The organism is Streptomyces sp. NPDC093094 (genome assembly GCF_044754345.1).
In the GTDB taxonomy this organism is placed as follows: domain Bacteria; phylum Actinomycetota; class Actinomycetes; order Streptomycetales; family Streptomycetaceae; genus Streptomyces.
The window spans coordinates 56234-113001 of record NZ_JBIVOX010000007.1 but is presented as its reverse complement, the minus strand read 5'-3'; the positions used below and the strand labels follow the sequence as shown (position 1 = coordinate 113001).

Sequence of the window (56768 nt, the reverse complement as noted above, 5' to 3'; positions counted from 1 at the left end):
CATGTTCTGAAGCCGGAGCGGACACCACTTGAAGCGCATCCGTGGGGCACACCTTCTTCCTCCGGGGCTTTCTCTACGCTCTATCAGTCACGCATCGTCCGCGCATGGGAATACAAGCAAAACCCGCATGACCTCGTGCCGGTGAGTGAAAGTCCGGAGCGTGTTTTCGGGCTGTCGCAGCCCCTTTCTCTGGCGATGGGTGACGTTGAAGACTTCGAGCATGGGCGAGTCAGTGCGTACGTCCGCTGCGGCTCCTCTGCCTCGTTCGATCTCCCGGATGCGTCAGTCGACCTGGTCATCACCGACCCCCCGTTCATGGACAATGTCCACTACAGTGAACTCGCCGACTTCTTTCATGCCTGGCTTCGCCGGATCCAACCTTTCGCCGACTATCCGGTGCAGTCCGCCACGACCCGCCACACGGAGGAAGTCCAATCCGCTGATCCTGCGGAGTTCGGCCGTGCCATCGCTGCCGTTTGGAAAGAGTGCTCTCGATTGCTCAAGCCGAACGGCCTCCTGGCCTTCACCTTTCACCAAGCGCGTATTACTGGCTGGGTCGAGTTGGTGAAGGCGCTGGAGGCCGCAGGGCTGGTGATCACCGCAGTCCAGCCGGTCAAGGCGGAGATGAGTACCAGCACCGTAAAATCCAGTGCCTCTGATCCCTCCAACTTGGACTCGATCGTAGTGTGCCGGCCCACGGGTCATGCCATTCCTGAGACGGCCACCGTCGAGGCGGTACGAGACCGTGCCATTGCTGCACTGCGCGAGTGTCAGGAGGCGGGCGTCAAGGTCGGCTATGCGGATATCGAGTCGGTGGTCAGAGGCTCTGTCCTCGCGTTGCACACGCTTCCCGGTGATTCGTCAACCGTGGACGCGCTGACGGTGGCAGCCGGAGAAGCGGTCGCTGAAGCTGCCGTTGTCCTTGGCGTACGCTCTAACCGAGGGTGAGCGTCCGCAGGTCGATCTCGAATCGGCCTCGCTGAGCTGTCTCTTCCTTGCGATTCGACGGCTGAGGGAAGGGGTCCAACGCAGTGTCTTCCTCAGGAGGGGACAGCTTGGCGAGTCGGTAACAGTGGAAGATCTCGAACACCCCGGGTGAGACGGTGCGGGCCATGTCGCGCACATGGACGAGAGGCTGCTCGCCCGAGAGGTCGGTCCGCTCGCTGATCAGCGTTGCGGCGCCGAGTGTCCAGTCCCAGCCGAGCGGGTTGGAGAACAGCAGCATGGGACGCAGGCGGTTCGCTCCGTCACCGTAGGTGCCGAGCCCGATCTCCTTCGTTCGGGTGCCTGTGATGCTGTCGTACAGGTCGACATCCTCATTCAGGACAGCACCGGCCGCCAGTACCATGGAATGCACGCGTACCGTGCCACTCTCCTTGTTTTCTTCGAGTGCGACGAAGAGATAGAATCCGGGGATTCGAATCTCGCTGCCGTCCTCGGCGTACACGCGGATGGTTGCGCACGGTGGGGTGCTGTTGTAGTCCAATCCCGTGGAGCGGGCAGGTTTTCCGTTCTTTCCGAGATCAACTTTTTTGACCTCGAGGCCGAAAATCGCACAGGGGTCGTAATCCACCCCGCCGGTCTTCAGGAGTTCGTACTCCTCCGGCCGAGCGATCACGGCATCCGGAGACACCAGGGGCTTGTCCGCCCGGAGAACAATGACCTCCTCCGGCATCTCTTGCCGCAGCAGCTCTGTGACGTACTCGTCGAAAGGGTCGTCCTGAGTGTTCCGTTTGTCACGGAGCCGGAAAGCAACTGGGCTCCCCTGGTCATCGAAAAATCTCTCCGAGAGGATGGTGAAGGCCATCGCCGGGAGGTCTCCAGGGCGAACCCTGCCAGTCGCATCGAAGCTCATGGCGCCAGAGGTAGCACATGGGACGGACGATCGGCTGAGTGTTGATCACACTGCTGCTTGAAACCAGACCGACCCACTGTCCCAAGGTTCCCGGGTCGGGCACTTCGCCGCATGGTCGATGAAGCGACTTTGAGCTGGAGATCTTCGAGGCTCGTGCCGAAGAGGCTGCTTAAAGCCGCGGAGTCAACCGCCCCGGCTCGGGACTGTCAAAACACGAGTGGCTCTGGCCCGCGGTGGGCACGGCCCGCACGCAGGACGTGACGGTGCCGTGTCCGGCGTGCGGAACACCGACAGCGAAGGTGCATGGGTGTCATCGCCGGACGGTGGCTGACATGCCGGTCGACGGTCGGCCCGTCGTTGTCGGCGTGTGCGTACAGCGACTGGCCTGTCCGGCCTCGGGCTGCCGACTGCGGAAGCCCGCTGGGTTGGGGGCTTCGTCGTGTCTCGGCCGCGTGAGGTCGGTCGGTGGTTGCCGGCTGCACCTGCCGCGCCGTGTTCCGTCCCGCTGACGGACGGCTGCCCCAGAGGTCCCGTCCGGTTTGCGCTCTACGCCTGGACGGACGGGCTGGCGACCCTCACCGTATGGGGGTTCTGGAGGAGAAGCCGCGGCGTCTGGGCAGTGGGAAGTCCCGCTGCCCGTACTGCGGGCTGTTGCAGGATCGGGTGGCGACGCTTGAGCAGGACTGGGTGCTGTTGGAGCCAGACATGAATCCGCTCGCCCACACGGTGCCGGCGGAGTACCGGTGGATCGAGCTGTCCGACGGACGGGTGACGGTCTACGGGGTGTGTCCGCCGGATCAGTTCCAGCGGTGTCGTATCGAGCACCGTCTCGGTTGCCCGGCACAGCCTCTGCCGGATCTGTGGCCGTGGTTGACCACCCTGCGAGGGGAGAACGCCCGGCAGGTGGAGCGGCAGAGTGAGCCCGATCCGTCTCCGCCCCCCGAGGAGTGGCCGGACGCCGGCTGACGGTCGCCGCGGAAACGCCAGGGCTGACCGGGGCAGACGCCGCAAGATCCTGTCCACGAACAGTCCACGGACCCCGTCCTGGGGCCGCTCAGCGCTGCATGTGGCTGCACATACGCGAAGACCCCGTCCTCAGCTAAAGCGCTGATGGCGGGGTCTTTGGGCACCTCATACTGGGTGCCCCCGGCAGGATTCGAACCTGCGCACACGGCTCCGGAGTGATTGCGCCGATCGAGCCATGCACCCCTTCTGACCTGCGCAGGAGCCAGTCCGTTGCGGTACGGGAACACACAGTGTGTCGGAGCTGTGTCGCAGGAGCCCTCAACTGGCCGCGGTCGGGCACTGCGCCGGCCGCTCTCCCGTGTGGGCTGGAGGCGCTGGGCGCCTGGGGTAGGGACTGCTTAGTCCCGAAGCAACTTGGGCGGGGGCGCTGCATTGGCTTCCGCTACTTCTCGTCTGCGCTGATCGTCCGCGCTCGTACGCCACTGTGCGTCGGCGTTGTCACGCAGTTAGACACTCACGTGGGGCCCGGCGCAGAGCGCGCTGGCCGTGCTCCCGCTCCAGGCCGGTGTCCTCTGCCGCCTTCCAGAGAGCTGCCTCACTCACCTTACAGGCGTGCTGCAGACCCACTCCTGGTCTCGTATGGGCGACCTTGAACGAGGCTGAATAAGAAGGAAACTGAAACGGGTCACAGCCAGTCGGCCTCTTATTACGGTGACTTGCTCGTCAGCCCCGACACTGGTTCGTGAGCGTGTCTGGGCTTGGTGCTCATGGCTGTGATGTCGGCACCTTGCTCCGGGCGGGATTCGGAGCCGACGGTAGGCGGGTGGTGTAGTCGCGGCACAAGTCGTGATCAATATGACTTTTCGTTAGGATAGTCACTATGGATATTCTTATTGACCGAATCCAGAGACTACGCACCGCCGTCTCCGAGTTGGAAGCAATTCTCTCGGCTAAGACTGGAAGGCTTCCGTCCGCAGTAATAAAAGAACTGCAGGATGCCATAAGCGAATCCTTGAGTGCACTTTATGCGCCCGTGGAAGATCTCCGTTGGCGAAGGCTGGACCAACTTGATACGTACCAGCAGGCGGCGAGTCGCGCAGTGGATCCGTACGAATCACATGAGGTCATGCCTCTCCGGCATGACGGTTTCCTGACGTTCGCACATTCAACACCCGAAATGCATGCCATATACGCGAATGAGCTGGATGAAAGATATCAGTCATACGCGGAGGGTGAAATTACGATCGATGTATTTATAGACGGAGAGGAAGGGTATGACGACTGGCTACTGGAAAACCTTAATAATCTCGTCAGGGTGCTCGGGTACGAAGAGGGGGGCGATGCGGAAATCGAAAGAGGTTCCATATGGCGCAGATCGCGAGCAACCGCACAATTTGCTGGTGGCGAGATACTGGATCGACTAAAAAAGGCGGAGCGCGCCCTGGAGTTGGCGCAGCTTGAGCTGAGGCAAGCGGAGGTCGACTCGAAAGAGGCGGCAGCCGTTAATGATCTCCTGTCGGCGCTAGAGGCTGTTCCCCGCGCCTGCGTCAGAGTCGGATCCATTCTTGTGATTAAGTTTACTCAGGGGGGTGAGTCGGTCGTGATCGTGCGCAATCTAACGCAGGTAGAATTGCATGCCGTGGGGCGATTCCCCGAGATTCAACGGAACCCAGAGAATGTGCTTCAAGCACTTGTTATGGCCGTTTCGGAACTTCAGCGAGAAATGGAGGAAGGTGGAGAAAGCTCACCGGGTCTTACTATGTGACGCAAGTGCGACGACCCATTGTGCGCGAACTCCATCATCCCGAAGCAGCTTGGGTGGGGATGCCGCCTTGGGATGGTGTGCCTCTCGCCTGCTGCAAGGTCCGCACACGTCCGTTCAATACGGGGCTCCTCGCAGTACCCGAATGGGCGACACTAACTTGCGGGAAGCAATAGAGCGTAGCTAAATGCTTGGCATGAGTCAAACATGCATGTATGAGAAACCATCGATCAAATCGCGCTTGGTCGATATTTCTATCGTGCTTATCGCTGCTCTTGTGGGATGCATCGGAGCAGTGGCAGGCGCCCGCATCTCGGTCGAGCCGGTAAAAGAGCAGGCGGAAACCAGCGCGGAAGGAATGATCACGGATCGGTACACTGCGGCTGTCGAAAACCTCGGCCACGACACGATGGAAGTCCGCATGGGTGGCGTTTACGCCCTCCAGCGGATCATGGAAGATTCTCCTCGCGACCAACCCAGCATTGCTAATCTACTGGCATCCTATATACGGATTCGCCCCCCAGGCGACGACGATAGTGTCCGCCGTGACGCTACTGCTGCGCTTTCAGTTCTAGCAATGCGGAACAGTGACCGCGACGGCTATTTCGTTCCCAACTTGCAGGCTGCATACCTGCGGTGTGTCGATTTGCAATACCCCCCTTCCCTAGATCGCAGGCCAGATTTGAAGAAGGCAGACTTTTCGGATGCTAAGTTGACGCGTGCTAACTTGCGTGGCGCCGACTTTACCGATGCAGACTTCTCCAGAGCGAACCTTGTCAAGTCGAATCTGTCCCGTACGGACTTGACAGAGGCGGACCTGTCAGGAGCTGACCTGAGGGAAGCTGACTTGTCTGAGGCGGACTTGAGTAATGCTAATGGTTGGACGCTGGGGCAAGTTGTGAAAGCTCGAATCACCTCGACGACCGAGCTCCCGCAGGAGCTAAGCGAAGCTCCGGCCGTTAAGGCACGCATCGCCGAGGTAGAAGCGCAGAAACAGCAATGGTCGAACGAAGACTGCGTGTCTTGAATCTCGCTATTCACCGCAGCCACAGTTCCTCCCCGGTCCCATCCCGTCTGCCGTCGACCCACGCCCGCTCGGCTCTGCCTGGGGCGACGGCAGACGGGATGGGAGCCCCTCGGCACCGGCCACTCACGGCCAGCACTTGCATACCGGGCCCCTTGCCATCTCGGAGCCCGAGCACCCCCGCCGGAGGCATGTCTTTGGCCAGGGGGCGACTTCTTCGCTTTGCCCGCAGCACATAACGCGCCGCCTGGCGCGGCCAGCCGGGGCGAAGACAGGAGGCAGGCCGCGCTGCAGAGGCGGCGCGCGCCCGCGCCGTGCGCGGGCCTTGATCAAGTAGGGAAAGTTCCGAACCCTGCTGTGTACCCCTCGTGAGCCAGAGCAGATCGGAAGTCGCCTCCGGCTCCTACGCCCATTGAAAGGTCGGCTTTGCCGACGGGCTGCAACACCCCCCTGCGTGTTGCAGCCGTCTGTGACCGGACAGCCCGGACAGCGGCACCTTGAGCTGTCCGGGCTGTTTGTGCAGGTGAGAGCCCTAGCCGGACAGCCGGACAGTGCGGACACCTCCCAGCGCGGTTTCATCAGACCCGGACAATCCGTCCGGGTCCGCTCCTGCTCAGTGCCGCACGTTGGCCATCGGCGGTAAGGGCTGAGATCACTTACCTCTTCCCCGCCGCGTCGGTACCGTGAAAGACGCCCCTACTCAGCAGCGGGAGGCAACACCACATGCGTGGTCTTGGAGATCACCTCAGCATCGGCGAGCGCATCGCGTTCTACCGGAAGCGCCGCGGCTACACGCAAGAGGTGCTGGCCGGTCTGGTCGGTCGTAGCACTGACTGGCTCGCGAAGATTGAGACGGGACGTCGGAAGCCGCCCCGTATCGACATGCTCGCGGAGCTGTCGCGCACCCTGCGCGTGCCTCTCGGGGATCTGCTCGGTCAGACCATGCTCATGGAAGACGAGCGGCAACAGGACGATGTCCCCGCTGTACGTGATGCCCTCATGAGCCCGCGTCGGCTCTCGCGTCTGCTCTTCGGCCCCGAGGCTGAGACTCAGCTTCCGACACCTGCCCTTGTGGCCGTGCGTGTCGAGCAGGCATGGAACGACTATCAGGGTGGACGGCTCGGCAGCGTGATCGCAGCCTTGCCGGCGCTTCTTCAGACCGCACAGGAACTGGAGGACCGAGCGGCGCGCCGCGGCGATGACCATGGCGACTGCTGGGGAGTATCAGCCCGCACGCACCACCTTGCGGCTACGACTCTTGCGAAGATCGGCGAGTCGGACCTCTCATGGCTTGCTGCCGAGCGCGCGATGCGAGCCGCTGACGAGTCGGACGACCCGCTCGTGTTGGCGTCGGCTGCGCGATCTGGCACGCATGCCTTGCTCGCCAACGGGCGCTATGACGATGCGCTGGAGCTAGGCAACACGGCAGCTACGTGGCTGTCGGCTCAGGTGACCGACAGCGACCCGGCGGCGCTCAGCCTTCTGGGCATGATCCACCTGCGCGCCGCCGTCGCGGCGGCACGGCATCAGGACCGACCCACCGCAACGGCGCTACTGGACCGCGCCGAAGAACTCGCGGATGACCTTGGGGCGGATGGGAACTACTGGCAGACCGGGTTCGGGCCGACGAACGTACTGCTCCATCGCCTGTCCATTGAGCTGGACCTCGACAACGTCTCGTACGTGGTGGAACACGGCCGGATCAACGTCGACCACATGCCGCAGGAGCGCAGCGTCTCGCACGGTATCGACTTCGCCCGTGCCCTGTCCCTCGCTGGGCAGGGGGATGAAGCGTTCGCGGAGCTACGTACAGCTGAGCGGACATCGCCGCAGCTCGTACGCAACAATCCAAGGGTGCGCGAGACGCTGAGGGACCTGATCAAGCAGTCTCCCGTGACCGGCGGTTCGCGTTCGTCCGAGGTGTTCGTGATGGCTCAGCGGTGCAGGGCGGTGCAGTGAGTTCAGGCAAGCGCGGGGTGCTGGGTGTGGTCGGGTCGGCAGCCGGAGGCGTTGAGGCTCTGCGCACCGGTCTTGTCGAGCCCGCGATGGACCGAGGATGGCAGGTGGCCGTCACCCTCACGCCGACCGCAGGTAAGTGGCTGCGGATGATCGGCGAGGTTGAGCGGCTGGAGAAGCTCACCGGCCTGCCTGTGCGTGATGAACCGCGTCTCCCCGGAGAGGACCGACCGCATCCGCCGGTTGACTGCTACGTGGTCGCCCCCGCGTCGGCCAACACGGTTGCCAAGCTTGCGACCGGCCTCATGGACAACCAGGCGCTGACACAGGTCGGCGAGGCCATCGGCACCCTCGGTCTGCCGGTTGTCGTCTTTCCCCGGGTGAACGCGGCGCACGCTCGCCACCCCGCGTGGCAGGGCCACGTCGACGTCCTTCGGGCCGGGGGAGTGCACGTCGTTTACGGCTCGGACGTCTGGCCGCTGTACGAACCAAGGGAAGCGCCGGCGGGGCGTGAACTCCCGTGGGTCACAGTGCTCGACGCCGTGGAGGAAGCCACTCGGTGACGAGACGTCAACCTTCCTGACCTGCAAGGAAAGAGGACCCGGACAGTCTGTCCGGGTCCTCTTTCGTTTCCGGCCGCATGCTCCTTGGCATGTCAGGGATCAATGAGCGGAGCGGCGAGTTGGGAGGCATGACTCCCACGGAACTTGCCTTGATTGAAGCGAGACTGAGCAAGGCGCGAGCCACGGTCGAACGACTGCTACGGCGAGCGGACGAACTTACGGCGAGGGTGGAGCCTCGTCGCCGACAAGCTGTTCAAGGCGGTCCAGCCGCTCACCGAGCAGACGAAGAGCGTCATGAATCGAGCTGAATTCTGCTGCCAGTGCAGTGAACGCGGGACTACTGCCCGGCTCGGTACCGAGCGGCACCGACGGGTCTCGGACGAACGTCCCGCGACCCTGCTGGGTGAGAACCAGCCCCTCGTCGCGGAGCTGGCCGTAGGCGCTCTGCACGGTCATGAGCTGCACGCCAAGGTCTTTGGCGAGCTTGCGAGCCGCAGGGAGCCGGTCTCCCGGATCGTACTCACGGTTCGGACCCGTGATCTTCTCGCGAAGATCCGCGGCGATCTCTTTTGCCGTGGGCGTCTGCTTGGGCGCTTCTGGACTCTGCTCCATGGGTTCGAGAGTAGCTGGACCTAGGTCAATCTCTGCGCCCCGCCTGACTCTCTTGACAGTCAGATTGACATAGGTCAATCTGAAATCTCCGCGGCGCTGGGACTCCCCAGCAAGGTCGCCCGGCGCTGCGGTTCTCCCTGCTCCTTCGACTCAGGAGAGCACCATGCACACGTACGTCGGCCGTCAACAGGCCGTATCCGCTGAGGACTTCGTGGAGCTGGCCCTTGGCACCCCGGTTGAACTGTGGCTCGGGGTGGAGGGCGAGAGCGAGATGGAGCGCGCGGCCCGTTTGGACGCGGCGCGCGACATCCTCGCCGACCCCGAGTTCAGCAGCCTGCCGGACGACGTGGCCCGCATCGCCGCCGAGGTGATCGAGGCGCACGCCCCGGAGCTGTTCAACGTCGTCCCGCTGGCGCGCCCCGCCCGGCGCCGCCGGTCCTCCCGGAAGGGAGCGGCGGCATGACGACCGCAACCGAGACGGCACGGCTGGCGGTTCCGCCGCTGACGAAGCCGGAGATGGGCCTTGCCGGACTGGGCGCGCTCGCCGCGGCCGGGGTCGGTGCCCTGGGGCTGATCGCCTCGTTCGACGCGGTCTCCTCCGCTGCCGCCCGGTGGGGCTTCGGCGAGCCGTGGATGCTGCCGGTCGGGATCGACGTGGCCATTCCGGTCTTTACCGTGGCCAACCTGCTGCTGATCCGGATGGACATGGCGCTGACATGGGTGCGCTTCGTGCCCTGGGCGCTGACGCTGATCACGTGCGGGTTGAACGTCGCCGCCGGGCACACGCTGTGGGCCAAGGTCGCGCACGGCACGATGCCGCTGCTGTGGGTGGTGTTCTCCGAGATCGGTGCCCACGTCTACGCCGTACGGATCGGCGCCGTGACCGGCCGGCGGATGGAGAAGGTGCGTTTCTCCCGCTGGATGCTCGCCCCGCTGTCGACGTTCGCCCTGTGGCGGCGGATGACGCTGTGGGAGATCACTTCCTATTCCGAGGCGCTGAAGCGGGAGCGGGAGCGGCAGTTGGCCCGTGCAGTCTTACGCGAGCGGTTCGGTCGGCGGTGGCGGTCGAAGACCCCGCGCCCGGAACGCGTGCTGCTGAAGCTGGGCGAGCTGGCCCCGGTGAGCGAGGGCATCCCGCCCATGCCGCCGCAGAGGGAGGAGCCGAAGCCGGAGGCGCCCAAGGCGCCGCGCAAGCGCGCGGCCAGCAGCAAGGGCAAGGCCAAGGCTGCCAAGGCACCGCGGACCCCGGGGGAACTGCTCGCCGAGGCTCGCCAGGTCACGGCCGACTGGGCCGATGACGCGATCAACGCGGAAGCCATCCGGACCACGCTGCACTGCTCGGCTGCTAACTCACGCGTGCTGCGGGACCTGTTGCTGAACGAGCGGGCCGAAGGTCGCCGCCTGCACTCCGTCGACGGCGACGAGGGGACCGAGGAGGCGGCGGCATGAACACCGTGTTGACCATGCTGGCTGCGGCGGCGCCGGTCGCCTCCGGCTGGACGGCGCACACGCTGTGGCTACGGCGGCGCCTGAACGTCGCCCGCCGTGACCCACTGACCGGGCTGCGGACGCGCGAGGCGTTCACCCGTCGCGCCACGGCTCTGCTGCGGGACCGGCGAGCGGTCGTGGTGCTGGCCGACGTCGACCGCTTCAAACAGATCAACGACACCTTTGGGCATGCGGCCGGGGACGCGTTGCTGAAGGCGACCGCGGACCGGCTCGCCCACCACGTGGGCCGGTCCGGAGTGGCCGGGCGGCTCGGGGGCGATGAGTTCGCCGCCGTCCTGATCGACGACCACGGCACCGCCGCCGACATGCTCGCCGTGCTGCAAGGCGTGCTCGCCCGCCCAGTCGACGGCCAGGACCCGGCCGTACACACCACGGTCTCTATCGGCTGGGTGCGCGCTGCGGACTTCCCCGGCGATGACCTGTCCGGGCTGCTGCGGCGGGCGGATGAGGCGATGTACGCGGCCAAGCAGGCCCGTGCCGGTGCACGCCGTGCCGGGTTGGGACGACTGTTCGCCACGGTCACCGGGCGGCGCGCCGGCCGCGCCGGAGCCCGGACCGATGCTCCGGTCGTGGGGGTGGCTGCCTGATGTCCACCTACGGCAAGTGCTTCGACCCGTCCGGCGCCCGATTCGCGATTCCCACCTACCCGTGGCGCTTCGCCCCGAATGGCTACGCCACCCGCCGCCAACTGCGCGCGGCCGGGCTGCGGCCTGGCGGACAGCCGGTCGCCGCGCAGGTGATGCGCAGCCGCCGCGGCCGCAAGGCCGGGGTGCAGGTCGCCTACCTCTACCGCGTCGACCGCGCGAAGCCGGTGCGGCCGATGACATCGCGCAAGTGGGGCGCGCTCGCCCTGGCGATGCTCGCCCGCCGCACCTGCCCGCGGTGCCAGATCACCTACAGCTACTGCATCCCGACCTCGCTCGGGGTGTGCGGTCCCTGTGCCTACCCCGAGGAACAGCGCGTCGCCTGACCCGTACGGGGCCCGGTCTCAATCGACCAAAGCAGCGGCCGGGCCCCGCCGTCCCTCCTGAGAGAAGGAACCCTCAGTGAAACACCCCGACGACGACAACGAACTTTTCAACCGGCTGGAAGCCGAGATGGCCGCCGATCCGGCGGGCGACGTGGTCGACCTGGACAAGGCACGGTCGGCGCGTACCGAGTCGCCCGACCGTACACCCGACGCGTCGCCCGACTCCGGGCCCGACCGGTCGGCCGACGCGAAGACGACCGGGTCGGCCGACCCGGAGACGGGGGAGTCGGACGACTCCGGCCCGGCTCTGGTCGATCGCGCGGCGCCGACTCAGTCGGGCCCCGGTCTGATCGACCGCATCCGCAACTCCAAGCGGCTGGACGTCCTCCCGGCGTGGGCGAAGTCGGGCCCGGAGTTCGCCGACGCGATGCGGTGGCTGGCCGGGCACGTCTGGCACACCATCGCCTTCCACGCGGTCCGCGTGCCGTTCCTCTACGTTCCCAAGCTCATCTGGCGCTCCCCGCGCGGCCTGGCCAACACCCTGACCCGCATCGGCCGGTGGGCGGTCGACGCGGAGGGCGAGCCGCTGCGTCAGGCCGAGGCCCGCCGCGAGAACTCCGAGCTGTACCTCAAGCTGTCCCGCCAGCGTGACCGCAGGGTGCGGCTGCGGATGCTCGTCACCATCCTCGCCGCCCTGTTCGCCCTGGCCATGACCCTGTTCCTGGTCTACGGCGCCGAACCGCGCACGCAGGTAATCGCTGCCACGGCCACCGTGCTGACGCTCGGCTGGCTCGGCGCGCCGGCGGATGCGCCGTTGGCCACCCGCGCGGTCATCAAGACCGAGGCGCAGAAGCTGACCAGCGACATCGTGGTCAAGGCCATGGCGTCCATCGGCATCGGCCAGATCACCTCCGCGGTCGCCAAGGGTCAGGACGGCATCAAGTTCGTCGCCCCGATCACCCGCGAGGGTCCTGGCTGGCGCGCGGACATCGACCTGCCGTTGGGCGTGACGGTGGTGGACGTGGCCGATCGGCGCGCCCGGCTCGCCTCCGGCCTGCGCCGCCCTCTGGGGTGCGTGTGGCCCGACGCCGACCCCAGCGAACACGAGGGGCGCCTCATCCTGTGGGTGGGCGACCGGGACCTGTCCAAGACCGGCCTGGTCAAGTGGCCGCTCACCACGGCACGCAAACACGACATCTTCAAGCGCATCCCGTTCGGCATCGACCCGCGCGGCCGGGCACAGTCCGTGCCGATGATCCAGCACAACATCCTGATCGGCTCACTGCCCGGCCAGGGCAAGACCGCCTCCGTGCGTGTGCTGGCCTGCGGCGCCGCCATGGATCCGTCCGTGGAACTCTGGCTGCACGAGAACAAGGGCACCGGCGACCTGGACTCCCTCGAACCCGTCAGCTACCGGTTTGTCTCCGGTATCGACGACGACTCGATCAAGTACGCGGCCGACTCCCTGAAGCTACTGCGCGAAGAAGTCATGCGCCGCGCGGCCGCGATCAAGAAGCTGCCGCGGGACCTCTGCCCGGACAAGCGCATCACCCGGCAGATCGCCGACAAGCGCTCACTCAAGCTGTGGCCGCTCGTGGGCGTGTTCGACGAATGCCAGAACCTGTTCGCCCACCCCAAGTACGGCAAACAGGCAGGGGATGACGCCGAGTTCATTATCAAGCTCGGCCGCGCCCTGGGGGTGGTCCTCATCCTGGCCACGCAGCGCCCGGACAAGGAATCACTCCCGACCGGGATCAGCGGCAACGTGTCCATCCGCTTCGCTCTCAAGGTCGCCGGACAGGTCGAGAACGACATGATCCTCGGGACATCGGCGTACAAGAATGGTGTACGCGCCACTTCCTTCCGCCCCGAGATCGATGCCGGAAACGGCTACCTCGCCGGCGCGACCGCGCTGCCGGTCGTGGTGCGCACCGCCTACCTGGACGACAACGCCACCCACACCATCGCTCAGCGCGCCTACGCCCTGCGCAAGTCCGAGGGCACCCTGTCGGGACACGCGCTCGGAGAGGACCCGCAGGCCGTGACCGGCCCGTCGTACGACCTGCTCGCCGACGTCGCCGCGGTCGTGCCGCCGTCGGAGGAGCGGGTGTGGAACGAGCGGATCGCCGCCCGGCTGGCGGAGCTGCGCCCTGAGGTCTACGGCGGCTGGAAGGGCGAGAACGTCACATCCGCGCTCAAGCCGCATGGCATCAAAACCCGCGACGTGGCCGGCACCACCGACGACGGAACCCGCACTACCCGCCGCGGCATCGCCCGCGCCGACCTCACGAAGGCAATCGCGGAGCGTGACGAAAGGCGGGGTGCCGCCTAGCCCTGGCCGGTGCTACCGGTAGCACGTCGCCCTGCTACCGGTAGCACCCCCGCTAGCACCCCACATTGCACCTGAGCTGCGATCTAGTGCATAGCACCCCACCTGCGGAAACCCCGGAAGCCGCCCGGAAGGGCCCCTCATGACCCTCATCGCCCTTGCTATCCCCTGCCTGATGTTCGTCACTTTCGGTTACAGCGCTTTGTGTGCGGCCAGCCCGTTCGGAACCTGCCGCAAGTGCAACGGCTTCGGCTTCGCCACGACCACCGACCGCAAGGGACGGCCCAAGCGCGGCAAGAGCTGCCGCCGCTGCAAGGCCACCGGCAAGCGCATACGCGCCGGGCGCTGGCTGTTCAACCGCGCCCAGCGGATCTACCGCGAAGGCATCCACTGACCACCCGCCCACACCACTCGAAGGAGGTTCCGCACGTGGCCGTCACCGTCTCGCTCGTGGCCCTGTTCGGACTCGTCTTGTTCTTCCTGCTGCGCTCCAAGTCCCTCGGCTACGGCGCCACGTTCACCGCCGCCGGGTTCGGCTTCTTCCTCGCCTCCACCGGCGCCGCCGGACCCATCAACCAACTCGCTGCCGCTGTCATCGACGCCATCCAGCAACTGTGAGGAGCCTGGCCATGAACGAACAGATCATCGCCCGGCACTGGCTCGCCATCATCGCGCCCAAGGCCGCCCCCGCCCTGGCCACGTCCACCGTGCTGATCCTGGCCCGCATCTGGAACGCCAACGGCGCCGAACACTCCGTCGGTAACGCCGTCCTCATGACCGCGCTGTCCCTTGGAGCCGCAGCGGCCGGCGTGTGCGCGAGCATCGGCCGCGCCGGAGACAGCGTCATCGCCGGAACCGCGTTCGCTGCCTCCGGCGGGCTCGCCCTCGCCGGAGTTGCCGGATACGCCGACGGGCTGTCTCTGCCCCTGCTGCTGTGGACGCTGGCCACCGCCGTCGCCTACGGGCTCGCCGCGCGGTACTGGCGCACCGACCGCCGCGAGCACATCGCCTCCGAGCGGCAGGACACCGCGCGCCGCGAGGAACACGCCCACATCGAGCGTGTCGAGACCCTGCGCGCCGGAGCACAGATCGAGGTGGCCCGCACCGGCGCCGCCTACGCCGAACAGCTCGCTCAAGCGCTCATCAGCCGGGCCGCCCTGCCCGGCTTCGACTTCAAGGCCGTGGAAGCCGCCGGGCTGCCTGAACTCCCGTCCATCAGCACCAGCAAGGAGTACTGACCCATGTTCGAGATTCGCGTCCTCTGCGACCCGGCCGACACCGACCGCGTCAGCCGCGCCCTGGCCGCCGCGTTCGACATCAGCCCGGCACGTAAGTACCCCGCTCGCGACGGCAAGCGCGCCCGGCTGTACGTCACGGCCGACCACCGCTCCGAGCCGGACCCGTGGCCGACGCCGGAAGAGGCGTACGCGTTCTCCCCGAGCATGGTCCGTGAGATCGGATGGACCGCTCAGACGGCCGCCGACAAGCCGTTCGGCGTGGACCTGCACCGGGAGTACTGGCTTCGCAAGGCCGCGTTGCTGGACCGCATCGCGCTGCGCGAAGACGAGGACGGCGCCACCGGCGACGCGGCCGAGGTGGCCACCGAAGCGGCCCGACGGCTCATCGAGTACGACCGGGACGGCGAGGGCGACTACCACGGCGCCCCGTACTGGCCGGACCACCCGGCGACCGCCGCCGACCCGCGCGGCTACGTCCGCCAGGAATACGCCCACTGGGCCAAGAACCACTAGCAACGCCGCGGCGGCGGGACTCCCCAGCAAGGTCGCCCGCCGCCGCGGTTCTCCCTGCCCATCCGTAGACAGAACAGGAGAACCCCCAGCATGCCGCACTCGGACGGCTCTGCCCAGCTCACCGCCGCGCTTGACGCAGCGTCGCGTGACTGGCGCGTCTTCCCGCTCATCCCCGGCGACAAGCGTCCGGCCGTCTCCGACTGGGAGACCCGCGCCACCACCGACCCGGACCGCATCACCCGTGCGTGGACCGCCGCCGCCTTCAACGTCGGCATTGCCACCGGCCCCTCCGGCCTGGTCGTCATCGACCTGGACAAGCCCAAGCACCCCGGCGACAAACCGCCGGCCGTTTGGGCCGAGCACGGCGTCACCGACGGCGCCGACGTGCTCGCCGTCCTCTGCGAGCGCCACGACCAGCCCTTCCCCGCCGACACCTACACCGTGCGCACCTGGAGCGGCGGCACCCACCTGTACTTCACCGGCCCCCAGGGCGAGCCCCTGCGCAACACCGCCGGGGACAGCGCCCGCGGACTGGGCTGGAAGGTCGACACCCGCGCCTGGGGCGGTCTCGTCGTCGGCGCGGGCAGCACCTTCGACGGACACCCGTACGAGGTCACCTGCAACGCCCCCGTGGCACCCCTGCCGGAATGGCTCGCCGAACTCCTGCGCCCGGCCCCGCTGCCCCCGCAGACACCCATCACGGTCGCCCTCACGGGCCACGGACGGCGCACCGCCTTCCTGCGCTCCGCGATCAACGGGGAGGTGGAGCGGGTCACCAGCTCCGGCCCACACGAGCACAACAACAGCCTCTACATCGCCGCCGTCGCCCTCGGACAGCTCGTCGCCGGCGGCGAGCTGGGCCAAGCCGACGTCACCGGCTGGCTGCTGACGGCCGCGCTTCAGGTCGGCCAGGGCGAGCACGAGGCACGGCGCACCATCGCCTCCGGCCTGCGGGCCGGAGCACGGCGCCCGAGGACGGTCGCGGCATGAGCACCAGCCCCATCCCGCCCCTGCACCTGTACTCCGTGCCCAGCGACCCCGACACGGCCCCCGCGGCGCCGCCGAAGCGGGAGCGCCCGCGGACCGCATGGACGGCCGATCAGCTCATGGCCGCACACTTCCCCGAGCCGAAATGGGCCGTGCCCGGCATCCTCGCCGAAGGCGTCAGCGTGCTCGCCGGACCGCCCAAGGTCGGCAAGTCCTGGCTCTCCCTCGGACTTGGCCTGTCGGTCGCAGCCGGAGCCAAGGCGTTCGACTCCGTACCCGTCCAGGGCGGGCCGGTGCTCTACCTCGCCCTGGAAGACACCCCGCGCCGTCTCCAGACCCGCATGGGCAAGCTCCTCGGAGGCCAGCCAGCCCCCGCCGGCCTGACCCTGGTCACCGAATGCCCACCCTTCCCCCAGGGCGGCACTGAGGCCATCGCCCAGTGGCTGGAGCGCAACCCCGACGCGCGCATGGTCGTCATCGACGTGTTCGCCAAGATGCGCGGACAGGCCCCGGCCGGCGTGTCCGCGTACGACGCGGACTATGTCGCCGTTGGTTACGCCAAGCGACTCGCGGACCACTACGGCGTGGCCGTCGTCCTGGTTCACCACGTCCGCAAGGCAGGGTCCGAGGACTTCCTCACCGAGGTCTCTGGCACCAACGGCATCGCCGGAGCGGCTGACGCCACGCTCGTGCTGAAGCGGGCCCGCGGGCAGGCGGACGGCATCCTGCACGTCACCGGCCGCGACGTGGACGAAGCCGAGTACGCCCTCAGCTTCCAGCCCGCCTCCGGAGCCTGGCACCTGTTGGACGGCCCGGTTACCGACCACACCGTCAGCGACACACGCGCCACGATCCTGCGCTACGTCCGAGCTCACCCCGGGGCCAAGCCCAAGGACATGGCGGGCGAGCTGCCGCAGGTCGACCTCGACACCATCCGCCGCACCTGCAACCGCATGGCCGACGCCGGACAGCTCACCAAAGATCCCGGCGGCCGGTACTACCCGGACACCGAGACCCGGACACAGGGTGCCCACGAGGTGTCCGCACTGTCCGACTGTCCGGTTACCCCCTCTGAACTGCATGAATACCCCGGACAGTCGGAATTGGAGCTGTCCGGCCTGTCCGGTGCGGACGAAGCCGAAGGGATGGCGGAATGAGCGCCCGTACGCGGGACGAGAAGATGACAGTCAAGGAGGTCATCGCTGATCTGAAGGTCGCCCCGTCGACCTTCTACCGGTGGCGCCAGCTCGGGAAGGGTCCCCGCTCGATCAAACTCCCGAACGGCGACGTGCGGATCCGGCGGTCTGAGTACGAGCGCTGGCTCGCGGAGCGGGAGGACGCTGCGTGAGCACCGAGCACGACACCCCGGCCGGGCGCCCGCGCGGGTCCGCCCGGCCGGGCTACTCCTTCGACGTCAAGCTGTGGAAGGTGTCCAAGACCGGCCGTAAGTCCCGCCCGTGGCGCCTCCGGTGGGTGGTGGCCGGGCGGGTGTACGGCGACACGTTCACCACGTCCGCCCTCGCGGAGAGCCGACGCTCTGAGCTGTGGCAGGCCATGAACCGGCGTGGTGAAGCGTTCGAGATCGAATCCGGACTGCCTGAATCCGAGGTGCGCGCGGCCACCGAAGCTGCCGAAGCAGTGGACGCCGAACCGCCGTTGCGGTGGTTCGAGTTCTGCCAGAAGTACATGGCCGGGCGGTGGCGTACGGCTGCGGCCAAGACCCGTGAGGGCATGGCGGATGGTCTCGCGGCCGTGACACTCGCCATGGTCAAGCGCGGGGACAGCGCCCCCGAGGATGAATTCCTGCGATTGGCCTTCCGCTGGGGGGTCGTCCCCGCGAACGAGGGGGAGGACCCGCCGGCCGAACTCAAGGCCGCGTACGACTGGGTCACAACGACCGACCGGCCCTTGGCCGACCTTGCCGATGCCGAGGTGATCGAGGAAGTGCTGTACCGAGTCAGCTACAAGCTGGACGGCACCCCGGCCGCGGGCGACACGTACAAGCGGCGCCGCCGGGCCCTGAACGCCGCGCTCGAACACGCTGTGGCCACCGGGGAGCTCCCCGAGAACCCACTTCAGCGGACCCGCCGGAAGCGCGTCGGCTCCAATGACGTGGTGGACCCGCGCGTCCTGGTGAACGCCGTACAGGCCCGGCAATTGCTTACATCCGTCTCCTACGTCGGCTCGTGGGATCGCTGCCGCGGGCGGCGCCTGGTCGCCTTCTATGCGGTCCTGTACTACGCGGGGCTCCGGCCCGCTGAGGCGGTCGGGCTACGTCTGTCGGACTGCCACCTGCCAGAGAAGGGCTGGGGCACGCTGACGCTGCGGGAAACACGCCCCGTCTCCGGCAAGCAGTGGACCGACTCCGGGGAGCGCCACGACCGCCGGGGCCTGAAGGCGCGCGAGGCGTCCACAGACCGGCCGGTCCCCATTCCGCCTGTACTGGGCGCCATCCTCCGGGCCCACCTGAAGGAGTTCGGGACCGCTAAGGAAGGGCGCGTGTTCGGCAACGAGCGCGGGGGAGTGGTCGGCTCATCCACCTACTGGCGGGTGTGGGAGGAAGCACGGGAGTACGCCCTCCCGCCGGAACGAATCGATTCCCCTTTGGCAGGTCGGCCGTACGACCTACGGCACGCGTGCATCACGCGATGGTTGAACGCGGGAGTGCCCATCGCTGAGGTTGCCCGACGGGTCGGAAATTCGCCGGAAGTGATTCACCGTCGCTATCACGGGTGCGTGGACGGTCATGAGGAGATGGCGAATAGGAAGATCACGGAAATGCTTGAAACTGAAGGGGACTCCGGCGACTTTCATTAGGAGTGCGAAGAACTTTGAGGATTTTCGTCGAGTCGAATCAAGGCTCCCTCTGGGCGTCTGTGCTCTTTATTTGTGTGCGGTGGAACTGGAGTTTAAGACCGTTACTTCGCGCAAGTTCGCTCAAAACTCGCGCAGTCTCAGTGCCCACTCTCACGCCGCTAGGTATCAAAGCCACTATGCGGCCTTGCTGCTTCGTGTCCAGCTCTATCGGCTCACCGCATTCCTCTGTGAGGCGATGCTTTATTTCGCGTATCGTTCGAAGTATATCGTCGATATCTGGATTCGTCGTCAATGCGTCGACGGCTGATTTTTCGCGTTGTCGGCGCCGGGTAGACTGACCTAGCAGTATGCCTGATTCGAGGCTTTCGATGCGCCGTTGGTTCTGTCGTGCCAGCCCTAGGAGTTCATCAAGCTTATCCGCGTCCGACCTCGCCTCTTGTCCTGGTTCAGACTCTATCGAGGGTGTCTGTCTGATCTCTTTCAAGGATTCGAGGAGTTCCGGCCATAGTCGAGAAAAGTTCCTCTGTAGTTGAGTAAGGTCGATATTTGAGTCCGGGCATGTTTCCCAAATTGACTCAATCAACCTCAACATGTCGGCTTCGGAGAAAAGCTCGGTGTACTGGAAGCCGCGCAGTGGTCCTTTCAGGTCTGATCCAGGGAGGTCAATGAGAACTGGAAATACCCGAGATTTATCCACCTGCTTGGATATCGCTCCGGCCTCAAAGTTCAACCACGGCGCACTCTGGTTGGCTCGATTTACGCAAATAATTCCATGGCTCGACCCTTCGAGTTCGCGAGCTATTACGGCTAGGCCGCGCTCTCCCTTGGCTACATCCAAGGATGAGACGAAGGGTTCTAGTGCGTGGATTACGTCTTTAAGCCAGTCCCGCAGGGTTTCCGCTACAGCTTGCGCATGAGGGTTTGACCAACTGATGAACAGTTTCATTGTGATCACCTCTGCGATGCAGCGTGACGCGTCCTTAGACGACGGTAGGACGTCGGATGCTCGTGAGCCACTTGACGCGCGAGGTGGGCAGCATGCTGACGGGGGATCGCCCGCGTGCAACAGAAAGGGGAGATGGCCAACCAAGCGTGACGACGGCGACCGAGTGTGTCGGAGGTGTGTCGCGAATGCTGAGAGACAACGAGAGAGAGCGGGAGTCAGTGAGACTGACTCCCGCTCTCTCATGTCGGCATCCGCACTGGTCAGAGCATGATTCTTGCTGTCTGACTGGCGAGTGCCCCCGGCAGGATTCGAACCTGCGCACACGGCTCCGGAGGCCGTTGCTCTATCCCCTGAGCTACGGGGGCGTGTCGGCTGCGGAGCGGGTTGCTCGCGGCGACGGGTAGAACACTACCAGCTCCCTCGGGGTGTTCATGAACGGGTTTTGCCGTGGGGGCGGAGGGGGTGTCGTGTACCCCGCAGGGGGTGGAAGTGGGGAAAAGCCGGACGGGGTGGCCGGTCCGGACCTACTCTCGAGTTGTGCCAGGCGCGTCGGGCCGGGTGCTTGTTGTGGACGACAACAAGGTCATCCGGCAGCTGATCAGGGTCAATCTCGAGCTGGAGGGTCTCGAGGTCGTGACCGCGGCCGATGGTGCCGAGTGTCTGGATGTCGTCCATGAGGTGAGGCCCGACGTCGTGACGCTCGACGTGGTGATGCCCCGGCTCGACGGGCTGCGGACCGCCGCCCGGCTGCGTGCCGACCCGCGTACCCGCGATCTGCCCGTCGCCATCGTCAGCGGCTGCACCCAGTACGAGGTCGAGACCGGCCTCGACGTCGGCGTCGACGCCTTCCTCGCCAAGCCCTTCGAGCCCGCCGAACTGGTCCGCCTCGTGCGCCGGCTGATCGACCGGGGACAGGGCGGTGAGCCGCAGGGGCCGGACCCGGACCCGGAGCTCGAACGCGACGAACTCGACGAACTCGACGAGCCCGGTGAGAGGGGCGGGGGCGGGGAGCGCACCGCCGCCTGCGGGGGTGCGCTCGGGGCCGGGGACGGATAGGGACCCTCCGCTTTCCGGCAGGGAGCCCGCGTCTTCCAGGAGCCCGTCCACATCCCGGACCATCCCGTAAACCGGCTCGCATACCCACCCCCCTCCTCCCATACGCTTGTGCCCGTGACCCCCGTCGAGCTCTCGCGCACCGTCCTGCACGCGGTCCGCCGTGCCGTGGACGGGGGCGAGCTGAGGGTGGCGGTGCCGGAGCGGGTGGCGGTGGGACCGCCCGGGCCCGGAGGGTGCGGGGACTACGCCACCAATGTCGCGCTGCAGCTGGCCCGCGCGGCCGGTCGGCCCCCGCGGCAGGTCGCCGAGGTGCTGCTGCCCCATCTCGCCCGGGCCGACGGTGTCACCGGCGTGGCCATCACCGGGCCCGGCTTCCTCAACATCAGTCTCGACGGACACACCTTTGCCGAGCTCGTGCGGAGGATCCTGCGCGAAGGACCGCGGTACGGGCACTCCGACGCCCTCGCCGGACGGACCGTGGAACTGCGGGTGCCGTACGAGGTGCGGGCCGAGGCCGTCGCCGACGCGCTCGCCCGGATCGTCGGCTCGCAGGGAGGCCGCGCCGAGGTCGTCCACCGCGAGCCGGTGAACCTCCGCCCCGTGCCCGCCCCGGAGGACCCCGCACCGCTCGGCCCCGACGCCGCCCGCTGGGCCCTGCTGCATCCCGCCCCGCACGACCGGCCCCGGATCACCGCCGGCCATCTCCTCCAGCGCGAGAGCAACCCTCTCTTCCGCGTCCGTTACGCCCACGCCCGCACCCGGGCCCTCACCCGTAACGCCGCCGCCCTCGGCTTCGCCTCCGAGCCGGGCGCCCTCGACGACCAGGCCCCGCTCGAAGCCCTCCTGGCCGATCACCCCCGTGTACTCGCCGCGTCCGCCGCCCACCACGCACCGGACCGGCTCGCCCGGCATCTCGTCACCGTCGCCGATGCCGTCCTCCCCCTGCTGCCCGGCGTGCTGCCCCGCGGTGAGGAGAAACCCTCGGCCGCCCACCGCGCCCGGCTCGCCCTCGCCGAAGCCGCCGGGACGGTGCTGGCCGGTGGCCTGTCCCTGCTCGGCATCGACGCACCCGACCATCTCTGAAAGAGCACGCCACGATGAGCCGTTCCGCCCACCCCGCCGGGCCCCGTCACGCCGACGTCCTTCCCGAGGGCCACTACAGCGCGCCGCCCACGGACCTCAACGCCCTCGACCCCAAGGTGTGGGCCCAGACCGTCAGCCGTGACGAAGACGGCGTCCTGACCGTCGCGGGCATCCCGGTCACCCGCCTCGCCGAGGAGTTCGGCACCCCCGCCTACATCCTCGACGAGACCGACTTCCGCGCCCGGGCGCGCTCCTGGCGCACCGCCTTCGGGCCGGAAGCCGACGTCTTCTACGCGGGCAAGGCGTTCCTGTCCCGGGCCGTCGTGCGCTGGCTGCACGAGGAGGGCCTCAACCTGGACGTGTGCTCCGGCGGCGAGCTCACCACGGCCCTGTCCGCCGGCATGCCCGCCGACCGCATCGCCTTCCACGGCAACAACAAGTCGCCCGCGGAGATCCGCCGGGCGATCGAGGCCGGGGTCGGGCGGATCGTGCTCGACTCCTTCCAGGAGATCGTGCGCGTCGCGCACATCGCGCAGGAGCTGGGCAGGCGGCAGCGGGTGCAGATCCGTATCACCGTCGGCGTGGAGGCCCACACCCACGAGTTCATCGCCACCGCCCACGAGGACCAGAAGTTCGGCATCCCGCTGGCCGGGGGACAGGCCGCCGAGGCCGTACGGCGGGCCCTGAAGCTCGACGGTCTCGAACTGATCGGCATCCACTCCCACATCGGGTCGCAGATCTTCGACCTGTCCGGGTTCGAGGTGGCCGCCCACCGCGTCGTCGGCCTGCTGAAGGACATCCGCGACGAGCACGGCGTCGAACTGCCCGAGATCGACCTCGGCGGCGGCCTCGGCATCGCCTACACCAGCGACGACGACCCGCGCGAGCCGCACGAGATCGCCAAGACCCTCACCGAGATCGTCACGCGTGAGTGCGAGTCCGCCCGGCTGCGCACGCCGCGCATCTCCGTGGAGCCCGGCCGCGCCGTCGTCGGCCCGACCGCGTTCACGCTCTACGAGGTCGGCACGGTCAAGCCGCTCGACGGTCTGCGCACCTACGTCTCCGTCGACGGCGGCATGTCCGACAACATCCGCACCGCGCTCTACGACGCCGAGTACAGCGTCGCCCTGGTCTCGCGCACCTCCGACGCCGAGCCGATGCTCTCCCGCGTGGTCGGCAAGCACTGCGAGAGCGGTGACATCGTCGTGCGCGACGCGTTCCTGCCGGCCGACCTGGCGCCGGGCGACCTCATCGCCGTCCCCGCCACGGGCGCGTACTGCCGGTCCATGGCCAGCAACTACAACCACCTGCTGAAGCCGCCCGTCGTGGCGGTCCGGGACGGCGAGGCCCGCGTCATCGTCCGCCGGGAGACCGAGGAGGACCTGCTGCGTCTCGACGTCGGCTGACCCACGCAGGGCGCGGGCGGAAGATCTCCGGTCAGCCACCCCCGTAGAAATGAAATCAATGTCTCACGATCCGGACCAGGGGCAGAAACTCCGGTCCGGTGAGTGAGACTGGACCCACCGTAGACGGTCTGAGGAAACGAGGTCGGATGATGCGTACGCGTCCGCTGAAGGTGGCGCTGCTGGGCTGTGGAGTCGTCGGCTCAGAGGTGGCGCGCATCATGACGACGCACGCCGCCGACCTCGCCGCCCGCATCGGCGCGCCCGTCGAGCTCGCGGGTGTGGCCGTGCGCCGGCCCGACAAGGTGCGTGAGGGCATCGCCCCCGAACTCGTCACCACCGACGCCACCGCCCTCGTCAAACGCGGCGACATCGACGTCATCATCGAGGTCATCGGCGGCATCGAGCCCGCCCGCACCCTGATCACCACCGCCTTCGAGCACGGCGCGTCCGTCGTCTCCGCCAACAAGGCGCTGCTCGCCCAGGACGGCGCGGCCCTGCACGCGGCGGCCGAGGAGCACGGCAGGGACCTCTACTACGAGGCCGCCGTCGCCGGCGCCATCCCGCTGATCCGCCCGCTGCGCGAGTCCCTCGCCGGCGACAAGGTCAACCGGGTGCTGGGCATCGTCAACGGCACCACCAACTTCATCCTCGACAAGATGGACTCCACCGGCGCCGGCTACCAGGAGGCCCTCGACGAGGCCACCGCCCTGGGCTACGCCGAGGCCGACCCGACCGCGGACGTCGAGGGCTTCGACGCCGCCGCGAAGGCCGCGATCCTCGCCGGCATCGCGTTCCACACGCGTGTGCGCCTCGACGACGTCTACCGCGAGGGCATGACCGAGGTGACGGCGGCCGACTTCGCCTCCGCCAAGGAGATGGGCTGCACCATCAAGCTCCTCGCCATCTGCGAGCGGGCGGCCGACGGCGGTTCGGTGACCGCGCGGGTGCATCCGGCCATGATCCCGCTCACCCACCCGCTGGCCTCCGTGCGCGGCGCCTACAACGCCGTCTTCGTCGAGTCCGACGCCTCCGGCCAGCTCATGTTCTACGGCCCCGGCGCGGGCGGCTCGCCCACCGCCTCCGCCGTGCTCGGCGACCTCGTCGCCGTCTGCCGCAACCGGCTCAGCGGGGCGACGGGGCCCGGCGAGTCGGCGTACGCCGCCCTGCCCGTCTCGTCCATGGGCGAGGTCGTCACGCGCTACCACATCAGCCTGGACGTCGCCGACAAGCCGGGCGTGCTCGCCCAGGTCGCGACCGTGTTCGCGGAGCACGGGGTGTCCATCGATACGGTGCGCCAGCAGGGCAAGGACGGCGAGGCGTCCCTCGTCGTCGTCACCCACCGCGCGTCCGACGCCGCCCTCAACGGGACCGTCGAGGCGCTGCGCAAGCTCGACACCGTGCGCGGTGTCGCCAGCATCATGCGGGTTGAAGGAGAGTAACCAGCAATGACCCACCAGTGGCGCGGCATCATCGAGGAGTACCGGGACAGGCTGCCGGTGTCCGACACCACACCGGTCGTGACGCTCCGTGAGGGCGGCACGCCCCTCGTCCCCGCGCAGGTGCTCTCCGAGCGCACGGGCTGCGAGGTCCACCTGAAGGTGGAGGGCGCCAACCCGACGGGGTCCTTCAAGGACCGCGGTATGACCATGGCCATCTCCAAGGCCAAGGAGGAGGGCGCGAAGGCGGTCATCTGCGCGTCCACCGGCAACACGTCGGCGAGCGCCGCCGCCTACGGTGTGCGCGCCGGCATGGTCTCCGCCGTGCTCGTCCCGCAGGGCAAGATCGCGCTCGGGAAGATGGGCCAGGCCCTCGTCCACGGCGCGAAGATCCTCCAGGTCGACGGCAACTTCGACGACTGCCTCACGCTCGCCCGCAGCCTGAGCGAGAACTACCCCGTGGCGCTGGTCAATTCGGTCAACCCGGTGCGTATCGAGGGCCAGAAGACGGCCGCGTTCGAGATCGTGGACATGCTGGGCGACGCCCCCGACATCCACGTCCTGCCGGTCGGCAACGCGGGCAACATCACCGCGTACTGGAAGGGGTACCGGGAGTACGCCGCCGACGGCGTGGCCGCCCGGACCCCCCGGATGTGGGGTTTCCAGGCGTCCGGCAGCGCCCCGATCGTGCGCGGCGAGGTCGTCAAGGACCCGTCGACGATCGCCACCGCCATCCGCATCGGCAACCCGGCCTCCTGGAGCTACGCGCTGGCCGCGCGGGACGAGTCCGGCGGCCTCATCGACGAGGTGACGGACCGTGAGATCCTGCGCGCCTACCGGCTGTTGGCCTCGCAGGAGGGCGTCTTCGTGGAGCCCGCCTCCGCCGCGTCGGTGGCCGGTCTGCTGAAGGCGGCCGAGCAGGGCCTGGTCGACCCGGGCCAGCGCATCGTCTGCACGGTCACCGGCAACGGCCTGAAGGACCCCGACTGGGCCGTGGCCGGCGCCCCGCAGCCGGTGACCGTCCCGGTCGACGCGGCGACCGCGGCCGAACGCCTCGGTCTGGCCTGACACGCCGGTCCGGACCGGGGTCCTGGTTCTCTCCGGGGCCCGGTCGGGACCTGCAGCCCGACACCCTGCGGGGTAATCCCCGTACCGGGTGCACAGGGGGCTCGCGACACGCATCGTGCGCCTCCTGTGCGCCCTATGTCGCGGCAGAACCTTCCTTCGATAGGCTGTACCGAACCCGCCTGCCGCATATGCCCGAGCGTGGTGCGCGGCGCCTCGCCCTCTGCGCGGCCCAGGGGTTCCCCGTACGTCATCGAATGTCTTACGTCGTCGGATGTCTGTCGAACGCCTCAGACAGTCACGCAGCTCAAGGAGAGTCATCGAGCGATGGCCGGTCCAGCTTTCCGCGCCGCCGCCGTCAGGGTGCGCGTCCCCGCCACCAGCGCCAATCTCGGCCCGGGCTTCGACGCCCTGGGCCTCGCGCTGGGTCTGTACGACGACGTGGTCGTCCGGGTGGCCGACTCCGGGCTGCACGTCGATATCGCGGGTGAGGGCGGCGAGACGCTCCCCCGCGACGAGAAGCACCTCCTCGTCCGCTCCATGCGCACCGCCTTCGACGCGCTCGGCGGACAGCCGCGCGGCCTGGAGATCGTGTGCGCCAACCGCATCCCGCACGGCCGCGGTCTCGGCTCCTCCTCCGCCGCCATCTGCGCGGGCATCGTCGCCGCCCGGGCCGTGACCATAGGCGGCGAGTCCAGGCTGGACGACGCGGCCCTGCTGGAGCTGGCCACCGAGATCGAGGGCCACCCGGACAACGTGGCCCCGTGTCTGCTCGGCGGCTTCACGGTCGCCTGGATGGAATCCGGCAACGCCCGTGCGATCAGGATGGAGGCCGCCGATTCCATCGTTCCGGTGGTTTTCGTGCCCGGGAAGCCGGTACTGACCGAAACCGCCCGCGGCCTGCTGCCGCGCACCGTGCCGCACGTCGACGCCGCGGTCAACGCGGGCCGTGCCGCCCTGCTCGTCGAGGCCCTCACCCGGCGCCCCGAGCTGCTGCTGCCGGCCACCGAGGACCGCCTTCACCAGGAGTACCGCGCCCCCGCCATGCCGGAGAGCGCAGCGCTGGTGGAGCGGCTGCGCGCCGACGGCGTGCCCGCGGTCATCTCCGGTGCCGGGCCCACCGTGATGGCCCTGGCCGACGCGGACACCGCCGACAAGGTCGAGGCCCTGGCCGGCCCGGAATGGGCCGCCAACCGGCTCGGCCTCGACCTGCAGGGAGCGAGCGTTCTGCCGCTCGCCCCGGCCGGCGGGGAGTAAGGCACGCGATTGCCGGATTTGGAGAGGGGGAATGTTTGTTGGATCCGGTAGTGTTAACCTCAAGTCTGCACCCGACCCCACCATGGCGAGGTGCCTCGTGTCCCCGTCCGGGACAGACATTCTTCCGGGAGCCCCCCAAGCCGCACTGTGTTCCGTACGTCATACGCGGGCAGTACGCCGTATGCGGACACCGAGCGGTCCGCCGGTGGGGCTACCCCCTCTGGGGAAACTCCGGAATCGGTGCGACCACGCCACGTGACACTGGGTGCCACGGCTCGTCGAGGTAGCGCCATCACCAGATATCTCATCCGCCGCTCCGGCGGATTACCGCCCCGGCCGGTCCACGACGAGGACCGTAGCCGGACAGCACAACCGGTCGCCGAGCCAGACAGGCCGACGTCCGCTCCAGGGAAGGACCCTTCGTGAGCGACACCACCGATCTGATGGGCGCACGTGTCGAGGAGACCGCTGCCGCGCCCGCCACGGACGCCTCCGCGCCTGCCACCGGTGCCGGCTCCCGGCGGCGCCGCGGTACCGGCCTCGAAGGCATGGTGCTGGCCGAGCTGCAGCAGGTCGCATCCGGCCTCGGCATCAGGGGCACCGCGCGTATGCGCAAGAGCCAGCTGATCGAGGTCATCAAGGAGGCGCAGGCCCAGGGCGGCGCTCCGGCCGCGAAGGCCGAGGCCGCCACCGAGACCAAGCCCAAGCGCCGTGCCACCTCCAAGGCCCGCACGGGTGACGACGCCGCCGAGAAGAAGGCGGACGCCAAGGCCGAGGCCCCCGCCGAGAAGGCCGTGGCCCAGCAGCAGATCGAGATCCCCGGCCAGCCCGGTGGGGGCACCGCCCGCGCGAGCGAGGCCGAGCGCGGCGGGGAGGACGCTCCCGTCGAGCGCCGCCGCCGCCGTGCCACCGCCGAGGCCGGCAGCCCCGAGACCGTCGTCGCCGAGGCCAGGAACGAGGCCAGGGCCGAGACGCCGGCCCAGGCCCAGCAGGGTGACGCGAAGGGTGACTCCGCCGACGGCGGCGAGAACCGCCGCCGCGACCGCCGTGAGCGCGGCCGTGAGCGCGACCGCGACCGCGACCGCCGCAAGGGCGACGACCAGCAGCAGGGCCAGCGCGGCCAGCAGCAGGGCCAGCAGCAGGGCGGCGGCCGTCAGGACCGCAACACCGGTCCGCAGGACGACGACGACTTCGACGGCGGCCGGCGTGGCCGTCGCGGCCGCTACCGCGACCGCCGTGGCCGCCGCGGCCGCGACGACGTGCAGGAGCCGCAGATCGCCGACGACGATGTCCTGATCCCCGTCGCGGGCATCCTGGACATCCTCGACAACTACGCTTTCATCCGGACCTCCGGCTACCTGCCCGGCCCGAACGACGTGTACGTCTCCCTCGCCCAGGTCCGCAAGAACGGCCTGCGCAAGGGCGACCACGTCACCGGTGCCGTCCGGCAGCCGAAGGACGGCGAGCGCCGCGAGAAGTTCAACGCGCTGGTCCGCCTCGACTCGCAGAACGGCATGGCGCCCGAATCCGGCCGCGGCCGACCGGAGTTCAACAAGCTGACCCCGCTCTACCCGCAGGACCGCCTCCGTCTGGAGACGGACCCGGGCGTGCTGACCACCCGCATCATCGACCTCGTGTCGCCGATCGGTAAGGGCCAGCGCGGTCTGATCGTGGCCCCGCCGAAGACCGGCAAGACCATGATCATGCAGGCGATCGCCAACGCGATCACCCACAACAACCCCGAGTGCCACCTGATGGTCGTCCTGGTCGACGAGCGTCCGGAAGAGGTCACCGACATGCAGCGGTCGGTCAAGGGCGAGGTCATCTCCTCGACCTTCGACCGCCCGGCCGAGGACCACACCACGGTCGCCGAGCTGGCCATCGAGCGCGCCAAGCGCCTGGTGGAGCTGGGCCACGACGTGGTCGTCCTGCTCGACTCGATCACCCGTCTGGGCCGCGCCTACAACCTGGCGGCCCCGGCCTCCGGCCGCATCCTGTCCGGTGGTGTCGACTCGACCGCCCTGTACCCGCCGAAGCGCTTCTTCGGTGCGGCCCGCAACATCGAGGACGGCGGCTCGCTGACCATCCTCGCCACCGCCCTGGTGGACACCGGGTCCCGCATGGACGAGGTGATCTTCGAGGAGTTCAAGGGCACCGGCAACATGGAGCTCAAGCTCGACCGCAAGCTCGCCGACAAGCGCATCTTCCCGGCGGTGGACGTGGACGCGTCCGGCACCCGCAAGGAAGAGATCCTGCTCGGCAACGAGGAGCTCGCCGTCGTCTGGAAGCTCCGCCGGGTGCTGCACGCCCTCGACCAGCAGCAGGCGATCGAGCTGCTGCTCGACAAGATGAAGCAGACCAAGTCGAACGTCGAGTTCCTGATGCAGATCCAGAAGACCACCCCGGCGCCGGGCAACGGCGACTGACGGTTGTTGTTCTGAAAGGGCCGCCCCTTTCATCGGGGGCGGCCCTCTTTTTTACCGCTTTCACCCCTAAGGGGACTTGAGTGGAGACCTCCACGCCCGAGGGTCGCAGGCGCAGCCGCCGGATGCGGATCGCCCTGCCCGCCACCGCCGCCGCCGTCGCCGTCGCGCTGGCCGCGTTCGTGCTGGCACAGGTCGCGGGGGCCGCTCCCGCCGTCCCCGAACCGACGGTGACGCCGCCCGGGTACACCACCCTGGCCTCCGGCGAGCTGGAGCGGCGCGTCGCGGGCGCCGTCGCCGGTGACGACACCGCCGGGCCCGAGACCCCCGAAGCCTCCGAGTCCTCCCCGGCCCGGACCCGGAGCCAGGACCGGGCCCCCGGCGGGACCGCCCCCGAGGGTGCCGCGCCCTGGATGGCCCAGCTCTGGTACCACGACGACCGCGGCACCCCCGCCACCTCCGACGACCTGGGCTTCTTCTGCTCCGGGGCCGTCGTCGCGCCGACGAAGATCCTCACCGCCGCGCACTGCGTCAAGGGCTACAACTGGTACGCGTTCGGCGCCGTCGTCACCGGCACCGCCGAGCGGGCGACCGCCCCCTCCGGCCGGGCCGACCTGCACGGCGGCACCGCCTCGCTGCCGCTGCGCCAGTACTACGACCCGTCGTACAGCCCCGACACCTTCGACAACGACATCGCCGTCCTCACCCTGGACGCGCCGGTGCGGGCCGAGCCGATCCGGCTGACGACGGCCACGGAGACCGCCGCGTACCGGCCCGGGACCCCCGCCGAGGTCTACGGCTGGGGCCGCGCCACCGGCTCCGCCGCCGGGAAGGCCGCCGCGGCCCTGCGGACGGACACCCTGCCCCTGCGGTCGGACGCGGGGTGCGCCGAGCGGTACGGCGACGCCTTCGTCGCGGACCACATGGTGTGCACCGGCGGCACCGCCCAGGGCGACCCCGGCGCGCCGCTCGTCGTCGGCGACCGCGTCGTGGGCGTCGTCTCCGGCGCCGGACACAACCGTCTGTTCACCAAGGTCCGGAAGTACATCGGCACGGTCCGCCCGCGCATCGACGACGCCAACTTCAGCCGCGACCACCGGGCCGACCTGTTCGCCCGCCGCTCCCCGGACGGGACGGGCTTCTTCAAGGCGTCCAAGGGCAGCACCTTCGACCCCCGCGACGAGGCGGGCAACTGGGGCGCGGTCGACCTGGTCGTGCAGACGGACCTGGACCGCGACGGCTTCGAGGACGTCGTCTGGCGCCGGCACAGCGACGGCGACGTCCACTGGGCGCACTACGTCCCGGCGGCCGGAGCCTGGCGGACCACGAGGATCGCCGAGGGCTGGAGCTCCCGCACCCAGATCGTCACCCCCGGCGACGTCACCGGCGACGACCTGCCGGACTTGCTCTCGGTCGACGCCTCCGGCGTGCTGTGGATCTACCCCGGCAAGGGAGACGGCACCTTCGCCCCCCGGGTGAGGTCGGGCTCCGGCTGGAACGCGTACGACCTCGTCCTGGGCCACGGCGACTTCACCGACGACGGCAGGGCCGACCTGATCACCCGCGGTGACGGAGACGGCCGTGTCTCTGTGCACCAGGGCACCGGCGAGGCCGGTCCGCATGCCTTCGCCGACCCGGTGGAGGTGCGCACCTGGAAGGACTACGACCTCCTCGACGCCGTCGGTGACGTCAACGGCGACAGCAGGGCCGACCTGCTCGCCCGCGGCCGCGACGGCACGCTCTACCTCTACAAGGGCACCGGCAGGGCCTCGTCGGAGATCTTCGAGACCCGTGTCCCGGCCGCTCCGGACTTCGACCAGTACGACCTCCTCGGCTGAGACCGCCGGCCGGCGGGCCGCCCGCCCGGCCCGTCGGCGCTCTGTGTCCGCCCGCGCTCCGTGTCCGCCCGCACCACAGGGCCCGCACAGGACGCCGTGCGGCCTTCCTCCGGGTTACCCCGTCCGGCCTGCCGGAGCGACGATGGAACGGTACGGGTCGTTCCGGCCCGGCCCGTCCGTCCGCTCAGGGGGCGACCGACCGGACGAAGAGCCGAGGAGCACATGTCCGCCGACCGCACGCCGGGCCCCGGCACACCGGGCGCACCCGACTCCGCGGCCTTTCGCCGCAGGGCCGGGGGCCGCCGCGAGCCCCGGGGCAAGCGCCGCAGAGGTCTCCTGATCGGGGCATGGGCCGCGGCGGGTGTCGTCGTCCTGGGCGGCGCCGGAGCCGGCTACGTGTACTTCAGGCTCAACGGCAACCTCCACAGCGTCGACATCGACCGGGCGCTCGGCACCGACCGCCCCGTCAAGGCCGACAACGGTTCCGAGAACATCCTGGTCCTCGGCTCGGACACCCGCTCCGGCGGCAACAGGGAGCTCGGCGGCGGCGCGGACGACGGCAGCGCCCGCTCGGACACGGCGATGATCGTGCACGTCCACGAGGGCCACAGGAGGGCGAGCGTCGTCTCCGTCCCGCGCGACACCCTCGTCGACCGGCCCGAGTGCACCGGCCCCGACGGCGTCGTCCACGAAGCGGCGCGCGGCGTGATGTTCAACTCGGCCTATTCCGTCGGCGGTGCCGCCTGCGCCGTCAAGACCGTCGAGTCGATCACGGACCTGCGCATGGACCACTATCTGGAGGTCGACTTCCGCGGCTTCCGGAAGCTCGTCGACGAACTCGGCGGGGTCGAGGTCACCACCACGCAGGACATCGACGACCCCGAGAGCCACCTCGACCTGAAGGCCGGCACCCACCGGCTCACCGGTGAGCAGGCCCTCGGCCTGGTCCGCACCCGTCACGGCGTCGGCGACGGCTCCGACCTCGGCCGCATCCAGCTCCAGCAGGCATTCCTCAAGGCCCTCGTCGCCCGGGCCAAGGAGGTCGACGTCCTCACCGACCCCAGGAAGCTCTACAGCCTCGCGGACACCGCGACCAAGGCGATCACCACCGACTCCGACCTCGGCTCGGTCAACTCCCTGCTGTCGTGGGCGAACGGCCTGAAGGACATCGGCCCGTCCCGCATGACCATGATCACCATGCCGGTCCGGTACGACCCGGCGGACCCGAACCGGGTCCTGCCGGACCAGGACAAGGCGGACCTGGTCTGGACGGCCCTGAGGGACGACCGGCCGATCCCCCGGGCCGCGACGGCGGACACGGCCACCGGCCGGGCCGAGAGCGTCGTCGGGGAATAGCCGACGGCAGGACCCGGTTTGGGGAGTAGGCCCCAGTCCTGGCAGACTGGTACGTCGGCTCCGGTTCACGTCCCCGCACCCCGCGAGGACGACCCGGCGCCCTCCCGAAACTAGGAGACACCTTGAAGCGCGAGATCCACCCCGAGTACGTCGAGACGCAGGTCAGCTGCACCTGCGGCGCGTCGTTCACCACCCGCAGCACCATCGAGTCCGGCACCATCCGGGCCGAGGTCTGCTCCGAGTGCCACCCGTTCTACACGGGCAAGCAGAAGATCCTCGACACCGGTGGCCGTGTGGCCCGCTTCGAGGCCCGCTTCGGCAAGGCCGCCGGCTCCAAGAAGTAGCGAGCCCCCATCCGCCGGTCCACGGTCATGCCCCCACGGGGGCGTGCCCGGGACCGGCGTTTTTGGTCGCCCGCCCTTCACCCCCGTCACCACACAGGAGCCCAAGATGTTCGAGGCCGTCGAGGAACTGGTCACCGAGCACGCCGACCTGGAGAAGAAGCTCGCGGACCCCTCCGTCCACGCCGACCAGGCCAACGCGCGCAAGCTGAACAAGCGCTACGCCGAGCTCACCCCGATCGTCGCCACGTTCCGCTCCTGGAAGCAGCACGGCGACGACATCGACACCGCGCGCGAGCTCTCCGCCGACGACCCCGACTTCGCCGCCGAGGTCAAGGACCTGGAGAAGCAGCGCGAGGAGCTGACGGAGAAGCTGCGCCTGCTCCTCGTCCCCCGGGACCCGTCCGACGACAAGGACGTCATCCTGGAGATCAAGGCGGGCGCGGGCGGTGACGAGTCCGCGCTGTTCGCCGGCGACCTGCTGCGCATGTACCTGCGCTACGCCGAGCGCGTCGGCTGGAAGACCGAGATCATCGACGCCACCGAGTCCGAGCTGGGCGGCTACAAGGACGTCCAGGTCGCGGTGAAGACCAAGGGCGGCCAGGGGGCGACCGAGCCCGGTCAGGGCGTGTGGGCGCGGCTGAAGTACGAGGGCGGTGTGCACCGCGTGCAGCGCGTGCCGGCCACCGAGTCCCAGGGCCGCATCCACACCTCCGCGGCCGGTGTCCTCGTGACCCCCGAGGCCGAGGAGGTGGACGTGGAGATCAACCCCAACGATCTGCGGATCGACGTCTACCGCTCCTCCGGTCCCGGCGGCCAGTCCGTCAACACCACCGACTCCGCCGTGCGCATCACGCACATTCCCACCGGAGTCGTCGCCTCCTGCCAGAACGAGAAGAGCCAGCTGCAGAACAAGGAGCAGGCACTGCGTATCCTGCGCTCCAGGCTGCTCGCAGCGGCGCAGGAGGAAGCGGAGAGGGAGGCCGCCGACGCCCGCCGCAGCCAGGTCCGCACCGTCGACCGCTCCGAGAAGATCCGTACGTACAACTTCCCGGAGAACCGCATCTCGGACCATCGTGTCGGTTTCAAGTCGTACAACCTCGACCAGGTCCTGGACGGCGAACTCGACGCGGTGATCCAGGCGTGCGTCGACGCGGACTCGGCCGCCAAGCTCGCGGCCGCGTAAACAGCGGGACCTACGAGTACCACTCACGGAGGACGAGCGTGAACCTGCTGCTCGCAGAGGTGGCCCAGGCCACTCAGCGGCTGGCCGACGCCGGCGTGCCCTCGCCGCGCACCGACGCGGAGGAGCTGGCCGCGTTCGTGCACGGCGTCAAGCGCGGCGAACTCCACTCCGTGAAGGACTCCGACTTCGACGCCCGCTACTGGGAGGTCGTCGCCCGGCGGGAGGCGCGTGAGCCGCTCCAGCACATCACCGGCCGCGCCTTCTTCCGGTACCTGGAGCTCCAGGTCGGGCCCGGCGTGTTCGTGCCGCGGCCCGAGACGGAGTCCGTGGTCGGCTGGGCCATAGACGCCGTACGCGCCATGGACGTGGTCGAGCCGAGCATCGTCGACCTGTGCACGGGCTCCGGCGCCATCGCCCTCGCCCTCGCCCAGGAGGTGCCGCGCTCCCGGGTGCACGCCGTGGAGCTGTCCGAGGACGCCCTGGTGTGGACCCGCAAGAACATGGAGGGCTCCCGCGTCGACCTGCGTCAGGGCAACGCGCTCGACGCCTTCCCCGACCTCGACGGCCAGGTCGACCTCGTCATCTCCAATCCGCCGTACATCCCGCTCACCGAGTGGGAGTACGTCGCCCCCGAGGCCCGCGACTACGACCCGCAGATGGCGCTGTTCTCCGGCGAGGACGGACTGGACCTGATCCGCGGCATCGAGCGCACCGCGCACCGGCTGCTGCGCCCGGGCGGTGTCGTCGTCATCGAGCACGCCGACACCCAGGGCGGCCAGGTGCCCTGGATCTTCACCGAGGAGCGGGGCTGGGCGGACGCCGCCGATCACCCGGACCTCAACAACCGTCCGCGGTTCGCCACCGCCCGCAAGGCGCTGCCGTGAGCGCCCGCCAGATCTCAGCCCCCAGTTCCGCGCACGAGGAGGACCGCTAGACATGGCCCGGCGATACGACACCAACGACGCGACCGACCGCGTGACCGGTCTGCGTGAAGCCGCGTCCGCGGTCCGCCGTGGCGAGCTGGTGGTCCTGCCCACCGACACCGTGTACGGCATCGGCGCCGACGCGTTCTCCTCCGAGGCCGTCGCCGATCTGCTGGCCGCCAAGGGCCGGGGCCGCAACATGCCCACCCCCGTCCTCATCGGCTCGCCGAACACCCTGCACGGCCTCGTCACGGACTTCTCCGAGATGGCCTGGGAACTGGTCGACGCGTTCTGGCCGGGCGCGCTCACGCTGGTCGCCCGGCACCAGCCGTCCCTCCAGTGGGACCTGGGCGACACCCGTGGCACCGTCGCCGTGCGCATGCCGCTGCACCCGGTCGCCATCGAGCTGCTCACCGAGGTCGGCCCGATGGCCGTCTCCTCGGCGAACCTGACCGGCCACCCGGCGCCGGAGGACTGCGACGCCGCCCAGGGGATGCTCGGCGACTCCGTCTCCGTGTACCTCGACGGCGGACCGACCCCGGGCAACGTGCCGTCCTCGATCGTCGACGTCAGCGGTCCGGTGCCGGTCCTGCTGCGCGAGGGAGCCCTGTCGCCGGACGAGCTGCGCAAGGTGGTACCCGACCTCGAGGTGGCCAATTGACACCCCCAGACGCGGGGCGTGGCATAGGCGGCATCGGGGAGGAGACGACCACCTTCGGCTTCCCCCGGGACAGCTTCCGCATCCTCCACGTCAGCACCGGGAACGTCTGCCGCTCGCCGATCACCGAGCGGCTGACCCGTCATCTCGTGACGCAGCGGCTCGGCGTGCTGGGCGGCCCGCTGATAGTGGAGAGCGCCGGCACCTGGGGCCACGAGGGCGCGCCCATGGAGGCGAACGCCGAGACCGTGCTGGCCGACTTCGGCGCGGACGCCACCGGCTTCACCGGCCGTGAACTGCTCGACGAGCACGTCATCATGGCCGACCTGGTCCTCACGGCGACCCGTGACCACCGTGCCCAGGTCATCTCCATGGGCCACTCGGCGGGGCTGCGCACCTTCACGCTGAAGGAGTTCACCCGGCTGGTGAAGGCGATAGATCCCGCCACCCTGCCCCCGCTGGAGGAGGGCGTGGTCGCCCGCGCGCGTGCCCTGGTCCGTGCCGCCGCGGCTCTACGCGGGTGGCTCCTCGCCCCGACGGCCGAGGCGGACGAGGTCTACGACCCGTACGGGGCCCCGCTGACGTTCTTCCGCTCGATCGGCGAAGAGATACACGAGGCCCTGGACCCGGTGGTGACGGCCCTGACGGGCGTACCCGCACGGATGTAGCAGCCGCGCGCACCGCGCGGGCCGGGCCTACATTGGACGTACGTCAACGCCGACGCACGCCCGGAGCCCACCATGACGGTCACTTCCGCCCCAGAGGCCGACCTCCTGCGCCGCCAGGACCCCGAGCTGGCCGACGTCCTGCACGGGGAGCTCCAGCGCCAGTCGACGACGCTCCAGCTGATCGCCGCCGAGAACTTCACCTCGCCCGCGGTGCTGGCCGCGCTCGGCTCACCGCTCGCCAACAAGTACGCCGAGGGGTATCCCGGCTCCCGTTACCACGGCGGCTGCGAGATGGTGGACGTGGCCGAGCGGATCGCCGTGGACCGGGCGAAGGCGCTGTTCGGCGCCGGGCACGCCAATGTGCAGTCGCACTCGGGCTCCTCCGCGATGCTCGCCGCGTACGCGGCCCTGCTGCGTCCCGGCGACACGGTGCTGGCGCTGGGGCTGACGCACGGAGGGCACCTCACCCACGGCTCGCCCGTGAACTTCTCCGGACGCTGGTTCGACTTCGTCGGCTACGGCGTGGACGCCGAGACCGGGCTGATCGACTACGAGCAGGTCCGCGCCCTGGCCCGGGCGCACCGTCCGAAGGCCGTGGTGTGCGGTTCGATCGCCTATCCCCGCCATCTCGACTACGCGCACTTCCGGGCGATCGCCGACGAGGTGGGCGCCTTCCTGATCGCCGACGCGGCCCATCCCATGGGGCTCGTGGCCGGGGGAGCGGCGCCCAGTCCGGTGCCGTACGCCGACATCGTGTGCGCGACGACCCACAAGGTGCTGCGCGGGCCGCGCGGCGGGATGCTGCTGTGCGGCCAGGAGCTGGCCGAGCGGGTGGACCGGGCGGTGTTCCCGTTCACCCAGGGCGGCGCGCAGATGAACACCGTCGCGGCGAAGGCGGTCGCGTTCGGCGAGGCGGCGACGCCGGCGTTCGAGGTGTACGCGCATCAGGTGGTGGCCAACGCGAGGGTGCTGGCGGCCGGGCTGGCCGCGGAGGGACTCGCCGTCACCACCGGCGGCACCGACACCCATCTGATCGTCGCCGACCCGGCGCCCATGGGCGTGGACGGCCGTGACGCGCGCGGCCGGCTCGCCGCGGCCGGGGTCGTCGTGGACTGCTGTGTGCTGCCGCACGGGGACACCCGGGGGCTGCGTCTGGGCACGGCCGCCCTCACCACGCAGGGCATGGGCGAGCGGGAGATGGCCCGGGTCGCCGCGCTGCTGGCGGCGGTGGTGCGGGACGAGCCCGGCGCCAGGAGGGCCCGCGAGGAGGTGCGGGAGCTGGCCGGCGCCTTCCCGCCTTATCCCGGCTGAACCGGGGCAGACGCCCAGGGTGTCCGTACGGGGCCGTGCACCGGGACACAGCCACACGTGCAACCATCGTCGCTACCCGGATGTCCCCACACATATGCGTCGCGTACGCGACCGTCGCTAGGGTGTGGGGCTGTGATGGCCAGCGAGACCTGTGGGGAAGCCCGTGCGTGAATACCTGCTGACGCTCTGCATCACGGCCGCGGTGACGTACCTGCTGACAGGGCCGGTACGGAAGTTCGCGATCGTGGCCGGGGCGATGCCGGAGATCCGGGCACGGGACGTGCACCGGGAGCCCACTCCGCGGCTCGGCGGTATCGCCATGTTCTTCGGCCTGTGCGCGGGCCTGCTGGTGGCCGGCCATCTGGCGAACCTCAGCGCGGTCTTCGAGACGTCCAACGAGCCCCGGGCGCTGCTGTCCGGTGCCGCGCTGATCTGGCTGATCGGTGTCCTGGACGACAAGTTCGAGATCGACGCGCTGATCAAGCTGGGCGGCCAGATGATCGCCGCGGGTGTGATGGTCATGCAGGGTCTGACGATCCTGTGGCTGCCCATCCCGGGTGTCGGCAACGTGGCGCTGACCCAGTGGCAGGGCACCCTGCTGACGGTCGCCCTGGTGGTCATCACCATCAACGCGGTGAACTTCGTCGACGGTCTGGACGGTCTCGCGGCGGGCATGGTGTGCATCGCGTCGGCGGCGTTCTTCCTGTACGCCTACCGCGTCTGGGTGTCGTACGGCATCGAGGCGGCCGCCCCGGCGACGCTGTTCGCGGCGATCCTGATGGGAATGTGCCTGGGCTTCCTGCCGCACAACATGCACCCGGCGCGGATCTTCATGGGCGACTCCGGGTCGATGCTGATCGGCCTGGTGCTGGCCGCGGCCGCGATCTCCGTCACCGGGCAGGTGGACCCCGACGCGCTGAAGCTGTTCGCGGGGTCCGAGAAGGAGGCCGTGCACCAGACGGTGCCGGTCTACATCCCGCTGCTGCTGCCGCTGACCATCATCGCGATCCCGGCCGCCGACCTGGTCCTGGCCATCGTGCGGCGCACCTGGCGCGGCCAGTCGCCGTTCGCGGCGGACCGGGGGCATCTGCACCACCGGCTGCTGGAGATCGGCCACTCGCACAGCAGGTCCGTGCTGATCATGTACTTCTGGTCCGCGCTGATCGCGTTCGGGGCGCTGGCCTACTCGGTGAACTCGGCGTCCATGTGGATCGTCCTCGGGGTGGTGGGCCTCAGCGCGATCGGGCTGGTGCTGCTTCTGCTGCCGCGTTTCACGCCGCGCGCGCCCGTGTGGGCCGAGCACTTCCTGCCGCCCCGCTACCGCCGCAGCAGGCGCGAACCGGAATCCGTCCCGGCGTCCGCCGGGCACGATCCGCAGGCGGTCCCGGAGGAGCCGCGCACCCCGGTCGCGGCCGGGGTGCCGACGGTCAACGGAGCGACCGCTCTGAGCGCCCGGACGAGCCCCTCGGACCGGCGAAAGGCCGGCACCTCGCGCTGACGCGAAGGTAAGAATCTGACTAGAGCATTGCCAAATCATGGGGGAGCGAACCGGGCTAATACCAGACAAGCCTCCCCGGTTTCTGCACAGACGCGCACGTTCACTCTCATGTGTGACAGCGAGCACACCCGGCAGGTAAAGACCTCATCAAATAGTTTGTGATACGGTTCACGAGAACCCCGGATAGAGCCGAAGGACCGTAGTGCGACGGTCCGTTCGGACATGAGGTTCTCTCTCAGCCCGGGACTACGCTCGTCCATGACGACACCCCTGCCCCCTTTGAAAGCGGAGTTGCCGCCATGCCGTCCAATGACGTCCGGATCCTGGCCCAGGCCGCCGTGCCCACAGCGGCCGTCGGCGCGGTCTCGGCCGTCGTCAGCGGTGTGGTGGCCGGCGGTGAAGGAGCGGTCGGGGCGGTCGTCGCGACGCTGGTCGTGATCCTCTTCATGGGGATCGGCCTCTATGTGCTGCAGCGCACTGCCAAATCGCTTCCGCATCTGTTCCAGGCCATGGGCCTGATGCTCTACGCGGCGCAGATCCTGCTGTTGTTCATCTTCGTCGCGGCGTTCAAGAACACCACGCTGTTCAACCCCAAGGCTTTCGCGCTCACGCTCGTCATCGCGACCCTGACGTGGATCGCGGCACAGACGCGGGCGCACATGAAGTCCAAGATTCTCTACGTCGAACCCGACTCGACCGGCGACAAGCCCGGAAAATCGGGGCACTCGTCGTGAGGGGTAGGGCCGGGATAAAGGCGTCTGAGAGATGCTGCTATCGTCCGGTGCCAACTGCGGCATCGCGGGCGCGGGCATCCGAGCTGACGCCTGTTCGATCGCGAGGCGAGATGCCCCCAAGCCGCCCCCACATCCGAAACACCAGTCCCGTGCCGAAACGCGGCCGCACGCCGCGCCGACACAACGAGGTTGCCGTACCTATGCGCCACGACGAAGGAGCCCGCGGTGAGTGCTGACCCGACGCAGGTGCTCGCTTTCGAGACCGACTGCCACCTGTTCGACGGTTGTGGCTTCCCGGCTCCGGGCCTGCACTCGTTCCTGTTCGAGCCGCTCTGGGGCGACGCCGACGGCAACGGCTTCTACTTCAACAAGCCGATGCTGCTCGCGCTGCTCGGTTCCATCATCGTGGTCGGCTTCTTCTGGGCGGCCTTCGCCCGGCCGAAGCTCGTCCCGGGCAAGCTCCAGATGGTCGCCGAGGCCGGCTACGACTTCGTCCGCCGCGGCATCGTCTACGAGACGATCGGCAAGAAGGAGGGCGAGAAGTACGTACCGCTCGCCGTCTCCCTCTTCTTCTTCATCTGGATGATGAACCTCTGGTCCATCGTTCCCGTGGCCGCCTTCCCGGTGACGTCGATCATCGCCTACCCGGCGATCCTGGCCCTGATCGTCTACGTGACCTGGGTCTCGCTGACGTTCAAGCGGCACGGCTTCGTCGGCGCCTTCAAGAACTTCACGGGCTACGACAAGTCGCTCGGCCCGGTGCTCCCGCTGGCCATGACGATCGAGTTCTTCTCGAACCTGCTGGTCCGCCCGTTCACGCACGCGGTCCGACTCTTCGCGAACATGTTCGCCGGTCACACGCTGCTGCTGCTCTTCACCATTGCCACCTGGTACATGCTGAACGGCATCGGCATCGCCTACTCGGCCGTCTCGTTCGCGATGGTCATCGTCATGACCGCGTTCGAGCTCTTCATCCAGGCGGTCCAGGCGTATGTGTTCGTCCTGCTGACCTGCACCTTCATCCAGGGCGCGCTCGCCGAGCACCACTGAGCACCCCCGCTTTCGTACCCCCAGCCGTCCGGTGGCCAACCCCCACCGGTCCGTAAAGAGAAGGAAGAACTGGCATGTCCCAGACCCTCGCTGCTGTCACCGGTGACCTCGGCTCCGTCGGTTACGGTCTCGCTGCCATCGGCCCCGGCGTCGGCGTCGGCATCATCTTCGGCAACGGCACCCAGGCCCTCGCCCGCCAGCCCGAGGCTGCCGGTCTGATCCGCGCCAACCAGATCCTCGGCTTCGCCTTCTGTGAGGCGCTGGCCCTCATCGGTCTGGTCATGCCGTTCGTCTACTAAGACGAACGCTGACGACCGAACCTGACGAAAGGCACTGATGTGAACGCCCTGGTTTACCTGGCGTCTGAGGGTGAGAAGGAAAACCCCCTCATTCCGCCGTGGCCGGAAGTTGTCATCGGCCTCATCGCTTTCGTCATCGTCTTCGGTTTCCTCGCCAAGAAGCTCCTCCCGACCATCAACAAGGTCCTGGAAGAGCGCCGCGAGGCCATCGAGGGCGGTATCGAGAAGGCCGAGGCCGCGCAGACCGAGGCCCAGAGCGTCCTCGAGCAGTACAAGGCGCAGCTCGCCGAGGCCCGCCACGAGGCCGCGCGTCTCCGCCAGGAGGCGCAGGAGCAGGGCGCCGCGCTCATCGCCGAGATGCGTGCGGAGGGCCAGCGCCAGCGCGAGGAGATCGTCGCCGCGGGCCACGCCCAGATCGAGGCCGACCGCAAGGCCGCGTCGTCCGCGCTGCGCCAGGACGTCGGCAAGCTCGCCACCGACCTGGCCGGCAAGCTCGTCGGCGAGTCCCTCGAGGACCACGCCCGCCAGAGCCGTGTGATCGACCGCTTCCTCGACGAGCTCGAGGAGAAGGCCGAGGCCGGACGATGAACGGAGCGAGCCGCGAGGCCCTGGCAGCCGCACGTGAGCGTCTCGACGCGCTGACGGACTCCACGTCCGTGGACGCGGCGCGGCTCGCCGACGAGCTGGCCGCCGTCACCGCGCTGCTCGACCGCGAGATCTCGCTGCGTCGGGTCCTCACCGACCCGGCGCAGGCCGGAGAGGCCAAGGCCGAGCTGGCTCAGCGCCTGCTCGGTGGCCAGGTCGGCGGCGAGACCGTGGACCTGCTGTCCGGCATGGTGCGCTCCCGCTGGTCGCAGTCCCGCGACCTGGTGGACGCGCTGGAGGAGCTGGCGAGCACCGCCGACCTCACCGCCGCGCAGCGGGGCGGCACGCTCGACGACGTCGAGGACGAGCTGTTCCGGTTCGGCCGGATCGTCTCCTCCAGCACCGAGCTGCGCGCCGCGCTGACCGACCGCAAGGCCACCACCGCCGCCAAGGGCGAGCTGCTGCGCAGCCTGCTCGGCGGCCGTGCCAAGGCCACCACCGAGCGTCTGGTGACGCGCCTTGTGACCGTGCCGCGGGGACGTAGCCTGGAGTCGGGACTGGAGTCCCTGTCCAAGCTGGCCGCCGAGCGCCGGAACCGCATGGTCGCCGTCGTCACCTCGGCGGTCCCGCTGAGCGACGGCCAGAAGCAGCGCCTCGGCGCCGCCCTGGCGAAGCTCTACGGGCGCCAGATGCACCTCAACCTCGACGTGGACCCCGCGGTCCTCGGCGGGATCCGGGTGCAGGTCGGTGACGAGGTCATCAACGGCTCCCTCGCGGACCGCATCGACGAGGCCGGCCGCCGACTGGCGGGCTGACCGCGACGCGGCAGACGCGGCAACAGAAAACGCAGTACGTACTTACGGCCCATGTTGGGCCGTGCAGAGGATTCACCCTTTTCCAGGGGGGAGTCCCCATCCCCCCAAAGTGAAACTTCGGGCCCAACAAGGAGAGCAGGGAACCCAGATGGCGGAGCTCACGATCCGGCCGGAGGAGATCCGGGACGCGCTGGAGAACTTCGTCCAGTCGTACAAGCCGGACGCGGCCTCGCGCGAGGAGGTCGGTACGGTCACCCTTGCCGGCGACGGCATCGCGAAGGTCGAGGGTCTTCCCTCGGCCATGGCCAACGAACTGCTGAAGTTCGAGGACGGCACCCTCGGCCTCGCCCTCAACCTCGAGGAGCGCGAGATCGGTGCCATCGTCCTCGGCGAGTTCAGCGGCATCGAGGAGGGCCAGCCGGTCACCCGCACCGGTGAGGTCCTGTCGGTCGCCGTGGGCGAGGGCTACCTCGGCCGCGTCGTCGACCCGCTCGGCAACCCGATCGACGGCCTCGGCGAGATCGAGACCACCGGTCGTCGTGCCCTTGAGCTGCAGGCCCCCACGGTCATGCAGCGCAAGTCGGTGCACGAGCCGATGGAGACCGGCTACAAGGCCGTCGACGCGATGACCCCGATCGGCCGCGGTCAGCGTCAGCTGATCATCGGTGACCGCCAGACCGGCAAGACCGCCCTGGCCGTCGACACGATCATCAACCAGCGCGACAACTGGCGCACCGGCGACCCGAAGAAGCAGGTCCGCTGCATCTACGTCGCCATCGGCCAGAAGGGCTCCACCATCGCCGGCGTGCGCCGTGCGCTGGAGGAGAACGGCGCGCTGGAGTACACGACCATCGTCGCCGCCCCGGCGTCCGACCCGGCCGGCTTCAAGTACCTGGCCCCGTACACCGGCTCGGCCATCGGCCAGCAGTGGATGTACGAGGGCAAGCACGTCCTGATCATCTTCGACGACCTGTCGAAGCAGGCCGACGCCTACCGCGCCGTGTCGCTGCTGCTGCGCCGTCCGCCGGGCCGTGAGGCGTACCCGGGCGACGTCTTCTACCTGCACTCCCGTCTGCTGGAGCGCTGCGCGAAGCTCTCGGACGACCTGGGCGCCGGTTCGATGACGGGTCTGCCGATCGTCGAGACCAAGGCCAACGACGTCTCGGCGTTCATCCCGACCAACGTCATCTCCATCACCGACGGCCAGTGCTTCCTGGAGTCGGACCTCTTCAACGCCGGTCAGCGTCCCGCGCTGAACGTCGGTATCTCCGTCTCCCGAGTCGGTGGTTCCGCGCAGCACAAGGCGATGCGACAGGTCTCCGGCCGTCTGCGTCTGGACCTCGCCCAGTACCGTGAGCTGGAGGCGTTCGCCGCCTTCGGTTCCGACCTGGACGCCGCGTCGAAGGCGCAGCTGGAGCGCGGTCAGCGCCTGGTCGAGCTGCTCAAGCAGGCTCAGTACCAGCCGATGCCGACCGAGGACCAGGTCGTCTCCGTGTGGGCCGGCACCACCGGCAAGATGGACGACGTCCCGGTCGCCGACATCCGCCGCTTCGAGAAGGAGCTGGTGGAGTACCTGCACCGCTCGGAGCAGGGTCTGATGACCTCCATCAAGGAGGGCGCCAAGATGTCGGACGACACCCTCACCGCTGTTGCCGACGCCATCGCCGCCTTCAAGAAGCAGTTCGAGACCTCGGACGGCAAGCTTCTCGGCGAGGACGCCCCGGCCTCGGCCAAGTGACGTAGGAAGGGACCTGACTCATGGGAGCCCAGCTCCGGGTCTACAAGCGTCGCATCCGCTCCGTCACCGCGACCAAGAAGATCACCAAGGCGATGGAGATGATCGCCGCCTCGCGCGTCGTCAAGGCGCAGCGCAAGGTGGCGGCCTCCACGCCGTACGCGCAGGAACTGACCCGCGCGGTCACGGCGGTCGGCACCGGGTCGAACACCAAGCACCCGCTGACCACCCAGGCCGAGACGGTCACCCGGTCCGCGGTGCTGCTGCTGACCAGTGACCGCGGTCTGGCCGGCGCCTTCAACGCCAACGCCATCAAGGCGGCGGAGAAGCTGACGCAGCGCCTCGAGGCCGAGGGCAAGGAGGTCGACACGTACATCGTCGGCCGCCGCGGTCTGGCCCACTACAACTTCCGCGAGCGCAAGGTCGCGGAGTCGTGGTCGGGCTTCACCGACGAGCCCGCCTACGCGGACGCCAAGCAGGTCGCGGGCCCGCTGATCGAGGCCATCGAGAAGGAGACGGCGGAAGGCGGCGTGGACGAGCTCCACATCGTCTACACCGAGTTCGTGTCGATGATGACGCAGACGGCGGTCGACAGCCGGATGCTGCCGCTCAGCCTCGAAGAGGTCGCGAAGGAGACCGCCCCCAAGGGCGAGATCCTTCCCCTGTACGACTTCGAGCCGTCGGCGGAGGACGTCCTCGACGCCCTGCTGCCGCGCTACGTCGAAAGCCGGATCTACAACGCGCTGCTGCAGTCGGCCGCTTCCAAGCACGCCGCCACCCGCCGCGCGATGAAGTCGGCCACCGACAACGCGGGCGAGCTGATCAACACGCTCTCCCGTCTTGCCAACGCGGCCCGCCAGGCCGAAATCACCCAGGAAATCAGCGAGATCGTCGGTGGCTCCGCAGCCCTTGCCGACGCGACCGCGGGGAGTGACAAGTAATGACGACGACTTCTGAGACGGCCGTTGCCACGGGCCGCGTCGCCCGGGTCATCGGCCCGGTCGTCGACGTGGAGTTCCCCGTCGACGCCATGCCGGACATCTACAACGCCCTGCACGTCGAGGTCTCCGACCCGGCCAACGAGGGTGAGAAGAAGACGCTGACCCTGGAGGTCGCCCAGCACCTGGGTGACGGCCTGGTCCGCACGATCTCCATGCAGCCCACCGACGGTCTGGTCCGCCAGGCCCCGGTCACCGACACCGGCGCCTCCATCACGGTGCCCGTCGGCGACTTCACCAAGGGCAAGGTGTTCAACACCCTCGGTGAGGTGCTGAACGTCGACGAGTCCTACGAGGGCGAGCGCTGGGGCATCCACCGCAAGGCCCCGAACTTCGACGAGCTCGAGTCGAAGACCGAGATGTTCGAGACCGGCGTCAAGGTCATCGACCTTCTCACCCCGTACGTCAAGGGTGGAAAGATCGGTCTGTTCGGTGGTGCCGGCGTCGGCAAGACGGTGCTCATCCAGGAGATGATCTACCGCGTCGCCAACAACCACGACGGTGTCTCCGTGTTCGCCGGTGTCGGTGAGCGCACCCGTGAGGGCAACGACCTCATCGAGGAGATGGCCGACTCGGGCGTCATCGACAAGACCGCCCTGGTCTTCGGTCAGATGGACGAGCCCCCGGGCACCCGTCTGCGCGTGGCCCTGGCCGGTCTGACCATGGCGGAGTACTTCCGCGATGTGCAGAAGCAGGACGTGCTGTTCTTCATCGACAACATCTTCCGCTTCACCCAGGCCGGTTCCGAGGTGTCGACCCTGCTCGGCCGTATGCCCTCCGCGGTGGGCTACCAGCCGAACCTGGCCGACGAGATGGGTCTCCTCCAGGAGCGCATCACCTCGACCCGTGGTCACTCGATCACCTCGATGCAGGCGATCTACGTCCCCGCGGACGACCTGACCGACCCGGCTCCGGCCACCACCTTCGCCCACCTCGACGCGACGACGGTTCTCTCCCGTCCGATCTCCGAGAAGGGCATCTACCCGGCCGTGGACCCGCTGGACTCGACGTCCCGCATCCTCGACCCGCGGTACATCGCGGCGGACCACTACAACACCGCGATGCGCGTCAAGACGGTCCTGCAGAAGTACAAGGACCTTCAGGACATCATCGCGATCCTCGGTATCGACGAGCTCGGCGAGGAGGACAAGCTCGTCGTCCACCGTGCCCGTCGCGTGGAGCGCTTCCTGTCCCAGAACACCCACGTCGCCAAGCAGTTCACCGGCGTCGACGGGTCGGACGTGCCGCTGGACGAGTCGATCGCCGCGTTCAACGCGATCATCGACGGTGAGTACGACCACTTCCCGGAGCAGGCGTTCTTCCTCTGCGGTGGCATCGAGGACCTGAAGGCCAACGCCAAGGAGCTGGGCGTCTCCTGAGCCTCGCGCTCGGTCGGAGGGGGCGGGCGCGTCCTGCCCCCTCCGCCACGCCCATTAGACTTGTAACCAACACCCGGCAGACCCGCCGGGTGGTGACCCGAGGAGCCACCCTTGGCTGCTGAGCTGCACGTCGCGCTGGTCGCGGCCGACCGAGAGGTCTGGTCCGGCGAGGCCACCCTGGTCGTCGCGCGCACCACGTCCGGCGACATCGGCGTCATGCCCGGTCACCAGCCGCTGCTCGGTGTGCTGGAATCGGGCCCTGTGACCATCCGTACGAGTGACGGTGGGACCGTGATCGTCGCGGTGCACGGCGGTTTCATCTCGTTCGCCGACAACAAGCTGTCGCTGCTGGCCGAGATCGCCGAGCTGTCGGACGAGATCGATGTCCAGCGTGCCGAGCGGGCGCTGGAGCGCGCGAAGTCGGCGGAGGACGCCTCCGCCGAGCGGCGCGCCGAGGTCCGCCTGCGGGCGGCGTCGCGCTGAACCACCGCACCACGCGATGATTGACTCAGCCGCGGCTGGAACCGGAGCGATCCGGGTCCGGCCGCGGCTGAGCTGGATATGGGTACATTCCGTTTCGTTGTCTAGGAGACGAGGAGGTCGGTGTCGATGGTCCTCGCTCTGACTGTGTGCGGAATCGTCGTCGCTGTGCTGGTACTGGGGCTGTTCGTCTTCGGTCTGCGCCGCAGACTGATCCAGCGCTCCGGCGGCACCTTCGACTGCAGCCTGCGCTGGGACGTCCCCGAGGGCGGGGACACGGGCGGCAAGGGCTGGGCCTACGGCATCGCCCGCTACAACGGCGACCGCATCGAGTGGTTCCGGGTCTTCTCCTACGCCCCTCGTCCGCGCCGCATCCTGGAGCGCGCCTCGATCGAGGTGGCCGGCCGCCGCGTCCCCGAGGGCGAGGAGGAGCTGGCTCTGCTGTCCGACGCGGTGATCCTCGTCTGTCTGCACCGGGGCACGCGTCTGGAGCTCGCCATGAGCGAAGACGCGCTGACCGGTTTTCTCGCGTGGCTGGAAGCAGCCCCGCCCGGTCAGCGCGTCAACGTCGCCTGATACTGCTCTTCACTTCATACGTTTCTTCTGCTTCGGCTGCCGGGTCTACTTCAGCCCGTTGCTGATGGCGCCGACCAGCTCACCGTTGCTGGTGTCGCCGGAGAACTCCCAGAAGAACGCGCCGCCCAGACCCTGGTTCTTGGCCCAGGTCATCTTCGTGCCGATGGTGGCGGGGGTGTCGTAGGACCACCAGTTGGTGCCGCAGTGGGCGTACGCCGTGCCGCCGATGGTGCCGGTGGCGGGGCAGGCCGTCTTGAGGATCTTGTAGTCCTCGATGCCGGCCTCGTAGGTGCCGGGGGCGGCGCCGGTCGCCGTGCCGCCGGGAGCGGCCTGGGTGACGCCGGTCCAGCCGCGGCCGTAGAAGCCGATGCCGAGCAGCAGCTTGCTCGCCGGGACGCCCTTGGCCTTGAGCTTGGCGATCGCGTCGGCCGAGTTGAAGCCGGCCTTCGGGATGCCCGAGTACGAGGTCAGCGGGGAGTGCGGGGCCGTCGGGCCCGTCTTGTCCCAGGCGCCGAAGTAGTCGTAGGTCATCACGTTGTACCAGTCGAGGTACTGCGCGGCGCCGCCGTAGTCGGCCGCGTCGATCTTGCCGCCCTCGCTGCCGTCGGCCGTGATGGCGGCAGTGATCAGGTAGTTGGAGCCGAACTCGGTGCGCAGCGCCGACATGAGGTTCCTGAAGGACGCGGCGCCGGAGGTGTCACAGGTCAGACCGCAGGCGTTGGGGTACTCCCAGTCGATGTCGATGCCGTCGAAGACGTCGGCCCAGCGGGGGTCCTCCACGACGGCCTTGCAGGACTTGGCGAAGGCGGCGGGGTTGGCCGCGGCCTGGCCGAAGCCGCCGGAGTAGGTCCAGCCGCCGAAGGAGTACAGCACCTTGATGTGCGGGTACTTGGCCTTCAGCTGGCGCAGCTGGTTGAAGTTGCCGCGCAGCGGCTGGTCCCAGGTGTCGGCGGTGCCGGAGACGGACTGGTCGGCGGTGTATGCCTTGTCCGTGGCGGCGTAGGCGTCGTCGAGGACGCACTGGCCGTTCTTGACGTTGCCGAACGCGTAGTTGATGTGGGTGATCTTGGAGGCGGAGCCCGAGGTCACCAGGTTCTTGACGTGGTAGTTGCGGCCGTAGACGCCCCACTCGGTGAAGTAGCCGAGGTTGACCTTGGAGCCGGGCTGCGGGTCGGTGCCGCCCCCGCCGGTGGTGCGCACGGCGACGGAGCCGCTGGCCGGGCCGGTCTGGTCGGCGGTGTCACGGGCCTGGACGGTGTAGGAGTAGTCGGTGCCGGCGGTGAGGCCGGTGTCCGAATAGGTGGTGCCGGTGACGGTCGCGACCTTGGTGCCGCCGCGCAGGACGTCGTAGTTCTTGACGCCCTTGTCGTCGGTGGCCGCCGACCAGCTGAGCTTCACCGAGGTGTTGGTGATGTCGGAGGCGGTCGGGGTGCCCGGCGCGGACGGGGCGGTGTCGCCGGGGACGGTCGGTCCGCCGTCGCAGCTGCCGCCGTTGATCTTGCAGTTGGAGGGCGAGCCGGGGCCGGCGCCGTTGAAGCCGAAGGAGATGGAGGCGCCGGGGTTGAGGGTGCCGTTCCAGTTCTTGTTCTTGGCGGTCCAGTGGTTGCCGGCGGAGGTGACGTCGGCGTCCCAGGCGGAGGTGACGGACGTGCCGGAGGGGAAGTCCCACTCGACCGTCCACGAGCTGATGGTCGTGTCACCGGTGTTCTTCACCGTCCACTGGCCTCCGAAGCCGGAGCCCCAGTCCTGGGTCTTGGTGAAGGTGGCGGTGGCACTGGTCGCTGCCTGGGCGGGGCTCGCGAGCCCCACCATTCCGGCCAGCGGGAGCAGCAGGGTCGCGAACCCTGCCGCCGCTCTGTGTCCGAAGCGCATGCGCTTCTCCTCAGGGGGTGTTGGGGGCGTGACTGAGCCTTCACGCCCACGGTGCCGCGAGGATAGAAAAGGTCTGGACCACAGGTCAATAGGTCTGGACCACTCTGGCACGCACTGATTTCGCGTCCGGCTAGATCCCCAACTCCTGCGCCAGCACGGCAGCTTGCACCCGGCTGCGCAGTTCCAGCTTCCCCAGCAACCGGCTGACGTGCGTCTTCACCGTCGCCTCGGCCATGTCGAGCCGTGCGGCGACGTCCGCGTTGGACAGCCCCTCACCCAGACACGACAGCACCTCGCGTTCCCGCCGGGTGAGACGCTCCAGGACCGCCGGATCGGCCTTCGGCTCCCGTGCGGGCCCGGCGGCGAACTCGGCGATCAGCCGCCGGGTGACGGCCGGGGCGACGATGCCCTCGCCGCGCGCGACCGTGCGCACCGCCTCGATCAGATCCCGCGCCTCGGTGTTCTTCAGCAGGAACCCCGACGCCCCCGCCCGCAGCGCCCCGAACACGTACTCGTCCAGGTCGAAGGTGGTCAGCACCAGCACATCGGCGAGCCCCTCCGCGACGACCTTCCGGGTCGCCGACACCCCGTCCAGGCGCGGCATCTGAACGTCCATCAGCACCAGATCGGGCCGCAGCTCCCGGGCCAGCGCCACCGCCTGCTCGCCGTCGGCCGCCTCGCCGGCCACCTCGATGTCGGGCGCGCTGCCCAGGATCAGCACCAGGCCGGCCCGGACGGCGGACTGGTCCTCGGCGACGAGGACGCGGATCATTCACTGTCTCCTTCGGTCACGGGAAGCGTGGCGCGGACGGCCCAGACCTTGCCGTCCGCGGAGTCCTCGGGCCCGGCCTCCAGCGTGCCGTGCAGCAGGCCGGCCCGTTCCCGCATGCCCACCAGCCCGGCGCCGGACCCGGGGGCGCGCGGGCCGCCCCGGTCGCCGCAGGGGCTCACGACCCGCACATCGAGGACCCCGTCCCGGCGGGCGAGCGTCACGGTGACACGGCCCGGCCCCGCGTGCTTGAGCGCGTTGGTCAGGGACTCCTGCACGATGCGGTACGCGGCCAGCCCGACCGGTGCCGGGACGTCCGCGGGGGCGTCGCCGTCCGGGCCGGCGTCGAGGCCGACGTCGAGCCCGTTGGCGCGGGCCGAGTCGACCAGCGCGCCCAGGCCGTCCAGGGTGGGGGTCGCGGCGGGCTCGGTGTCGCCGCTGCCGTCGCGCAGGATCCCGATCAGACGGCGCATCTCGGCCAGACCCGCCACGCTGTTCTCCCGGATCACCCGGAGGGACTGCCGGGTGGTGGCGGGCTCGTCCAGGGACAGGGCCGCGGTGGAGTGGATGGCGATCGCGGACAGATGGTTGGCGACCATGTCGTGCAGCTCGCGGGCCATCCGCGCGCGTTCGGCGGTGACGGCCTGGACGCGGTCCATCTCGGCCAGCAGCGCGGTCTGTTCGGCGCGCAGCCGGGCCGCCTCGGCGGCGTCGCGGTGCGTGCGCACGATCAGGCCCGTGGCCGCGGGGGCGAACGCCACCACACCGACGGCCACCCCGATCAGCAGCGCCTCCGGCACCCGCCACAGCGCGTACGGCACCGCCGCCCCGGCCACCGACAGCAGCGCCGTCACCCGGGGGATGCGGCGGGCCGCGGCGGGGGTGCCGTACAGGACGGCGGCGTAGATCACGTCCGTGAACATCACGACGGTGGACAGGTTGCCCTGGGTGAGCGTGTCCCCGGCGATCGCGGCCGTCGCGACCAGCAGCGCCGACTGCGGGGCGATACGGCGGAACAGCTCGCAGCCCGCCATCACGGCCAGCGGCACCAGGATCGGCCAGCGGCCCGGCCACACCACGGGCGGTTCGTGGCCCCGCTGCATGCCCAGTCCGATGCCCCACAGCAGCAGCCCCCCGAGCAGTCCGGCGACCGCGACGACGACGTCGAAACGGCTGGGACGGGGGAGCGCGCGCGGCATGACCTCATCCAACACCGACGACGGGGCCCGCGCGTGCATCCCGGGAAGGGTCCCGCACTGCATCTTTCGATGTAGCGGCGATTCGTCACCGGCGACGACGAAAGCGGCCGGTGCGGCAGCGAGCCTGGAAGGGTGAACGAGAGGAGCGAGCCGTGATCGTCGGACTGATCGTCGCCTGCGAGGTGGCCTTCTGGGCGCTGCTGGCCGGGGGCCTGTCCTTCCGCTACCTGCTGCGGATGCCGCGGGCCGGCCTGGCCCTGCTGCTGTGCGAGCCGCTGCTGGAGGTCCTGCTGTTCACCGTCACCGCGATCGACCTCAAGAACGGGGCGGAACCCGACTGGAAGCACGGCCTGGCCGCCGTGTACATCGGCTTCACGGCCGGACTCGGCCACTCCACGATCCGCTGGGCCGACGCCCGCTTCGCCCACCGGTTCGCGGGCGGCCCGCCGCCGGTGCGGCCGCCGAGGTACGGAACCGCCCGCGCGGTCCACGAGTGGAAGGTCGCGGCCCGCTGGATCCTCGCCGCCGTGGTCGCCACGGCGCTGCTCCAGGCCGCCGTCTGGTACATCGACGGGGACGGCGACACCGGCTCCCTGCGGGCCTGGCAGCAGCGCATGCTCTGGGTGATCGGCATCAACCTCGTCATCGCGGCGAGCTACACCCTGTTCCCCAAGCGGGAGAAGGCCCTCTAGGGGGTCAGCGCTCCCCGCCCGGGACCCACAGGACGTCGCCGGTCTCCTTGTTGGCCGTACGGGCCAGGATGAACAGCAGGTCGGACAGCCGGTTGAGGTAGGTGGCCGTCAGCGGGTTCATCGCCTCGCCGTGCACCTCCAGCGCGGCCCACGTCGAACGCTCCGCCCGCCGTACGACGGTGCACGCCTGGTGCAGCAGCGCCGCGCCCGGCGTGCCGCCCGGCAGGATGAACGAGCGCAGCTTCTCCAGCTCCTCGTTGAAGCGGTCGCAGTCCGCCTCCAGACGGTCGACGTAGAACTGCTCCACCCGCAGCGGCGGGAACTCCGGGTTCTCCACCACCGGCGTCGACAGGTCCGCGCCCACGTCGAACAGGTCGTTCTGCACCCGGGTGAGGACCGTCACGATCCCCTCCTCCAGCCCGCCCAGCGCGATCGCCGTGCCGATGACCGCGTTCGCCTCGTTGGCGTCCGCATAGGCGGAGATGCGCAGGTCGGTCTTGGGGACCCGGCTCATGTCCCCGAGAGCGGTGCTGCCCTTGTCGCCGGTCCGCGTGTAGATGCGCGTCAGATTGACCATGAGGCCAGGGTAGTTACGGCCCGTGCCCCCCACCGGTGTGATGTCCGTCATTTGAGACGTGACGCGCATTACTTACCGGTCACACAGCGCCTCACGCCCGCTAGTGTCCGCCGAGAGCAAACGTAAACAGCGTGTATGCACACAAGGGGAGTCGGAGTGGCACGGAAGCTTGCCGTCATCGGGGCCGGTCTCATGGGTTCCGGCATCGCCCAGGTCTCCGCGCAGGCGGGCTGGGAGGTCGTCCTGCGGGACGTCACCGACGAGGCCCTCACGCGCGGCACCGACGGCATCAAAGCCTCGTACGACAAGTTCGTGAGCAAGGGCAAGCTGGACGCGGCCGACGCCGAGGCCGCCCTCGCGCGCATCACCACGACGACCGACCTGGACGCGGCCGCCGACGCGGACGTCGTCGTCGAGGCGGTCTTCGAGAAGCTGGAGGTCAAGCACGAGATCTTCCGCGCCCTCGACAAGATCGTGCGCCCGGAGACCGTGCTCGCCTCCAACACCTCCGCCATCCCGATCACCAAGATCGCGGCGGCCACCGAGCGCCCCGAGCGGGTCGTCGGCGTCCACTTCTTCTCGCCGGTGCCGATGATGCAGCTCGTCGAGCTCGTCCGCGGCTACAAGACCAGCGACGAGACCCTCGCCACCGCGCGGGAGTTCGCCGAGTCGGTCGGCAAGACCTGCATCGTCGTCAACCGGGACGTCGCCGGGTTCGTGACCACCCGGCTCATCTCCGCGCTCGTCGTCGAGGCCACCAAGCTCTACGAGTCCGGTGTCGCCACCGCCGAGGACATCGACCTCGCCTGCCGGCTGGGCTTCGGCCACGCCATGGGCCCGCTGGCCACCGCGGACCTCACCGGCGTCGACATCCTGCTGCACGCCACCGGCAACATCTACACCGAGACCCAGGACGAGAAGTTCGCTCCGCCGGAGCTGATGCGCCGGATGGTTGACGCCGGTGACATCGGCCGCAAGAGCGGGCAGGGCTTCTACAAGCACTGAGATCGACCGGCGCCGGAACCGCACACACCTCGGACGTGTCACACCTCGGGGTGAATTCGGTATCGGTTCGCTCACGGACGGCAACCTCTGCCGCCTCAACCCCGTCAGAGGTTGCAACCGTGGCTTGCACAGCGCAGCACCACACCCATCGCATCGCGGAGCACGAGACGCACGCACAGGAGCGCATATGTACATCAGGGGCGACCACGCCGAGGTGGTCGTCGGGGGCCGCCTCGACGTCCGCACCGCGGCGGACGCCCGTACGGTCCTGCACTCGGCCGTCGACGACGGAGCAGGCGACCTGATCCTGGATCTGTCCGAACTGGACTCCTGGGACGCCACCGGACTCGGCGTGATCATGGGTGCTCACCGGCGGGCCGGCCGCTGCGGCCGCCGCCTGGTGCTGCGCGGCGTACCGCCGCAGATGCAGCGCCTGCTGGTGGCCACCCGGCTGCACCGGATCCTGGCGATCGAGGGCGGCCTCGGCGTGGAGTCGCTGCCCCGGGTGTGACCCGGCCGCGGACCCGCCACGGCACGGCCGCGGCGGCCAGGAACGGGACCGTGGGGCGACCGGACACCCGACGCGGGGCGGTGGGACGTCCGGTGCGAGATTCCGGGGCACCCGATACGAGGCGGCGGGACGGACCGTGTGAAGCGGTGGGCCGACCTGCGCGAGTCGGAGAAACGCCCGCGCGAGGCGGCGCAGCCCCCGATGTGAGGTGGCGGAGCGCCCGCGGGGCGGCGGGACGTCCGGTGCGAGTCTGCGGGCACCCGGCGTGGGAGCGCCGGGCCTGAGGCGGCGGAGCGCCCGCGGGGCGGTGGGACGTCCGGTGCGAGTCTGCGGGCACCCGGCGTGGGGCGGACCGTGTGAGGCGTGGGAGCGCCGGGCCTGAGGCGGCGGAGTCGGCCTCGGGGCGGTGGAGCGTCAGACTTGAGACGGCGGGACAACCCGGGCAGGGCGAGGGAAGGCCCGGGCGGGGCCGTGGAGCGCCGGTCTCGGGCCGCGGGGTGGCGGGACGGACCGCTTGAGGCGGTGGAGCGTTCGGGCGGGGCGTCGGTCTCGGGCCGCGTGAGGCGGTGGAGCGTTCGGGCGGGGCGGGGGAGCGCCGGGCCTGAGGCGGTGGAGCGTTCGGGCGGGGCGGGGGAGCGCCGGGCCTGAGGCGGGGGAGCGCCGGGCGGGGCGGGGGAGCGCCGGGCCTGAGGCGGGGGAGCGCCGGGCGGGGCGGGGGAGCGCCGGGGCCGGGGTGGCGGGACGGGGCGCGCGGGGTGGCGAAACGCCCGACGTTCCCAATCATCACGAGACCATGACGTCTCGGGCGGGGTGGCCCCCCGGGCTGTCGGAGATACTGACCGAAGGTTTACGGTTCGACTGCCCGCCGCCAGAAACCCGCCGACGGGTACCGGACCAGAAGCGACAGCGCAGTGTGCAGCAAGGCCGGGAGGGGCTACCGCCACACGACGCTTTTGGGGGGCTTGACACCTATGGACCCGAACAGCCGGGGACCCGAGGACCAGGGCCACGACAGCGCCGGCCAGCCGCCGCGCCAGCGCCCGCCCAGGGATCCCCTGACACCCGACCTGAGCCAGCACACGCCCACGCAGGTCCGCATGGTGCAGCTCGTCTCCGGCGAGTACCTGCTCACCGTCAATCCCGTCGACGGCAGCGAGATAGAACTCTGCCCGCCGACCGAGCGGCCCGCCCCGCCCGAGAAGCTCACGGCCGCCGAACGCGACGACGTGGTCCGCGCCGCCGCGCCGCCGGCTCCGTCCGGCCCGGCCCGCCCCGAACTGCCTCTGCTGGGCCGCCAGGACGAGCACGAACGGCTGGTCCGGCTGCTCGCCCGGGGCCGCTCGGTCCGCCTCACCGGCGCCGCCGGGTCCGGCCGCACCCGTCTGCTCGACATCGTCGCCGCGGACTGCGCCGACCTCGCCCCCGACGGAGTCGTCCGTCTCAGCGGCTTCCGCCGCACCGCCGACGACCTCCTCCACGATCTCTTCCACGCCGTCCACAGCGCGCCCCTGCACCGGCTCGACCGTGCCGAACTGCTCGACGCCGTCGGGGAGATCGGCGCCGTCGTCGTCCTCGACGACCTGGAGTTCGGCGGCGCCGCCCTCGACACCCTGCTGGACGCCACCCCCGAGTGCGCCTTCCTCCTCGCCGCGACCCCCGAGGTGCCCGCGCCGTCCGCCGACTGCCCCGTCGAGGAGGTCTTCCTCGGCGGCCTCGACCGCGCCGGCGGACTCCAGCTGCTGGAGTCCGCCGTCGGCCGCACCCTCTCCGAGGACGAGGCCAACTGGGCCGGCGACCTGTGGTTCGAGTCCGAGGGCCTGCCCCTGCGGTTCGTCCAGGCCGGCGCCCTGCTGCGGCAGCGCGACCGGCTGCGCGCCGGCGCCGACGCCCTCGACGAGTACGGTGTCTTCGAGCCCGAGGTGCCCGTCGAGGACGCCGTC

General features: G+C 69.3%; 56 protein-coding genes, 1 tRNA gene and 1 pseudogene (2 of these 58 running past the window's edge). 50 read left to right on the top strand and 8 right to left on the bottom strand.

Translation table 11 applies throughout. The features are described from left to right. Positions 1-948, top strand: the end of a protein-coding gene (locus ACIQGV_RS16595) for a DNA methyltransferase (protein ID WP_402495224.1). It extends 1233 nt beyond the left edge of the window; the window shows 948 of its 2181 coding nt (coding positions 1234-2181); the start codon falls outside the window, past its left edge; the stop codon is at positions 946-948. On the opposite strand, the gene ACIQGV_RS16590 is transcribed toward ACIQGV_RS16595, so the two are convergent. Then, positions 935-1807 carry a hypothetical protein gene (locus ACIQGV_RS16590; protein ID WP_402495222.1) on the bottom strand — a complete coding sequence of 291 codons (873 nt, stop codon included), beginning with the start codon at positions 1805-1807 and terminating at the stop codon, positions 935-937. The genes ACIQGV_RS16595 and ACIQGV_RS16590 overlap by 14 nt on opposite strands. 290 nt (positions 1808-2097) lie before the next feature. Here ACIQGV_RS16590 and ACIQGV_RS16585 point away from each other — a divergent pair. The 6 genes and pseudogenes from ACIQGV_RS16585 to ACIQGV_RS16560 form a co-directional block, all read left to right on the top strand. Next, positions 2098-2262, top strand: a pseudogene (locus tag ACIQGV_RS16585) (transposase family protein); the annotation flags it as partial. Positions 2263-2437: 175 nt separating this feature from the next. After that, complete coding sequence (locus ACIQGV_RS16580; protein WP_402495219.1) at positions 2438-2821, top strand: DUF6083 domain-containing protein; 384 nt, start codon at positions 2438-2440, stop codon at positions 2819-2821. A gap of 880 nt (positions 2822-3701) precedes the next feature. Further along, entirely contained in the window at positions 3702-4586 is an 885-nt protein-coding gene (locus tag ACIQGV_RS16575) for a hypothetical protein (RefSeq protein WP_402495216.1), read from the top strand. Between the two features lie 208 nt (positions 4587-4794). Continuing rightward, positions 4795-5610 carry a pentapeptide repeat-containing protein gene (locus ACIQGV_RS16570; protein WP_402495214.1) on the top strand — a complete coding sequence of 272 codons (816 nt, stop codon included), beginning with the start codon at positions 4795-4797 and terminating at the stop codon, positions 5608-5610. Positions 5611-6330: 720 nt separating this feature from the next. Then, complete coding sequence (locus ACIQGV_RS16565) at positions 6331-7566, top strand: helix-turn-helix domain-containing protein (RefSeq protein ID WP_402495211.1); 1236 nt, start codon at positions 6331-6333, stop codon at positions 7564-7566. Then, positions 7548-8126 (top strand): flavoprotein, encoded by a 579-nt coding sequence (locus ACIQGV_RS16560; RefSeq protein ID WP_402495208.1) that lies wholly within the window; start codon positions 7548-7550, stop codon positions 8124-8126. The genes ACIQGV_RS16565 and ACIQGV_RS16560 overlap by 19 nt, the downstream gene beginning before the upstream one ends. Before the next feature lie 216 nt (positions 8127-8342). Here ACIQGV_RS16560 and ACIQGV_RS16555 read toward each other — a convergent pair whose 3' ends face one another. Continuing rightward, positions 8343-8738: a GntR family transcriptional regulator gene (locus ACIQGV_RS16555; RefSeq protein ID WP_402495206.1), complete on the bottom strand. Its 396-nt coding sequence runs from the start codon at positions 8736-8738 to the stop codon at positions 8343-8345. A gap of 163 nt (positions 8739-8901) precedes the next feature. On the opposite strand from ACIQGV_RS16555, the gene ACIQGV_RS16550 reads away from it, so the two are divergent. The 13 genes from ACIQGV_RS16550 to ACIQGV_RS16490 all read left to right on the top strand — a co-directional run bounded on the left by ACIQGV_RS16550 (position 8902) and on the right by ACIQGV_RS16490 (position 19101). Beyond that, positions 8902-9201: a hypothetical protein gene (locus tag ACIQGV_RS16550; RefSeq protein ID WP_402495204.1), complete on the top strand. Its 300-nt coding sequence runs from the start codon at positions 8902-8904 to the stop codon at positions 9199-9201. Then, on the top strand, positions 9198-10187 hold the full coding sequence (locus tag ACIQGV_RS16545) for a DUF2637 domain-containing protein (protein WP_402495201.1): 990 nt from the start codon (positions 9198-9200) through the stop codon (positions 10185-10187). The genes ACIQGV_RS16550 and ACIQGV_RS16545 overlap by 4 nt, the downstream gene beginning before the upstream one ends. Continuing rightward, positions 10184-10834: a GGDEF domain-containing protein gene (locus ACIQGV_RS16540; RefSeq protein WP_402495198.1), complete on the top strand. Its 651-nt coding sequence runs from the start codon at positions 10184-10186 to the stop codon at positions 10832-10834. Before ACIQGV_RS16545 ends, ACIQGV_RS16540 begins: the two co-directional genes overlap by 4 nt. Beyond that, the gene (locus ACIQGV_RS16535) at positions 10834-11217 is read left to right on the top strand and encodes an RRQRL motif-containing zinc-binding protein (RefSeq protein WP_402495196.1); all 384 of its coding nucleotides are present in this window, start codon (positions 10834-10836) and stop codon (positions 11215-11217) included. The genes ACIQGV_RS16540 and ACIQGV_RS16535 overlap by 1 nt, the downstream gene beginning before the upstream one ends. A gap of 76 nt (positions 11218-11293) precedes the next feature. Next, positions 11294-13549: a cell division protein FtsK gene (locus ACIQGV_RS16530; RefSeq protein ID WP_402495193.1), complete on the top strand. Its 2256-nt coding sequence runs from the start codon at positions 11294-11296 to the stop codon at positions 13547-13549. 139 nt (positions 13550-13688) lie between these two features. Next, entirely contained in the window at positions 13689-13940 is a 252-nt protein-coding gene (locus ACIQGV_RS16525) for a hypothetical protein (protein WP_402495191.1), read from the top strand. 35 nt (positions 13941-13975) lie between these two features. Further along, positions 13976-14164 (top strand): hypothetical protein, encoded by a 189-nt coding sequence (locus ACIQGV_RS16520; RefSeq protein WP_402495189.1) that lies wholly within the window; start codon positions 13976-13978, stop codon positions 14162-14164. 11 nt (positions 14165-14175) lie between these two features. After that, complete coding sequence (locus ACIQGV_RS16515; RefSeq protein WP_402495187.1) at positions 14176-14784, top strand: hypothetical protein; 609 nt, start codon at positions 14176-14178, stop codon at positions 14782-14784. Positions 14785-14787: 3 nt separating this feature from the next. Further along, positions 14788-15297, top strand: coding sequence for a hypothetical protein (locus ACIQGV_RS16510; protein WP_402495185.1), 510 nt, complete (start codon positions 14788-14790; stop codon positions 15295-15297). A 90-nt stretch (positions 15298-15387) separates the two neighbouring features. Beyond that, a complete protein-coding gene (locus tag ACIQGV_RS16505) occupies positions 15388-16287 on the top strand; it encodes a bifunctional DNA primase/polymerase (RefSeq protein WP_402495183.1) in 900 nt (299 codons plus the stop codon). Continuing rightward, entirely contained in the window at positions 16284-17441 is a 1158-nt protein-coding gene (locus tag ACIQGV_RS16500) for an AAA family ATPase (protein WP_402495181.1), read from the top strand. Before ACIQGV_RS16505 ends, ACIQGV_RS16500 begins: the two co-directional genes overlap by 4 nt. Further along, positions 17438-17632: a helix-turn-helix domain-containing protein gene (locus ACIQGV_RS16495; protein WP_351364262.1), complete on the top strand. Its 195-nt coding sequence runs from the start codon at positions 17438-17440 to the stop codon at positions 17630-17632. Before ACIQGV_RS16500 ends, ACIQGV_RS16495 begins: the two co-directional genes overlap by 4 nt. Further along, on the top strand, positions 17629-19101 hold the full coding sequence (locus ACIQGV_RS16490) for a tyrosine-type recombinase/integrase (RefSeq protein ID WP_402495178.1): 1473 nt from the start codon (positions 17629-17631) through the stop codon (positions 19099-19101). The genes ACIQGV_RS16495 and ACIQGV_RS16490 overlap by 4 nt, the downstream gene beginning before the upstream one ends. 37 nt (positions 19102-19138) lie before the next feature. On the opposite strand, the gene ACIQGV_RS16485 is transcribed toward ACIQGV_RS16490, so the two are convergent. Continuing rightward, a complete protein-coding gene (locus tag ACIQGV_RS16485) occupies positions 19139-20047 on the bottom strand; it encodes a toll/interleukin-1 receptor domain-containing protein (protein ID WP_402495177.1) in 909 nt (302 codons plus the stop codon). 293 nt (positions 20048-20340) lie between these two features. Next, positions 20341-20412: transfer RNA gene (locus tag ACIQGV_RS16480), tRNA-Arg, on the bottom strand. A 202-nt stretch (positions 20413-20614) separates the two neighbouring features. Between ACIQGV_RS16480 and ACIQGV_RS16475 the strand changes: the two genes are divergently transcribed. The 26 genes from ACIQGV_RS16475 to ACIQGV_RS16350 all read left to right on the top strand — a co-directional run bounded on the left by ACIQGV_RS16475 (position 20615) and on the right by ACIQGV_RS16350 (position 48203). After that, on the top strand, positions 20615-21103 hold the full coding sequence (locus ACIQGV_RS16475; RefSeq protein WP_402495176.1) for a response regulator: 489 nt from the start codon (positions 20615-20617) through the stop codon (positions 21101-21103). Between the two features lie 114 nt (positions 21104-21217). Beyond that, on the top strand, positions 21218-22186 hold the full coding sequence (gene nrtL, locus ACIQGV_RS16470) for an ArgS-related anticodon-binding protein NrtL (protein ID WP_402495174.1): 969 nt from the start codon (positions 21218-21220) through the stop codon (positions 22184-22186). A 14-nt stretch (positions 22187-22200) separates the two neighbouring features. Continuing rightward, the gene (lysA, locus tag ACIQGV_RS16465) at positions 22201-23592 is read left to right on the top strand and encodes a diaminopimelate decarboxylase (protein WP_402495173.1); all 1392 of its coding nucleotides are present in this window, start codon (positions 22201-22203) and stop codon (positions 23590-23592) included. 146 nt (positions 23593-23738) lie between these two features. Then, on the top strand, positions 23739-25031 hold the full coding sequence (locus ACIQGV_RS16460) for a homoserine dehydrogenase (RefSeq protein ID WP_402495171.1): 1293 nt from the start codon (positions 23739-23741) through the stop codon (positions 25029-25031). A gap of 6 nt (positions 25032-25037) precedes the next feature. Next, complete coding sequence (gene thrC / locus ACIQGV_RS16455) at positions 25038-26096, top strand: threonine synthase (RefSeq protein ID WP_402495169.1); 1059 nt, start codon at positions 25038-25040, stop codon at positions 26094-26096. A gap of 324 nt (positions 26097-26420) precedes the next feature. Next, positions 26421-27350, top strand: coding sequence for a homoserine kinase (thrB, locus tag ACIQGV_RS16450; RefSeq protein WP_402495167.1), 930 nt, complete (start codon positions 26421-26423; stop codon positions 27348-27350). A gap of 422 nt (positions 27351-27772) precedes the next feature. Next, positions 27773-29776 (top strand): transcription termination factor Rho, encoded by a 2004-nt coding sequence (gene rho / locus ACIQGV_RS16445; protein ID WP_402495164.1) that lies wholly within the window; start codon positions 27773-27775, stop codon positions 29774-29776. An 80-nt stretch (positions 29777-29856) separates the two neighbouring features. Continuing rightward, positions 29857-31611, top strand: a complete 1755-nt coding sequence (locus ACIQGV_RS16440; protein ID WP_402495162.1) for a trypsin-like serine protease — start codon at positions 29857-29859, stop codon at positions 31609-31611. A 222-nt stretch (positions 31612-31833) separates the two neighbouring features. Next, a complete protein-coding gene (locus ACIQGV_RS16435) occupies positions 31834-32967 on the top strand; it encodes an LCP family protein (protein WP_402495159.1) in 1134 nt (377 codons plus the stop codon). Positions 32968-33089: 122 nt separating this feature from the next. Further along, positions 33090-33311, top strand: coding sequence for a 50S ribosomal protein L31 (rpmE, locus tag ACIQGV_RS16430; protein WP_345056158.1), 222 nt, complete (start codon positions 33090-33092; stop codon positions 33309-33311). A gap of 106 nt (positions 33312-33417) precedes the next feature. Next, positions 33418-34494 carry a peptide chain release factor 1 gene (gene prfA / locus ACIQGV_RS16425; RefSeq protein ID WP_402495157.1) on the top strand — a complete coding sequence of 359 codons (1077 nt, stop codon included), beginning with the start codon at positions 33418-33420 and terminating at the stop codon, positions 34492-34494. A 38-nt stretch (positions 34495-34532) separates the two neighbouring features. Further along, positions 34533-35378 (top strand): peptide chain release factor N(5)-glutamine methyltransferase, encoded by an 846-nt coding sequence (gene prmC, locus ACIQGV_RS16420; protein ID WP_402495154.1) that lies wholly within the window; start codon positions 34533-34535, stop codon positions 35376-35378. A gap of 52 nt (positions 35379-35430) precedes the next feature. After that, positions 35431-36078: an L-threonylcarbamoyladenylate synthase gene (locus tag ACIQGV_RS16415; protein WP_402495153.1), complete on the top strand. Its 648-nt coding sequence runs from the start codon at positions 35431-35433 to the stop codon at positions 36076-36078. Next, complete coding sequence (locus tag ACIQGV_RS16410; RefSeq protein ID WP_402495151.1) at positions 36075-36743, top strand: protein-tyrosine-phosphatase; 669 nt, start codon at positions 36075-36077, stop codon at positions 36741-36743. The genes ACIQGV_RS16415 and ACIQGV_RS16410 overlap by 4 nt, the downstream gene beginning before the upstream one ends. Before the next feature lie 72 nt (positions 36744-36815). Continuing rightward, positions 36816-38054, top strand: coding sequence for a serine hydroxymethyltransferase (glyA, locus tag ACIQGV_RS16405; RefSeq protein ID WP_402495150.1), 1239 nt, complete (start codon positions 36816-36818; stop codon positions 38052-38054). 163 nt (positions 38055-38217) lie between these two features. Then, on the top strand, positions 38218-39552 hold the full coding sequence (locus ACIQGV_RS16400) for an MraY family glycosyltransferase (protein WP_402495148.1): 1335 nt from the start codon (positions 38218-38220) through the stop codon (positions 39550-39552). 299 nt (positions 39553-39851) lie between these two features. Next, positions 39852-40286, top strand: a complete 435-nt coding sequence (locus ACIQGV_RS16395) for a hypothetical protein (protein ID WP_402495146.1) — start codon at positions 39852-39854, stop codon at positions 40284-40286. A gap of 225 nt (positions 40287-40511) precedes the next feature. Continuing rightward, positions 40512-41336 (top strand): F0F1 ATP synthase subunit A, encoded by an 825-nt coding sequence (gene atpB, locus ACIQGV_RS16390; protein WP_402495145.1) that lies wholly within the window; start codon positions 40512-40514, stop codon positions 41334-41336. A gap of 74 nt (positions 41337-41410) precedes the next feature. Then, the gene (gene atpE, locus ACIQGV_RS16385) at positions 41411-41635 is read left to right on the top strand and encodes an ATP synthase F0 subunit C (protein WP_018521144.1); all 225 of its coding nucleotides are present in this window, start codon (positions 41411-41413) and stop codon (positions 41633-41635) included. A gap of 39 nt (positions 41636-41674) precedes the next feature. Next, the gene (locus ACIQGV_RS16380) at positions 41675-42223 is read left to right on the top strand and encodes a F0F1 ATP synthase subunit B (RefSeq protein ID WP_402495143.1); all 549 of its coding nucleotides are present in this window, start codon (positions 41675-41677) and stop codon (positions 42221-42223) included. Next, a complete protein-coding gene (locus ACIQGV_RS16375; RefSeq protein ID WP_402495140.1) occupies positions 42220-43035 on the top strand; it encodes a F0F1 ATP synthase subunit delta in 816 nt (271 codons plus the stop codon). Before ACIQGV_RS16380 ends, ACIQGV_RS16375 begins: the two co-directional genes overlap by 4 nt. A gap of 148 nt (positions 43036-43183) precedes the next feature. After that, the gene (gene atpA / locus ACIQGV_RS16370) at positions 43184-44773 is read left to right on the top strand and encodes a F0F1 ATP synthase subunit alpha (protein ID WP_402495138.1); all 1590 of its coding nucleotides are present in this window, start codon (positions 43184-43186) and stop codon (positions 44771-44773) included. 20 nt (positions 44774-44793) lie between these two features. Further along, positions 44794-45711: a F0F1 ATP synthase subunit gamma gene (locus ACIQGV_RS16365; RefSeq protein WP_402495135.1), complete on the top strand. Its 918-nt coding sequence runs from the start codon at positions 44794-44796 to the stop codon at positions 45709-45711. Further along, a complete protein-coding gene (gene atpD, locus ACIQGV_RS16360) occupies positions 45711-47147 on the top strand; it encodes a F0F1 ATP synthase subunit beta (RefSeq protein WP_389334560.1) in 1437 nt (478 codons plus the stop codon). The genes ACIQGV_RS16365 and atpD overlap by 1 nt, the downstream gene beginning before the upstream one ends. Before the next feature lie 111 nt (positions 47148-47258). Next, entirely contained in the window at positions 47259-47630 is a 372-nt protein-coding gene (locus ACIQGV_RS16355) for a F0F1 ATP synthase subunit epsilon (RefSeq protein ID WP_402495133.1), read from the top strand. Between the two features lie 126 nt (positions 47631-47756). Then, the gene (locus ACIQGV_RS16350) at positions 47757-48203 is read left to right on the top strand and encodes a DUF2550 domain-containing protein (RefSeq protein WP_402495130.1); all 447 of its coding nucleotides are present in this window, start codon (positions 47757-47759) and stop codon (positions 48201-48203) included. A gap of 45 nt (positions 48204-48248) precedes the next feature. Here the strand turns inward: ACIQGV_RS16350 and ACIQGV_RS16345 are convergent, their stop codons facing one another. The 3 genes from ACIQGV_RS16345 to ACIQGV_RS16335 all read right to left on the bottom strand — a co-directional run bounded on the left by ACIQGV_RS16345 (position 48249) and on the right by ACIQGV_RS16335 (position 52043). After that, positions 48249-50075: a glycosyl hydrolase family 18 protein gene (locus ACIQGV_RS16345; RefSeq protein ID WP_402495127.1), complete on the bottom strand. Its 1827-nt coding sequence runs from the start codon at positions 50073-50075 to the stop codon at positions 48249-48251. Between the two features lie 130 nt (positions 50076-50205). Further along, complete coding sequence (locus tag ACIQGV_RS16340) at positions 50206-50847, bottom strand: response regulator (RefSeq protein WP_402495125.1); 642 nt, start codon at positions 50845-50847, stop codon at positions 50206-50208. Beyond that, the gene (locus tag ACIQGV_RS16335; protein ID WP_402495123.1) at positions 50844-52043 is read right to left on the bottom strand and encodes a sensor histidine kinase; all 1200 of its coding nucleotides are present in this window, start codon (positions 52041-52043) and stop codon (positions 50844-50846) included. The genes ACIQGV_RS16340 and ACIQGV_RS16335 overlap by 4 nt, the downstream gene beginning before the upstream one ends. Before the next feature lie 152 nt (positions 52044-52195). On the opposite strand from ACIQGV_RS16335, the gene ACIQGV_RS16330 reads away from it, so the two are divergent. Further along, positions 52196-52735: a hypothetical protein gene (locus ACIQGV_RS16330; protein WP_402495120.1), complete on the top strand. Its 540-nt coding sequence runs from the start codon at positions 52196-52198 to the stop codon at positions 52733-52735. Positions 52736-52739: 4 nt separating this feature from the next. Here ACIQGV_RS16330 and ACIQGV_RS16325 read toward each other — a convergent pair whose 3' ends face one another. Next, the gene (locus ACIQGV_RS16325) at positions 52740-53312 is read right to left on the bottom strand and encodes a cob(I)yrinic acid a,c-diamide adenosyltransferase (protein WP_402495119.1); all 573 of its coding nucleotides are present in this window, start codon (positions 53310-53312) and stop codon (positions 52740-52742) included. Between the two features lie 156 nt (positions 53313-53468). Between ACIQGV_RS16325 and ACIQGV_RS16320 the strand changes: the two genes are divergently transcribed. The 3 genes from ACIQGV_RS16320 to ACIQGV_RS16310 form a co-directional block, all read left to right on the top strand. After that, positions 53469-54317, top strand: a complete 849-nt coding sequence (locus ACIQGV_RS16320) for a 3-hydroxyacyl-CoA dehydrogenase family protein (RefSeq protein ID WP_402495117.1) — start codon at positions 53469-53471, stop codon at positions 54315-54317. 187 nt (positions 54318-54504) lie between these two features. Continuing rightward, entirely contained in the window at positions 54505-54828 is a 324-nt protein-coding gene (locus ACIQGV_RS16315) for an STAS domain-containing protein (RefSeq protein WP_402495115.1), read from the top strand. A gap of 971 nt (positions 54829-55799) precedes the next feature. After that, positions 55800-56768: the start of an ATP-binding protein gene (locus ACIQGV_RS16310; RefSeq protein ID WP_402495113.1), read on the top strand. 1614 nt of this gene lie beyond the right edge of the window; only the first 969 of its 2583 coding nucleotides appear in the window; the start codon lies at positions 55800-55802; its stop codon lies beyond the right edge, outside the window.

Coding starts and splice junctions, on each gene's coding strand:
- ACIQGV_RS16545 (WP_402495201.1), top strand. CDS start 9,198: ATGACGACCGCAACCGAGACGGCACGGCTGGCGGTTCCGCCGCTGACG.
- ACIQGV_RS16555 (WP_402495206.1), bottom strand. CDS start 8,738: ATGGAGCAGAGTCCAGAAGCGCCCAAGCAGACGCCCACGGCAAAAGAG.
- ACIQGV_RS16575 (WP_402495216.1), top strand. CDS start 3,702: ATGGATATTCTTATTGACCGAATCCAGAGACTACGCACCGCCGTCTCC.
- glyA (WP_402495150.1), top strand. CDS start 36,816: ATGACGGTCACTTCCGCCCCAGAGGCCGACCTCCTGCGCCGCCAGGAC.
- ACIQGV_RS16580 (WP_402495219.1), top strand. CDS start 2,438: ATGGGGGTTCTGGAGGAGAAGCCGCGGCGTCTGGGCAGTGGGAAGTCC.
- ACIQGV_RS16460 (WP_402495171.1), top strand. CDS start 23,739: ATGATGCGTACGCGTCCGCTGAAGGTGGCGCTGCTGGGCTGTGGAGTC.
- ACIQGV_RS16485 (WP_402495177.1), bottom strand. CDS start 20,047: ATGAAACTGTTCATCAGTTGGTCAAACCCTCATGCGCAAGCTGTAGCG.
- ACIQGV_RS16505 (WP_402495183.1), top strand. CDS start 15,388: ATGCCGCACTCGGACGGCTCTGCCCAGCTCACCGCCGCGCTTGACGCA.
- ACIQGV_RS16415 (WP_402495153.1), top strand. CDS start 35,431: ATGGCCCGGCGATACGACACCAACGACGCGACCGACCGCGTGACCGGT.
- ACIQGV_RS16365 (WP_402495135.1), top strand. CDS start 44,794: ATGGGAGCCCAGCTCCGGGTCTACAAGCGTCGCATCCGCTCCGTCACC.
- prfA (WP_402495157.1), top strand. CDS start 33,418: ATGTTCGAGGCCGTCGAGGAACTGGTCACCGAGCACGCCGACCTGGAG.
- atpA (WP_402495138.1), top strand. CDS start 43,184: ATGGCGGAGCTCACGATCCGGCCGGAGGAGATCCGGGACGCGCTGGAG.
- ACIQGV_RS16375 (WP_402495140.1), top strand. CDS start 42,220: ATGAACGGAGCGAGCCGCGAGGCCCTGGCAGCCGCACGTGAGCGTCTC.
- atpE (WP_018521144.1), top strand. CDS start 41,411: ATGTCCCAGACCCTCGCTGCTGTCACCGGTGACCTCGGCTCCGTCGGT.
- ACIQGV_RS16535 (WP_402495196.1), top strand. CDS start 10,834: ATGTCCACCTACGGCAAGTGCTTCGACCCGTCCGGCGCCCGATTCGCG.
- ACIQGV_RS16590 (WP_402495222.1), bottom strand. CDS start 1,807: ATGGCCTTCACCATCCTCTCGGAGAGATTTTTCGATGACCAGGGGAGC.
- ACIQGV_RS16395 (WP_402495146.1), top strand. CDS start 39,852: ATGCCGTCCAATGACGTCCGGATCCTGGCCCAGGCCGCCGTGCCCACA.
- atpD (WP_389334560.1), top strand. CDS start 45,711: ATGACGACGACTTCTGAGACGGCCGTTGCCACGGGCCGCGTCGCCCGG.
- ACIQGV_RS16510 (WP_402495185.1), top strand. CDS start 14,788: ATGTTCGAGATTCGCGTCCTCTGCGACCCGGCCGACACCGACCGCGTC.
- ACIQGV_RS16570 (WP_402495214.1), top strand. CDS start 4,795: ATGTATGAGAAACCATCGATCAAATCGCGCTTGGTCGATATTTCTATC.
- ACIQGV_RS16500 (WP_402495181.1), top strand. CDS start 16,284: ATGAGCACCAGCCCCATCCCGCCCCTGCACCTGTACTCCGTGCCCAGC.
- ACIQGV_RS16435 (WP_402495159.1), top strand. CDS start 31,834: ATGTCCGCCGACCGCACGCCGGGCCCCGGCACACCGGGCGCACCCGAC.
- ACIQGV_RS16340 (WP_402495125.1), bottom strand. CDS start 50,847: ATGATCCGCGTCCTCGTCGCCGAGGACCAGTCCGCCGTCCGGGCCGGC.
- ACIQGV_RS16345 (WP_402495127.1), bottom strand. CDS start 50,075: ATGCGCTTCGGACACAGAGCGGCGGCAGGGTTCGCGACCCTGCTGCTC.
- ACIQGV_RS16540 (WP_402495198.1), top strand. CDS start 10,184: ATGAACACCGTGTTGACCATGCTGGCTGCGGCGGCGCCGGTCGCCTCC.
- ACIQGV_RS16525 (WP_402495191.1), top strand. CDS start 13,689: ATGACCCTCATCGCCCTTGCTATCCCCTGCCTGATGTTCGTCACTTTC.
- ACIQGV_RS16515 (WP_402495187.1), top strand. CDS start 14,176: ATGAACGAACAGATCATCGCCCGGCACTGGCTCGCCATCATCGCGCCC.
- lysA (WP_402495173.1), top strand. CDS start 22,201: ATGAGCCGTTCCGCCCACCCCGCCGGGCCCCGTCACGCCGACGTCCTT.
- ACIQGV_RS16335 (WP_402495123.1), bottom strand. CDS start 52,043: ATGCCGCGCGCGCTCCCCCGTCCCAGCCGTTTCGACGTCGTCGTCGCG.
- ACIQGV_RS16565 (WP_402495211.1), top strand. CDS start 6,331: ATGCGTGGTCTTGGAGATCACCTCAGCATCGGCGAGCGCATCGCGTTC.
- thrC (WP_402495169.1), top strand. CDS start 25,038: ATGACCCACCAGTGGCGCGGCATCATCGAGGAGTACCGGGACAGGCTG.
- ACIQGV_RS16315 (WP_402495115.1), top strand. CDS start 54,505: ATGTACATCAGGGGCGACCACGCCGAGGTGGTCGTCGGGGGCCGCCTC.
- ACIQGV_RS16550 (WP_402495204.1), top strand. CDS start 8,902: ATGCACACGTACGTCGGCCGTCAACAGGCCGTATCCGCTGAGGACTTC.
- ACIQGV_RS16325 (WP_402495119.1), bottom strand. CDS start 53,312: ATGGTCAATCTGACGCGCATCTACACGCGGACCGGCGACAAGGGCAGC.
- thrB (WP_402495167.1), top strand. CDS start 26,421: ATGGCCGGTCCAGCTTTCCGCGCCGCCGCCGTCAGGGTGCGCGTCCCC.
- ACIQGV_RS16495 (WP_351364262.1), top strand. CDS start 17,438: ATGAGCGCCCGTACGCGGGACGAGAAGATGACAGTCAAGGAGGTCATC.
- ACIQGV_RS16350 (WP_402495130.1), top strand. CDS start 47,757: ATGGTCCTCGCTCTGACTGTGTGCGGAATCGTCGTCGCTGTGCTGGTA.